Source organism: Paenibacillus ferrarius (assembly GCF_002027705.1).
GTDB lineage: Bacteria > Bacillota > Bacilli > Paenibacillales > NBRC-103111 > Paenibacillus_E > Paenibacillus_E ferrarius.
Genome location: NZ_MBTG01000014.1, coordinates 115,343 through 173,013 on the forward strand (window position 1 = coordinate 115,343; position 57,671 = coordinate 173,013).

The window sequence follows — 57,671 nt, forward strand, 5'->3', positions numbered from 1 at the left end:
GTGATCATATGGATGCTATGTTGGCCTATCCGCTTTCGGATATGGATTTTGAAAGTATGGACGGGACATATAGGGGGCTTTCCGGAAGCTGGCGTCCTTATACGAATGGGAAAAGTACGATATATGGTCTCGAACCCGCTGCTGCGCGTCATTCTGGACATAGTCAGCTGGTTCGAATTTATAGCGACGATGAGGCTTACGCAGGTATAAGTCAAGCGATTGCTGTAAAACAGGATCGGGATGGCTATTCTTTGACTCTGTATGCAAGAACTTCTGTCGAAATTAAGATCGTTGCAGCAGAGATTGTGGATAGGAAGAGTGGAGAAGTGCTTGGTTCCACTCGAATCAATCTAGAAAGCCATAACTGGAAGCACTATGAATCTCATCTTCCGGTATTGCGCGATTGCGAGCATGCGGAATTCCGATTATATGTACCATCGGATCATGAGCGCTGGCGGGATCATGTATCCACGGGAATGCTTTGGCTGGATCATATTTCGCTGCTTCCTTCTGACAGTGCAGGCAATGTTCGCAAGGAAGTTATGGAAATGACCAGGGACCTGAACGCCGGCATGATGCGGCTTGCAGGGAATTATATAAGTGCCTACCACTGGCAGCAGGCTGTTGGTCCTGTGAATGAGCGGCCCTGTGTGATCAATGAAGCATGGGGCGGTTGGACGAATAAGTATTTTGGCACGGATGAGTTTATTAAGTTCTGCCGTGATTTGAATGTAGAGCCTCTAATTTGTGTTAACGATGGTTCAGGCACACCGGAAGAAGCGGCCGAGTGGGTTGAATATTGTAATGGTGGTTTGGATACGCCTATGGGTAAACTTCGGGCAGCCAATGGGCACGTCGAGCCGTATGGCGTGAAGTACTGGGAGATCGGCAACGAAGTATGGGGAGCATGGCAGGTCGGGCATTGCAGCGCTGAGCAATTCGCAGAACGCTATATGCGATTTGCCCAATCCATGAAGGCCCGTGATCCCGAGATTAGGCTGCTCGCTTGCGGAGATGACAAAATGGATTGGAACAAAACTCTGCTGGATCGAGCCGCAGAGCACATTGATTATTTAACTTTGCATTTATATCATGGTTACAATCGATTTGGCATGAATGATCGCACGCCAAAAGAAGAACGTTATAAAGCAATGTTCTCTTATCCGGAATGGACGAGGGAAACCGTAAGGCAATTGAGAGAAATATTCAGCTCTACTAGCCGTTATGCCCATCTGAAATTGGCAATCACGGAATACAATACGATGTACTATCCGAATACCATGCGCAAGGGTCTTCCCAATGAACATACCCTTGAAGCAGCAGCTGTCAATGCAGCAAATTTGAATGAGTTTATCCGAAATAGCGATTTGATTGAAATAGGCAGCTTTTCCGATTTAGTCAATGGCTGGCTTGGCGGTTGCATCCGAGTAGGGGATTTCTATGCGGATCAATTTCGCGGTAAGTCCTCTGGCAGGAGCGAAAACTCTTTAATCGTTTATGGCACTCCATCCTATTATGTCATGAAAATGTATGCAAACCGCGACTTGGGCTATGTTGTTCAGAGTCATACAGAATGCGGCAGCTTTAAGGTGAATAGCCTTGTGTCTACAGAACCAAACCTTGATGACCTGCCGAATTTGGACGTCGTGGCTTGTACCAATGTTAGTGGAGATAAGCTGACGATCTTCATGGTGAATCGAGGCCTCGAAGACACCTTAACGGAAGTGCAGCTGGACGGATTTGCCGAGTCGGGCAAAGCCCATCTATCGGAAATAACAGCGGATCATTATGAATGCATAAATAGTGCGCAAAACCCGAATTCTGTGGTCTGCAAAGGTCATGAATTATCATTTTTCAAATCTCAAGTGACCTGTCAGCTGAGGGCGTCATCCGTCTACGTCTTGGAAATCACTCGCTAACGGGAGTAAAGGATAACTGGATGCTACAAATTAAGAGGACATGGATATTTATTTTGGCTGGTTGTGTTCTTCTTTCAGTGATTTTGACGATACAGCCGCAGCTTTGGGGAAAGAAAGGGGCGGACAGGATGGAGATAGCCTTGCATCAGACCTACCAGAATCCGTTCGTATTGGACCAGGAATGGGAGGATTATGGCATCGGGGATCCTTACATTCTTCGCTTTGACGGCAAATATTATCTCTACTGCAGCACGAAGGATCGCAGAGTCGGGGTCAAGGCATGGAGCTCCGACGATCTTGTGAATTGGCGCTACGAAGGTTTGGTGACAGAGGAAGCTGTCAGTGAGGGAGCTTATGCACCGGAGGTCGTCTATTGGAACGGATTGTTCTATATGTACACTTCTCCGGCGGGCAAAGGACATTACGTCCTGCAAAGCGACAAACCAACGGGACCGTTCGTAAAGAAGACAGACAATCTCGGTTTCACGATTGATGGCTCTGTTTTCATCGACGACGATGAGAAATGGTATTTCACACATGCCAAATTCGGCGGCATTATGGCAAGCCCGATGTCCGATCCGTATACAATCGAAATGGACAAGCAGTTGAACGTCTCGCTCGGACATTGGACGGAAGGTTCGATGATCATCAAACGAAATGGACGTTATTTCATAACTTACACGGGCAATCACGTATTTAGCAAGGGCTACCGTGTCAATTACGGGGTAAATCATGACTCTCCGATAGGAACTTATACAATTCCCCAGAACAACCCGATTCTGATTTCTACTGCGGATGATTTCAACGGTCTTGGCCACAGTGCGACGGTCATGGGTCCTGATCTGGATTCGTATTATATCGTCTACCACAACCTGATTGGACGTTCTGCCGAGGGCCCTCCCGTTCGTAAACTGAATCTGGATCGCCTCGTATTCAACGGCGACAAGATGTCCGTTCTGGGGCCGACGCACGGGACACCGCAGGAAACGCCCAGCATGCCGATTTTCTGGGACGTGCCGGGCGCTGCGCCATCCGGTGACAAGTGGGAGAGAACCAGTCAAACTGGGGGCGTCGAGTCTCTGTTGGCACGATCGGGCACGGGCAGCCAATATACAGCTGAATACAACTTCAGATTGAATGATGTGCAAAGTGTTGGTTCGATATCTTCAATAGATGCCGTATTCGCATACGAGGATTCGGGCAATTACCGTACAGCCCATGTGAACGAAGCGACGATGGAACTCTCACTGATCGATCGTGTGAACGGCGTCGAAACGGTTGTTGCGACGGAGCCGCTGCCAAAGGGTACCGATCTGACGAAGCTCCATACGATCCGCATCGAGTCGGGCAGTTCCAATACGATGCTCTATTGGGACGGGCTGCTTAAGATTGAGCAACCAGCAATGGCTGGGAAAGCTGGCCGTATCGGATATGTTTGGCCGAAAGGGACGAATCCGGACCTGCACTACACAGCCTTTGCGAATGAAGCGAACGGCAGCGGCGATATGAAAGTGATTAAACCGCTGCCCGGCGCGTTGGAAGCTGTTCATGGTGTACGTGACGGCAAACCAAGCATTCGCTCTGGCATAACGCCTGATGGCAGTGATGCTGTAGTCTTGTCGAACAAGGACGACGGCCTGTCCTTTCCCATCAATATTCGCGAGGATGGCAGCTATCTGCTCTCGGTTAACGCAGCCAAAACGTCGGCTGGATCAACGTTGGTGATCGAATCAAACGGCAAGACCAAGGAAATTAAGCTGGACGCTTCTTTATTTGCCGGCGATACGGAGTGGACGAAAGTACCGCTGGGCAAGTTCGAGATGAAGATAGGACCGCAATGGCTGTCGCTGCGCCGGGGGAAGGGCGAAATCACGCTTAGGTATGTGGAAGCGAGTCTGACGGTTCCCGTACACGCACAGTCGGTCATCAAGCCGACGGCCGTTGGTATTGTCAATCGATTCGGCGGTGACGCCGGTTGGGCGGATTACACGGTAAGCTTCGATCTTACCCTGAAAAAAGCAACGGCAGATGAGGCAGCAGTTCTGCTGCGGACGACGAACGAGTCTGAATTCAAGGATCAGGTGAAAGATGCTTTCATGGGCTACATGCTGGCGTTTCATAATGACAGGGTCATTTTGAAGCGGATAAGTTACGAAAATTCAGTGGAAAAGGCTTCCGGCAACCTTGCGTTTAAGCCTGGTCAAACCCACAGGGTTACCGTAAAGCTGGAAGGAGCATCAATAGTTGTTCTCTCCGATGATAACAACGAGCCTATTTTGAAGTGGACGGACCCGAATGCGTTTCTTCAAGGTCGCGTAGGCCTTTCAGGCGCATCGCCGGGATGGACGATTTCGCCGCTGACGGTGATCCCAGCACCATAGGAGTTGCGTTAGACCGCATGCGAGCGTATTGCTCGGTGCGGTTATTTTAGTCCTTTGAAGTCTATCGGGAGCAAGCGTCCAAACATTGCTTAAATGTTCTTCATATAACAAAAGAGTACAGATATTGATGACCTGAGGTGATGGAATGCATGGGCTACTGGAATAACAAACTAGGCAAACACCGTGCTCTACTAACTAATAAGGAGCTGGCGCGCCACCTGCCGCCGACGAAACTTGCCACGAAGGCGAACATACATGGGATGTTGGAGAAATATCGCACACTCTATCTCAAACCGAACCACGGAACCGGGGGCAATGGGATATTTAAGCTCTCTCACCACGGTAACAAATATCGCCTGCAAAACGGCACGCGCAGCCGAACATTCACTTCCTTCGAAGGGGCGTTTACCGCTTTCACTAAATCAAGGGCGAAGAAAATCTATCTGGTTCAAAAGGGCATCTCTCTGCTCCATTATCAGAAACGGCCGTTCGATTTGCGCATCATGGTTCAGCGCAGCCCGCAGCGCAAATGGGAGGTAACGGGGATCGTGGGACGCTTAGCCCGGCCTCATAAAGTCGTGACCAACTACCATAGCGGCGGCAAGCCGATGCCGGCCAGAGAGCTGCTGACGCCTTTTGTGCCAAGTGCGGAGCAGTCTCCCTATATCGGTCAGCTGAATACGCTAGGCCTTCGGATTAGCAGACATATGAGCGGCATTTTCCCACGTTTTCTTGCGTATGGGGTGGATATAGGAATTGATAAAGAGCTTAAGCCTTGGATCATAGAGGTCAATACGAAGCCGGATAAATTCATATTTAATGCCCTTGCCGACAAGCGAATGTTTCGCAAAATCATGCGGTATGCGAGAATCTCCAAAACAAGCGGATGATGGAGAAACAATAGTTCAATATCAGAAGGGCTGCAAAGTGTTGCAGCCCTTCGTTGCACCTAGCGGGAAGTTATGCGTGCCATAAAGCAGGCGATTCGAAGTACTTGATCCTTACTTCTAAATGATGTATATTGATTTTACATTGACATTACAGCAGGTCTAAAAAAGGAGGAGCCATGTCACCACGTACCAAAGAACAGAATGATGCGATCCGGGAGATGCGGATGGACCAAATTATGCAAGCGGCTGCGGAAGCATATTTGGAGAAGGGCATTCAATTGGAAATACGCGATGTTGCGCTCAAGGCAGAGCTCGGCTACGGAACCGTGTATCATTACTATAAAAACAAGTACATGCTTTTGGAGGATTTACTGTGGGAAGCCCTGAATCGAACGGAGTCTGCAGTGATGTCCGCTATGACGGGAGAGGGTGGCAGTTTGCTCAAAGCGGAGTCGTTCTCCAGGCTGCTCCTGCAGAAGTGCATTCATGACCCATCCGTATTTATTTTGCTTAAAACGGTTTCGGACAATTTTCATCACTTCCCGGGAAACCGGTTCATCAAGCTGTTTGATGATTTTCAGGAACGGATCTATTTGCCGTTTGTGGCAATGATTCGTGAAGGAATCTCTTCCAAATCACCGGAAAAAGCAGCTAATCTGATATTTGGTACACTTGTTGGCTGCACAACGCTTAACATCCACCACAATATGCGGAACGAGATCGATGTGGATGGGATTGTCGATATGATTTTTTCAGGCATACAGTCAAAGGAGAGATGAATGGAATGATCATCCTGAAATCGAGAGCAGAAATTGAAGAAATGAGAAAAGCCGGCGGAATTGTCGCTGCTTTTCATCAAGCAATCGCAGGTATGATTCGGCCGGGTGTCACGACGCTCGATATCGAGTCGTTCGCAGTGCGGTTCCTGAAGGAGAATGACGCCAGGGCGTATACGATAGGCTACAACGGGTATCCGTTTGCGACTTGTGCGTCTGTCAACGACGTCATTGCGCATGGTTTTCCGAACAGGAAGCCGCTCAAGGAAGGCGACATCGTCACAATCGACATCGTCGCGGAAGCGGATGGCTGGATTGGCGATTCAGCTTGGTGTTATGCGGTCGGCGAAGTGTCGGAAGAAGCCCGTAATCTGATGCAGGTAACGAAGGAAAGCTTATATCTGGGTATCGAAAAAGCTGTTGTCGGAAACCGGATCGGCGATGTGATGCACGCGGTTCAAACCCATGCCGAGCGAAACGGATTCTCGGTGGTGCTCGATCTGCTCGGTCATGGCGTAGGAAGGGAGATGCACGAGGAACCTAATTATACCCACACCGGGAATCCGGGCAAAGGGTTCCGCTTGAAGGAAGGGATGGTTTTTACGATCGAGCCGATGCTAAATGCTGGAAAAGCATTAATGACGGTTGATGCCGACGGATGGACCGCCAGAACCGCTGACGGCTCGCTTTCCGCACAGTACGAGCATACGATCGCCATTACTGCGGATGGTCCGATTATATTGACGGCACAATAGAATTCGATCCTTTTGATAGTAAAAAATAGGAGGCCTTTCTATGACAATTGACTCCCAGAAAGATATTGATGGTCTTACGGAAATCGGTAAAATCGTTGCGTTGACAATAAGTGAAATGAAACGTAACACGCGTGTTGGAATGACGACGAAGGAATTGGATGATATCGGAGAAAAATTTTTAAATAGCTGCGGGGCAGTGTCTGCTCCCAAAACAACCAAAAACTTTCCTGGCAGCACGTGTATCAGCATTAACCGTGAAATTGCTCATGGAATACCGGGAAATCGAAAAATTCAGCCGGGCGACCTTATTAACATCGATGTTTCTGCTGAGCGTGGAGGCTATTTTGCGGATTCGGGTCACTCTTTTCAAGTGCCTCCATACAATTCTTCTTTAACACGTCTCTGCAACTATACTCACGATACGATGATGAAGGTTATTTCTTCACTCAAACATGGAGTAAAATTGAACGAAATCGGCAGGATTATTCAAACCGAAGCTGAAAAAGGCGGTTATAAGGTTATAAAGAATTTGTGCAGTCATGGTATTGGAAAATCCCTACATGAAGCTCCAACAGGGATCCTTCCCATCTATAACAAGCACGACAAACGTGTATTGAAAGAGGGTTTAGTCATTACGATTGAGCCTTTTTTATCAACGGGTGCGGATTATTTCGTTGAGCAGTCGGATGGGTGGACTTTATGTCTACCGGGCGGCGGCTTTGCGGCACAACATGAACACACCATAATTATTACAAAGAATCAACCCATCATCGTGACTGTAGCTTAGGATATCTGAACAAAAGTAGGAGGACGATGAAGTGGCTCCCAAACATATAGTTTCCGCGGCAACAATTGTAGTTAATGAGCGTAACGAAATATTATTGATAAAAGGACCTAAGCGAGGATGGGAAATGCCAGGAGGGCAGGTTGAAGAAGGTGAATCAATGAAAGATGCAGCGATAAGGGAAACAAAGGAAGAGAGCGGTATAGATATAGAAGTGACAAAGTTTTGTGGTGTTTTTCAAAATGTAAGTGCTAGCATTTGTAACACTTTATTTCTAGGCAGACCAGTCGGGGGAGAATTAACAACTACTTCTGAGTCTTTAGAAGTAGGATTTTTCCCAATCGAAACAGCATTAGAGATGGTACAATGGGGGAATTTCAAGCAAAGAATTGAGCATTGCTTGAATGAAGAACTTCATCCTTTTTATGTTGAATTTTCTATTCCGCTTAAGGATTGCTAGAGTGCCATAAGATTGTTCCGTCGGACAGCGTATTCGTCAACAACGTACGTTTTTTGGAGCGATATTCGACATTATTGTCGGGTGACAAGAACTTGCTGAGGTCGGCTAGTTGATAAATCACTAAATGTAAAAACCCTCCAAAATGGAGGGTTTTTGCTTATTTTAGACTAAGCCCCCATCAGGGATGCCATCTAGGAAGTGCGCTTTTTTTGCTGGCTCCAAGTACTCCTCCTCCGTAAAGACGACGGGCGTGGCATCGTGGCTAAGTCTTCAACCCGACAGCAAGCTGCCTTAAACCTCTCGAGTTCTTGAATACAAAAACATTAGGTGAAATTGCCAAGATCAAGAGCATTGAAACATTCAAAGATCTTCTTACGTCGGTAATTTATCGATTTCGAATTACTAAAGTCAGGGTGTGATCTTCGTGAAACACTTCATCGTAGTTCTTCTTGTGGTTTTTATTACGGGATGTCAGGGGAGAACTGATCCAATTCAATTAAAGCCGATTACTTTATCTGAAGTATATCCAGGGAGCATTTTAGAAGTAGATAGGATTGAGTTATTGGATGGATCTACTGGAGAAAGAAAAGCCATAGAAGATAAACAGATGATTTTACATTTTCTTAGAAGTTAAGGATATAGTATTAGAGCCAGATAGGCTTTATACCTAATCAAATTAATAAAATCTATTACAAGACTAATATTCAATTTGTAGGGCATGTAAAAGCATTTTTTGAAGAGAATTTTGAAAGAGAATTCTAGGAAGTGGCAACAATATTGATCACGATTTCACTCTATCTTCTTATAAAGAAAATATGCCTTTCTACAAAAAAATTGATGACAGACAAGAGTTAGATACGATGATAAAAGGTTTCGGAGGAATATTTTGGAGAACTAAGAATTTTGAAGTTATAAAAATGATACAGTGAAGTGTTAAAGATTGAGATAGAAAATTGGAATGGGACTGTGATAAAATCCCAATTAGGAAATGAGACTATTTGTATATAGGAGGAGGCGTATTGATGCAAACACACCCACAATCGGGCAAGACCGTTCAGCATAAAGCTCCTACTGCCACCGCCTCCAATTCATTGAATACGCTTGAAAGCGTATCAGTAGGGCGCTTGTCTGTCGATGCCCTTCAGCGTGCTGCGCAGCACCCACAGGCGATGAGCCCGGGGCAGATAATGCATCTGCAGCGTACAATCGGCAATCGCTCGGTCGCCGAACTGTTTAAAAAGAATTCGACGGCAGCCAAGCCTGCCGAGAAGCCTGCTGAGCCGGTTGTGGCTTCCGGCACGATTCAAGCAGTACCTACAGCCTCCCAAGCTGATATTCAGCGCAAGGTTTACATTAAAAATACGCTATTCAGCGGCTACAGGAACAAAACCAAATCCGGCCGCGGCAGCGAAGGTGTAGGCGATCGGAACGTGAAAACGATGATGGGGGATAACAAGTCGCGCTATTTTAAAAGCAAGGATGAGATGTCACAGTATGCTGCAAATACTACTGAGAAAATCGGTTACGTCGAGAAGACGAATACATGGATTCGTCTTCCGGATGAGTTGATGGTTATCGGGGAAAAGCATACGGCCACCACACTGCATGAAGTTGTCAAAGCTGTGGGAACTGATAAGTTCATGTATGAAGGATATACAGAACATCCTGCTGAAGCTGCCGACAATCCGGAGCTAAAAGCGACCATGCGTCAGCGTGATGCAGTTGGCGATGCGAAGTTTGGTGGCGTCGGCTCTGGCCCTGGGACTAAATCGCATTATGCTGAAAGCTTTTATCCGAAAATCATCAGAGGCTTGCAGGGTCTTAAAGTTAGATACGATTATCAGGTAATGGGGTCGGAAGCCGAAAAGAAATTATTGAGTATGGCCATCCGATTTGCCGCAAGTGCGGATGAAGATTCGGGCCTCTATCAGGCGTACACCACCCAGGAAGATTTGTGGAAAAGTACCGCAACTAGCCTTGAAGGCGATACCAATTCAGCTGCACCTTTGGCTGAGGCGATGCGGACTGCAGGCAGCAGCGACCTGTTTACTACGTTCGTGCGGGAATTGACGGATTATGCCACTACGAAGATTCAAGAGGAACAAGCGCATGCATCGGCAGCCGACAAGAAGGCATTTAACGATAATTGGCATATGGCCAAGGGGGATTATGACGTGGAGGGGTCAGAGATCATGAAGGCGGAGAAAGCCCGTGATTTCTCCATGTTCCAGCATATTAAGAAAGCGAATACTGACGGTTATCTGTTGTACGGACTTGGCGATTTGCATCTGCAACGGATAAAAAAACTGCTGGATGCCGAAGGCATCAAGTCGGAGAATATGAACACATTCATCAGCAATCAGGAGGCGAATCACCCGCAGAGCTGATTCCTTCCGATGTTTAATGCAAAAACCAAACCCTTACCAGAATGGTGAGGGTTTTTAAATTCGAGTCGTGTGTTGGGAATGGGATAATTTGGTGTAAATCAAGGAGTAAGTACCACATTGATCAAACATTAAGTGTTCATGTATGAGAAAAAAATATTTTTTGGAAAAAAAAGTGAAATAAATGAAACAAAATGGAAATTTATTCGTCTAACTCTTATGATGAATGTATCCAAATAAGTGGAGGTAATTATGAAAAAGAGACGAAGCACTAGCCTAGTTTTGGCCAGCCTATGCACACTGCTTGTGGCAAGCAATGTTGTATTGGCGGCGCAAGCCGAATCATCCGAAGTCAGGCTCGATCAGGTTCAAGAGTATGCGACGCAGTATATTGAAAAGGAGTACCCTTTTGCGAAAGAGCAATTCTTATTGGTTGATTATCAAGAAAATACTTTTGTAAAACCGCATTTTTACAATATTCGTTATTTACGAGCCATTGACGGTATTCGGTATCCGGGCAACTACATTAATCTTGACATTGATAAATCCGGGAACGTTATAAACAAACAAATTCTGTGGGATAAAAACGTTCAGCTTCCAGAAAGCGAACCCGTGATTTCAATGGAAGAGGCACGCGCGAAGTTCGCCGAGCATTTGGCTCCGTCCTTCACTCGCGTCTTCCCAGATAAATTAAACAGAGCCGAAACGAAAACAGGCATTTATCAATATGCAATATTATTAAATAATTGGCGGGTGGATGCAGTTACCGGAAAAGTCGATGGTGGCATAAATCAACCAGCTCAAGAACAAAAAACGAAGCTTCCTGCTGCCTACAAAGAGGTCGTACAACCAGTCGACAGTGAAGAGAAAGCATTAAAAAGAGCGACCGAACTAGCCGTGATTCCGACAAATGCCGAATATCCGCTTATTTATCAGGTAGTTGATGGATTCAATAACAATTTAAGCGGCCCCTTTTGGAAAGTCATTTGGAGAAAACCAATGGGAACTTATTACTGCTCATCATCTGCGGAAATCCAACAGAGCACCGGCGATCTAACGTCGCTTTATAATGAATGTCCACTAGAGGGCAAACATCGTATAGGCGAGGAGGAGGCTAAGCAAAAAACAGCCGATTATCTTAGAAAATCGCTACCGCAAGCGGCTTCCGCGCTAACGCTGTATTCCATCCATGAATCGTCTGTAACGCAGCCGTCGCGAATGGGTGATTCAGGGTACACGCTGATTTATACTGCAAATTTATCTGGAGTTAATTACGGATACGTCATCATTGGCATCGATATCCAATCCGGCGAAGTTACCGAAGTAATCAACTCCTTGTCCGGCACGCTGCCGGCGGACATCCCACAGTTTGATGAACCAAAGCTAAAATCTATGCTTATGAAAGCGTACGATGTAATCCCGACCTACTATACTCCACCGCTGAACTTGGTTAACAAAGCGGAAAATGGGATAATTCAGACAAACCCAGTTACTATTACGGAAGATCCGGTGAAACCTGTTTTGGTGTATACTCTTGCACGTAAAGCCAACTACAACAATTATATTTTGGATGCAAAAGATGCAGTGTGGAGACACTTTTCAACGGGAGAAGTAATTACGGAGGATCAAATTGAACAGAAGAAATAAAGTGTAGAGATTGTAACATAAGAAGAAACCGTTCCTTGTAAAAGTGGGGCTCGTCCCTAACATTTACAAGAAACGGTTTCTTTGTTTGTATAGGGCTGTCGCGAAAGGCAGGATCATAAAACTTAGGCGGTAGTTGCTGATGGTCATTTTTTTAATTCATACCCCTCCGCTATGTTCGCGGAGGGGCACAGTTCCTTGTCAATGGTAATGAATTTATACCATGTGCTTAACATCAAAACAGCGATCAAGGGATGGGGCTTTACAAGACAATGAGGTATTTTATTTTGTTCTTTCTGCTAGTTTAGTAATCGACTCAATGTCTTGATCGGTTAATTGATCTAGAAAATGCTTGCGTATTGCCTTTGCGACTATGGGAAGGGCTTCATCCAAGGCTGACTTTCCGGCGGAAGTAATGATGACTTGAACACCGCGATCTGTGTCAAGTGGTTTCCTCAGAACAAGACCGCGTTTTTCCATCCGCGTTAGATGATGTGAGAGTCGGCTCTTATCCCAGTCCATCGACTCAGCTAATTCCTGTTGGCGAAGCTTACCATTCCCGAATTGGACTAACCGGTCTAATACTCCAAAATCACCCTCGGATAGTCCTGTGAATTCAGACATTTCTTTTACAACACGACCGAAGATTCGTTTAAAAGAGCCTTTCCACATATTCCATAGTCGCATTTCAACTTCGTTTAGCTCGTTCATATCCATAAAAACATCATAACATGGTTGACGTGTCAACCGCAAGGTGCTACAATGCATTCAAGTTGACACGTCAACCTAAAGGTCGATCGCCAATGCCATTGAACTCGTGTCGACAGGCATTAAGGTCAATGCGGTAATGCCCGGGCTTTACTGCATCAGATCTCAACAACTTAGAGGGAACGGGCACTGTCCAGCAAGCTGCTCGTCATCCTGTACGCCTTGCGCTGATTGGCGAGGATGGTCCGACGGGTATGTTCTCAAATGAGAGACGTGAGCAATAGACAACCTGAAGGTGTGGTTACCTTCCAAATATACTTGAGGAGTGTGTTATCAAATGGAATATGTAAAACTTGGACGCAGCGGCTTGGATGTTTCGCGAATAAGCCTTGGGACCATGAGCTTTGGGGTACCTGAACGCGGCAATACCCCATGGTCATTGAATGAAGATCAAAGCAGACCGATCATTAAAAAAGCGTTAGAATTGGGCGTTAACTTCTTCAGTACCGCCAATATGTATTCCGACGGAACAAGCGAAGAAATTCTCGGACGTGCATTAAAGGACTTCGCTCGTCGTGACGAAGTCGTTGTTGCCACAAAGGTTTTTGTTCCGATGCGCAAAGGTCCGAACGCTATGGGACTTTCCCGTAAAACCATCATGACCGAAATGGATAACAGTCTAAGACGACTCGGAACAGACTACGTGGATCTGTACCAGATCCATCGTTGGGATCCTAATACGCCGATTGAAGAGACAATGGAGACCCTCCACGATTTAGTTAAGGCGGGCAAGGTAAGATACATCGGAGCATCCTCCATGTTGGCATGGCAGTTTGCGAAAGCGCAGCATGTCGCGGAGCGCAATGGTTGGACACGGTTCGTTTCCATGGAAAATAGACTTAACTTGCTTTATCGGGAAGAAGAAAGAGAAATGCTCCCCCTATGCAAAGATGAGGGAGTTGGCGTCACGCCATACCTGCCTTTGGCTGCAGGTCGGTTAACCCGGGATTGGAATGAGCAGACCTCGCGATCCGAGAATGACCAGGTAGCCAAGGGGTTATTCGTTAAAACGGAAGAGGCTGATCGTAAAGTTGCGGAAAGAGTGGCGGAAGTTGCCGCTGAACGGGGAATTCCACGGGCACAAATTGCACTTGCATGGTTGTTGCAAAAGGAAGAGGTCACAGCGCCAATTATCGGCTCAACTAAGATCAGCCATCTCGACGATGCGGTTTCGGCGTTGTCGGTTAAATTGACACCCGAAGAAATTACGAGTTTAGAAGAACTTTATATCCCGCATCCATTCGTATAAATTGGACACATGCACACAACGACTCTTTGGGCGAACACTTCTAGATTTTAGAGAATACGACGCGATGTTACTAGGCCTTACCGATTAAAAACAGACAAAAACCGCGAAGCCTTCTGCTACGCGGTTTTTGTCTGTTTATGACCGAATCTTTCATTATTCTTTTATTGGGCTGTAGTAGACTTAACTTAGTTTGCGACAAGGGACGTACAGGGATAAGAGGAGTGAAGGTAGATATGATCACGAGGGTGTTATTGAAAAGGTTTACGATTCGTTTATTACTGGGATTGATGCTAGTTTCATCGATGCCATTTTCGTCTTTACTCACGTTGCCTGCGCTAGCCAACGGACCAGTTGGTAGCGATGGTTGGACGCAATGTGCTGCAGAGGGTGGAGCCTGTACATTTTCAGGGACCAAAGAAGTGCGATTCTGGGGAATCGGCACCCCTGCAATACCTGCTAATTATAGCTTTACTTCTCAATTATTGACGGGAGGGACACTATGCACAATCGCTGCTTTCGGCTATAGTGATCCTGCTCCTGGAACTAGTAAAAGGTGTTACTACCGTGATGTACAGCTGGATAGCAAAGTGATGTCCATGGCTAGTGATAACGACAAGAAAGTGACCTTTACGTTTCATGTTTATGCCATACAGGCTGGCACGTTAGATGACTTGAAGAGTAAGATTACAGTGAAAAAAACAGGTGAAACAGCCTATTCAGCTCTAGGCACCCAAGATACCGTCGCGAACCCGACATCTACAGCGACGTTGAGTACGGTTGAAATCAACTTTAAAGACGCATTAGTTGGTTCAGAGAACACGATACAAATTGCTCCGGGGGCATTCCAGGATAGCAACGGCGATCCGATAGAGATATCGGTGACTTCTTCCGTAGTAGGTGAAGCGCCAGATGGAAGCCTTGGCTGGACGAATTGTTCTGCGCTTTACGGCTTTTGTAACTTTACAGGGACGAAAGAAGTGCGATTATGGGGAACTGGTGCTCCGGCTATACCCGCTGATTATGATTTTGTAGCTAGAATTGTTACCGACAGTGCCTATTGTGCAGTTTCTGCATTCGGTGGCATTGATCCTGCTTTTGGAACCGTTAAACGGTGCTACTACCGTGATGTGCAGCTGGATAGTGCAGTGACGACGACAGTGAGCGGACCTAATAATAAAGCGACGTTGACCTTTCATACCTTTGCTAAACAAACGGGCACACTGGATGATTTAAAGCGTAAGATTACAGTGAAAAAAACAGGTGAGGCTGCCTACACAGCTCTTGGTGCTGAAGATACGGTTGCGAATCTGACCTCTACGGCTGCGTCGAGTACGCTTGTCATCAAATTTAAGGATACGTTAGTCGGTCCGGAGAACACGGTACAAATAGCGCCTGGAGCTTTCAAGGATAGCAATGGCCAACCGATTAATTTGCCGGTAACCGTTTCAATAACGTCATTACCAACGGGACCGGACGGCAGCCCGGGTTGGACGTATTGTAGTGATGAAGGCGGGAATTGTTCTTTTCGAGGGACGAAAGAAGTGAGGTTGTGGGGGATAGGTCCTAATTATGGCTTTATCACTCATATATTTAGAGATATTACGGATAGTCCGAGATGTCAAACGTACTTTATTGGCAATTATGATCCTGCACCAGGTTCTCCGAAAAGGTGTTACTACCGTGATGTCCAGCTGGATAGTGCAATGACAACAATCGTTAGCGGACTCAATAACAAGGGAACATTCACATTTAATATGTACGCCATACAGGCCGGTACTACTGAAGACTTGAAGCGTAAAATTATGATTAAACGAACAGGTGATTCTGCCTATTCAGCACTAGGCGCTGAGGATACAGTTGCCAATCCAACCTCTACGGCTATTTCAAGTACCCTCGAAATTAACTTTAAGGATCCGCTAGTTGGGTCGGGAAACGCCATTAAGATCGCTCCTGAGGCATTCAAGGATACCAATGGTGAGCTAATAGATTTAATGCTCTCTACTGTACTCAAGGAGCCTCTTGCCATAGACGCTGCACCAGACGGCAGCCTGGGTTGGACTTTTTGTGCCGTAGAGAATGGGAATTGCAGCTTTACAGGAAGGAAAGAAGTGCGCTTCTGGGCAATTGACCAACCTAATAAGTTTCAATCTATCATAAGCACAAATGATACGGCATGTACCCTCGCGTCCTTCGGTAATCGTGATCCGGCATCTGAATCTGCCAAAAGGTGTTACTACCGTGACGTGCAACTTGATAATAACGTGATGACAGTCATCAGCGGAAGTAATACGAAACTGAAGGTCACATTTAACACATATGCCATTCAAGCTGGCACTTTAGAAGATTTCAAAAGTAAGATATCGATTAAAAAAACGGGTGATTCTGCCTATACAGCGCTAGATACCGAGGATACAGTTGCAAATGTAACCTCTACGGCTGCTTCAAGTACATTCGAAATTAATTTGAAGAACGCGTTAGTTGGTGCGGAGAACGCCATCCAGATCGGGTCCAACGCATTCAAAGATAGTAATGGCCAGCTTATCGATATAGCGGTGAATTCTAACGTCGTAGGTGTTATTCCAGACGGTAGCCCTGGTTGGACGTATTGTGCTGCGGATGGCGAGAATTGCAGTTTTGCAGGGCTGAAAGAAGTGAGATATTGGGGGATAGGCACGCCAGCACCTAATTATGGTTATCGGTCTAAAGTCATTACGGGTGGTACGGCGTGTACTATGGCTGCCTTCGGTAATAATGATCCTGCCTATGGAACTGTTAAAGCGTGTTACTACCGGGATGTCCAACTGGATTATAACGTGTCGACCGTCGTTAGCGGACGCAACAATAAAGTGACATTCACATTTACTACGTATGCCATACAGGCGGGCACTTTAGAAGAATTAAAGAATCACATCACCGTGAAAAAAACAGGTGACACTATCTTTGCTGCTCTAAGTCCAGAAGATGTAGTTGCCAATAAAGTATCTACGGCTACGTCGAGTACGCTTGAAATTACCTTCAAGGACACGCTAGTTGGTTCAGGGAATACGATACAGATAGCACCTGGGGCATTCAAGGACAGTAATGGCCATCTCATCGACATAGCGATTACATCTTCATTAACATTGTTAGGCCTTGGTCCGGACGGCAGCGGGGGTTGGACGAATTGTGCTGCGGATGGCGGTAATTGCAGCTTTGTGGGGACGAAAGAAGTGAGATACTGGGGAATAGGCACTCCTGCTATACCAGCTAATTATGGCTTTAGCTCTCAAATCATTACGAGTTATACACCGTGTTCCATTGCGGCTTTCGGCAGTATCGATCCAGCACCTGGAACGTCCAAAAAATGTTACTACCGTGACGTACAGCTGGATAGTGCAGTAAAGACCGTCGTTAGCGGGATCAATAATAAAGTGAAGATGACATTTAATACGTATGCCATACAGGCTGGCACTTTAGAGGAATTGAAGAGCAAGATTACAGTTAAACGAACAGGTGAAGCCGCCTATAAAGCGTTAGGTGCAGAAGATACAGTAACAAACCCAACATCTACGGCTATGTTAAGTACGCTTGAGTTTATTTTTAAAGATCCGTTAGTCGGTTCAGACAATGTGATACAAATCGCTTCGGGAACCTTTAAGGATAGCAATGGCCAACCCATCGACATACCAGTGACGTCACCTCTCACTTTGTTACCCGCGGCGCCAGACGGCAGCTTGGGTTGGACATATTGTGCGGAGGAAGGCAAATTTTGTATCTTTACCGGTAAGAAAGAAGTGAGATATTGGGGAATAGGTACACCTGCTGTACCCGCTAATTACGCTTTTAGATCCCTAGTTATTACGGATGCTACAGCCTGTTCAAAGGCTGCTTTCGGTAATGTTGATCCTGCATTTGGCACGACGAAAAGGTGTTTTTACCGTGATATACAGCTTGATAATAACGTAAAGACAGTGGTAAGCGGACTCAATACCAAAGTTACTTTTACATTTAATACGTATGCCATTCAGGCTGGATCTTTAGCAGATTTGAAGAGTAAAATTACGGTTAAAAAAACAGGCGCCTCGACCTATTCAGCGCTAGGTACTGAAGATACGGTTGCTAATCTAACATCGACAGCTGACTCGAGTACGCTTGAAATTAACTTCAAGGATACGTTAGTTGGTTCCGGCAATACCCTGCAGATAGCGCCTGGCGCGTTCAAGGATAGCAATGGCTTGTCAATTAACATCATGATTACATCCTCTTTAACATTGCTGCCCACTGCACCAGATGGTAACTTTGTTTGGACAGATTGTGCAGCAGAGAACGGGAATTGTCTATTTTCAGGGACGAAAGAAGTGAGATACTGGGGAATCGGCGCACCTGCTGTACCAGCTAATTATGGCTATTTGTCTAAAGTCGTTACCAGTGGTATTGGATGTAGTGGGGATGCGTTCGGTGGTATGGATCCTGCGCCAAACACGTACAAGAGGTGTTACTACCGAGCAGTACAGCTGGATAGTGCAGTCAATTCAATCGTAGGCAGAAGCCATAATAAAGTGACGTTTGACTTTCATATGTATGCCGTCCAGGCAGGCACTTTAGATGCGTTGAAGAGTAAGATTACGGTTAAAAGAGCAGGCCAGGCAGCCTACACAGCGCTAGGTGCAGAGGATACAGTTGAGATCCTATCATCTACGGCTAACACGAGTACACTTGAAATTAACTTTAAGGATGCCTTGGTTGGATCGGGCAACACCTTACAGATTGCTGCTGGGGCATTCAAGGACAGCGATGGCCAGCCCATCAACATATCGATCACCTCCCCTTTAACAATGCCGTTGGAAGTAAATGCGGTAGCTGCTACTGATACTGTTATTACGGGGACAGCTGAAGCTGGCTCCAGGGTAACGGTAAGTGCAGGTGCAGGCCTATTGGGAACAGCTGTCGTGACAGATGGTACGTTCTCCATACCAATTGCCGTTCAAACTGTAGGTAAGGTGCTTACGATAATCGCCAAGCATGCAGCAAACAATGCCAGCTTAACAGCGACTGTAACGGTAACAGCCGATGTAACAGCACCAACAGCACCTTTAGTGAACACAGTGAATATGGAAGATACTTTCGTAACAGGTTCAGCAGAGCCTGGTTCCACGGTAAGGGTGAAAACAGGGACAAGTTTACTTGGAACTAGCCTAGCAGCAGCAAGTGGAGCTTACTCCGTGCCGATTGCAGCTCAAGCAGCAGGCACGCAGCTTACGATTACGGCAACGGATGCAGGGTTGAACGAAAGTTTACCAACTCGTTTAGTCGTAGAGCAGACGGATACACAAGCGGTAACCGCTGCAACTCAGGCGCTGGCCATTACGTATGGCGACAGCGATGGGGCAGCGAGTGTAACGCAAACTGTAGGCTTGCCAGCAACAGGAATTAACGGAACGACAGTTATGTGGGCATCCAACCATACAGCAATTAACGCCACGACGGGTAGGGTAACACGTCCTTCACATACAGCGGGCAATACGACGGTAACGTTAACTGCGACGATCAGCAAGGGCGCAGCAAGCGAGAGTAAAGCATTCACGCTGATTGTAACTGCGGAAACAGCAAGCAATAACTCAGATTTGAGCAGCTTGCGTGTTAGCAGTGGAGCATGGAACGAAACGTTAGACGTGGCAGTAACGAGCTATATGCTGAGTGTACCGAATAGTATCGCTAGTCTAAAGGTTTCGCCAACGACGACAGATGGGATGGCGAGTGTGAAAGTAAACGGAGCGATCGTTGCAAGTGGAGAGTTGAGCGCAGCAATTCCTTTGGATGTAGGTACGAATACCATTATCGTAAACGTAACCGCACTGGATGGCACGACCATGAGAACCTACATGATCCATGTCACAAGGATCAGCAACGAAGCCTTGCTATCGGGTCTGACTGTTGCTCAAGGCGCATTAACGTTTGAGCCGTCTGAACTTGTTTATCGTGTAGATGTGGCGAGCACGGTTACAAGTCTTCTTTGGACCGTTACCAAAGCGAATCCCAACCAAACACTGACGGTTACGGGTGTGACTTACCATTCTACTTCTGTAACGGGCAATGTATACGCCTATACCGTACCTAGCTTAAATGCGGGAGCTAATGTGATCAACATCCAGGTAACATCGGAAGATGGTTTGGCGACGAATACGTATCAATTGACAGTGAACCGCGCACCGGTTGTGACACGTGATGACAGCGCACCAGTTGATGTCTCAGGTGACAGCTATACAACGCCGCCAATTCACACGACTGTTACCTCTACAGATGGAATTTTGACATTGGCGATTGGTCAATCGGGCGAAGTTAGTTTGAACCAAGAGGTTATGATCTCGATCCCAGCGGATGCTTCAGCCAAAGAACTCAAGATTACGATTGACAAAGTATTGAATACGCAACAGCTAGTCACGGATAAAGAAGTTCTAGCGAGCCCGATCTTCGAAATTTTGAAAAACTATACGGAGAATTTCAGTAAACCGATTATGCTGACCTTCACTTTCGACAAGGCTAGTTTGCGAGGCCGCCAAACAGCAGCCGTATTTTATTTTGACGAAGTCCATAAGGTGTGGGTGGAGGTTCCTGGAGGTACGATCAATGGGAATCAAATCACCGTAACTGTGAACCATTTTACGAAATATGCGGTATTTGCAGTAGGCCAAGCGGCTGTTGCAGCAACGAATTTTAATGATATAGCTGGACACTGGGGAGAGGCAGGGATTAAGCAAGCAGTGGAAGATGGCATCGTTTCGGGTTATCCGGATGGTACGTTCAAGCCGAATCGTATTGTGACGCGTGCGGAATTTGCTGTCATGCTGATGAACACGCTGAAGCCGCAAGGGGAAGGCGCGAAGCTGAATTTCACAGATGGCGCGGATATAGGGGCATGGGCACAGATGGCCATCTCGCTCGCAGTGCGAGAAGGGTGGATGAATGGCTATGACGATGGCAGCTTCCGTCCGAACGCTGAGATTACGCGGGCAGAGATGGCCGTGGTGATCGCAGGCGCTCTAGGTAAGCCAGTCGGTGCGAATGCAGCAGCTCATTTTGCTGATGATACAGCCATTCCATTATGGGCAAAAAGCAGCGTTGCTGCCGTACAGCAAGCGGGCATCATGCAAGGCAAGGATGCTGGGCAATTCGCGCCGCAAGATCGGGCAACAAGAGCCGAGGCTGTGACGGTTCTGCTAAAGGTTAAGTCACAGAGGAGCAACGGAAGTCAATAAATGTTGGATAAGAGACTGTTCCAAAAAGTAGCTAGATCTACTTAAGGGGCAGTCTTCTTTTTCCATTCCATTCAATATCCGAGAATCATATTAGTCCAATGAGTATTCCACCTACAATACCGGCTATGACAACGACCCACGGCGGTAATTTCCAGAAGATCAGCATGATAAACAGAATCGAAGCTAGCGCAAAATCAGCTGGTTTCACAATCGCTGTCGTCCACAGTGGATTGTACAGCGCGGCTAACAGGATACCGACCACTGCGGTGTTTATGCCAATTAATGAACCCTGTACATGCGAGCTTTTACGAAGGGAGTTCCAGAATGGAAGGGCCCCGACTATGAGCAAAAAGGCGGGCAAAAAGATAGCTAATGTGGCGACAATAGAACCAGATATGCCCTTTGCCATTGCTCCTAAATATGCTGCAAAAGTAAATAGTGGCCCAGGTACTGCCTGGGTCGCACCATAACCAGCAAGGAAATCTTCTCTGCTGATCAAGCCCGTGGGTACCACTTCCCGTTCTATAAGCGGCAAAACGACATGACCTCCGCCAAATACAAGGGAACCCGACCGGTAAAAGCTATCGAAAAACGAAACCCATCCAGTTGTATCCACCTGATGAAGCAGCGGCAGCGCAAGCAATAGTGCAAAAAATAGGATCAAACAAAAAATAGCGAATGTGCGACTGATAGCCACCGGAAGAATCGGAGCTTCTGGAACTTTCGCTTTCCGGTACATCCAAAATCCGAGTAAACCAGCTGCTACAATAAGGAGTATTTGGCTTAATGCTGTTTGCCACAGTAAGGTAATGGAAGTCGCGATGATTGCAATGGTCGCTCGTGTTTTATCTGGAATAAGTTTTTGCCCCATACCTAGAATAGCTTGAGCAACAATGGCCACGGCGACAATATTCAATCCATGAATCCATCCAGTGCTGCTAATATCGAACCCCTTCAACAATAAGGCGAACAGTACCAGCACAATAACCGAAGGAAGCGTAAAACCAAGCCAAGCTATTAGACCACCAAGCAAGCCAGCTCGAATAACGCCAATGCCGATTCCGACCTGACTACTCGTTGGACCAGGAAGAAATTGGCAAAGGGCTACGAGATCGACATAGCTTCGTTCATCCATCCACTGACGTTTGCGAATGTATTCGTTATGAAAATAGCCTAGATGAGCTATTGGACCTCCGAAAGAAGTAAGTCCTAATTTTGTCGATACAACTAAAACTTCCAAAAGAGCTCGTAATTTACTTTTGGGCAGACCATGTGTAATGGCATGAAGTGTTTCCATAGCATTTTCTCCAATTTGTTGATTTTCAATATATGTGAAGTTTAACAGTGAATTTTCACAGTCAGAGCCTTGAGCAATCAATATCGGTTATCTTTTATTATTGTAAGATATAAAATGTTAATTTTTTATGTTCTTTTATGATAAGAATTTCCCAAGTTTTAAATATAAAATTATTACCAAAATAATTTATAAAATTACATTTTATTAAAAATTCATGAGCGTATAATCCTTTACATGAGATCTCTTTATATGATTTATGCTCAAATTATTTCGTAGGAGGTTATTTTGTTAAAAATAGTAAGAGAGGGACGATACAAATGAAAGCGGTTGTAGAAAACTATAGAGAGAATATCAAAATCAAGAAAAAGAACAGTATGCTGCATAGCTTAAAAAGAGATTCACTCTTATATCTACTCTTACTGTTGCCAATGGCGTATATCCTCGTATTTCGATATGCACCCATCTATGGCGTGTTGATGGCCTTTCAGGATTATAACATTTTCGAGGGAATTAGCGGCAGTGAGTGGGTTGGGCTTGATGTCTTCAAATTCATTTTCCAACAAAATAGTTTTTACCGTGCGCTTACCAATACGCTTGTGTTGAACCTTCTGGATTTGGTAGCGGGGTTCCCTGCACCGATCATCCTGGCTATATTGTTGAGTGAAATCCGGTATGTCCGATTTAAAAAAGTGACCCAAACCATTCTCTATTTACCGCACTTCTTATCCTGGATCATTATTGGCGGTATGGTATATCTGCTATTTTCATCAGGTGGGATGGCGAATACGGTCCTATCCAGCATCGGGATTGGCAAGATTGAGTTTCTTTCTCAAAAAACAAATTGGTTGATCATGTATATAGCTATTGGGATATGGCAAAGTGTTGGATGGGGTACCATTATCTATTTGGCTTCCATCATAGGAATTAATAAGGAATTATATGAGGCGGCAGATATCGATGGATGCAGCAGGCTTCGTAAAATATGGCACATTACTTTGCCTGGGATTAAGCCTACGATTATTATTTTGCTAATTTTACAAATCGGCAGGATGCTCTCGATCGGGTTTGATCGGCCATTCGTGATGGGGAATTCACTGGTCAGCGAGTACTCCGATGTCATCAGTACCTATGTGTATCGGATTGGAATTGGATCTGGCGATTTTTCGCAGGCAACAGCCGTTGGACTGTTTCAATCGGTTGTAGGGTTAATCTTTTTGGTGGCAGCCAATTACATTGCCAAAAGAATTGGTGAGCAGGGAATCTGGTAAGGAGTGAGTTTGTTGAGTAGAAAAAAAAGAGTCAATTTCACGGATATAAGTATTGTTTTATTCATATCAGCTGTATCAATTACTTGTTTAATTCCATTTTTATATATGATATCGCTTTCTTTTAGCTCGAATGAGGCAATTATTTCTCAGAAGGTCACACTTTGGCCGGTAGGCTTCACCCTTGAAACATACAAAACGATTCTAAGCGATGTTGAAATGATTTATACACTTGGGTACACGATTGTGCTGACCATTGTCTATACACTAGTTTGTATGTTTTTAACGATTTGTGCAGCGTATCCACTTACCAAGCAAAGGTTAAAGGGAAGAAGCTTTATTTTAACAGTTCTGGTATTTACTATGTATTTTAGTGGAGGTTTAATACCTAGCTATATGCTTGTCAAAAATTTGGATTTGATGAATTCGATGTGGAGCTTAATATTGCCAGGCGCTATGAGTGTTTTCAATTTAATCATTCTAAAAACCTTTTTTGCATCACTTCCAGAAAGCTTGGAAGAATCGGCCTCAATTGACGGTTGTAATGAACTTGGGATTCTCGTACGAATTGTTCTTCCGTTATCTTTGCCTTCTATAGCAACGTTAAGCCTCTTTTACGCGGTGGACAGATGGAACGGTTTTCAGGATGCGCTTTTTTATATCACAAATAAGAATCTGTATCCGATGCAATTAAAGCTGTACCAAATCATCACGGCGAACCAACAGCTAGATGCCCAGCAAGGTGAAGGCAGTGTTGGGGCTTATATTGTTCCTGAGTCATTGAAAGCAGCAAGTGTTATGTTTGCAACCATTCCAATCTTAGTTGTTTACCCGAAACTTCAAAAATATTTCGTGGATGGCGTCATGACGGGGGCAATTAAGGGATAATAGGGCAGATTGAAGGGTGGTGGTTTTTGAACCAATTAGGTAGGATGGATAGGAATGTTCTCGATTGTATGCGCACTGCGGAAAAGTCGGATTTTTTGTTAAAAATGATAAAGGAGAGGTCACAAAAATGAAAATTAAAAAAATGGTGGCTTTACTACCGGTTTCGACACTATTAATAAGTGTTTTGGCAGGATGTGGAAGCGACAGTAATAAAGTAAGCCAATCGGCATCACCAGCAGCTTCAACTGCAGCTGCAACACCATCAGGTCCTCCGGTTACACTAACGGTTGAAGTATTTGACAGAGGCGTACAGGGACAGCCAGATCTGAACAATAATACGTGGACTAGGTATATCAATGATAATTTTGGTAAACAGAACAATGCAATTGTGAAATTTATTACGGTACCTAGATCTCAAGAAATTGACAAGCTTAATGTATTGATGGCAGCAGGTGAGGCACCCGATATCTCATTTACTTATGACAGCCCAACCGTATCCAGATACGCTAAAGTGAATGGTATTGTTCAATTGAATGATTTATTGGCTAAGCATGGCAAAGAATTAACGAATTATTTGGGTAAGACCGTTCTTTCTTATGGACTGTTTGGTGGAAAACAGATGGCAATTCCCGCGAAAAGAACTTCACTGGCCTGGATTGGTATGTTTATCAGAAAGGATTGGCTCGATAAATTAGACATGCCTGTTCCTACGACGAGGGATGAATTATATAATGCTTTAGTTGCATTCCGAGATAAAAATCCGGGAGGCGTGAGTGGCGTTATTCCGTGGGGATTAGCCGCAACTGGTTTTAATTATAACTACGGAAATTTAGGTGAATCTTTCTGGGGGAAACAGTCGGAGGAAGAATTTGTTACAGCTCCGTACAGCTGGCTAAGACCTGGAAACAAGGATGCGCTGAAGTTTCTGAACAAGCTCTACAATGAAAAATTAATTAGCCCTGATTTTGCTTTAGACAAAACAGCCAAGCAAGCGGATGCTGATCTAACAAACGGAAAAATCGGATTTTTCAGTGCAAACTGGGATTATCCGTTAAGACAAAATATCAGTCAGCCATTAAAAGCAAATGTGCCTACCGCAAACTATGTACCCGTTGACATTTTTCAGAATTACGAAGGCAAATATAAGAAAATCGCATATAACGAAAATGGCGTCAATGTCATTATTCCGAAGACCAGTAAAAATGCAGAGCTGGCTATTAAATACTTAAATTGGATGTCCGACCCGAAAAATTTATTTTTCCTTCAATATGGTCAAGAAGGAATTAACCACAAGATGGTGAATGGGATTCCGCAGGTTATTAATCAAACAGGGGACAATATGCAACCGAGTTATCTAAATCTTGATTATACATTGGTTGTAAATGGTGTGGAGCTTGGCGACCCTCAGAAAAATATTAAGGCTTTAGCTGCATCGGCTCCTGGACTTGAAGATGTTGCAGAAAAATCATACAAAATCAATACAACGGATACGTACACCAGTTTCTTCTTTGATACGCCAAATGAGTCCAATATTAAGTTTGGCAAAACACTAGGGGATATGAACAAATTAATGACGGATAAACTGATTGTCTGTAAGCCTTCAGAATTTGATGCTTTGTATGATAAGTTGGTTGCAGAATACCTGGCAGCAGGCGGGCAGGCTGTTACGGATGAAAATGTGAAAATCTACAAGGCAATGCAAGCAAATAAGAAGTAATTCGAAGTACATTTACAAATCATATAAGCCGTTGTCCAATCATCGGCTTATATGATTATCAATCATTGGGTTTATGATGAGAACTCCAACCACTTTGACAGCGCTTTCGCATAAACAACAATTTGAACAAATCTAGGCACGGGAGTTAAAGAGTTCAATAAGGAAAGTATATTGTCAGTCAAAAAAGGAGGTTGTCTCATGGGAAAAATCAAGAAGTCTAATTTGGTATTGTTTTGCGTTTCAATTGTAATTTGCTTGTTCGTTTCTTTGCCGGGATTCACTTATGCGGCTCCGATTCACTCTGGTCCACAATTTGTGGATGGTTATTATGCAGACCCTGATGTACAGATTTATAATGGGACATATTGGGTGTATCCGACTCGTTCGACTCAAGTTGGTGAATCCGGCACTGGCGCAAAATCGGTGGACATCTTCTCTTCTACGGACATGGTCAATTGGACAAAATACTCAAATGTCATAAGTTCGGCCAATATATCATGGTTGCAACATTCATTGTGGGCACCAAACGGGGCTTATCGTGATGGGAAATACTACATCTATTTTGCTGCTAACGCAATCAATGGCGATGGACAATTAGGCGGAATAGGTGTTGCAGTGGCTGATAATCCACAAGGTCCATATACCGATGCGATTGGCGCACCACTTATCAATGTTGTAAGAAATGGCGCAGGTCCAATGGACCAAGATGTATTTTTTGATGACGACGGCCAGGCTTATATGTATTATGGCAGCTGGGGCGAGTGTAATGTTGTAAAACTGAACGCTGACATGAAGTCACTGGGAACATGGCCTGACGGAACCGTCTATAAAAAAGTTACTCCCACTAAAACGGGCGATAATGATTATTTTGAAGCGCCTAAAGTATTCAAGAGAAACGGGATATACTATTTGACTTATGCTGCCGGTGTATGGGCAGATTCATCTTATAAGGTCATGTATGCAACTTCCAGCTCTGTAACAGGACCATTTGTACCAAAAGGTATTATGCTGCATACAGATACGACAACAGCCGATGGACCTGGTCATAATGGTATTGTTAAATCACCTACAACAAATGATTGGTACATTTTTTACCATAAGCGTTATCTGAATAGTCCACAACGCGTACTGGCATTTGATAAATTTGAGTTTAATGCTGATAATACGATTATACCAGTCGAAATGGCAGTGGAAGATAACTTTGATGACGGTAATGATACAGGGTGGACAAAATATGGCGGTACATGGACAGTATCAGGCGGTCAGTATCATGTAGCATCAAATCCAGGTGCCAAGGCTCTTCTGGACACCAATTTCTCAAATATGATTTATGAAGCTGATGTGACACCAGGTTCAACCGGCAATGCGGGTCTGGTATTTAGGGTATCAAATCCAGGAACAGGTAGTGATGCTTACCAAGGCTACTATGCTGGACTCGATGTTCCTAATCAGAAGGTGCTGATAGGGAAGGCAAACAACAACTGGACATCGCTTGCCACTGCTTCTATGAGTTTAACGGCTAATGCAAAGTATCATGTTAAAATTGTTGCACAAGATGAATCCATTAAGGTTTATGTTGATGATATGACTATACCTAAGATAAGTGTGACGGATTCAACCTATATTGGGGGTAGTATAGGAGTTAGGACCTATGATTCAGCTGCAAAATTTGATAATATTTCAGTACAAAGCAGTCAATATGAAACAGAAAATTTAAGTGTTAGCGCAACCTCGGGCGTCAAACACACCATGTTCGGAAATGGAACCGGGCGAGACCTTAATCTGAGCGGTGGATATGGAACTACGCTGGAAGCCAATGGAGTCAATGACTATGTGACATACACGGTGAATGTGCCTGAGGCACGCAGCTACAGTGTAAGGGTCGGTGTGAAAAAGGGACCCAACAGGGGGCAGTTCCAGCTGTCGGTAAACGATGTAAATCACGGTTCAGTTCAGGATTTATATTCAACTGGATTAAACTATACGGAACTGAATGTGGCCAATATAATCTTCAGCTCGGCAGGCAATAAATCCTTCAAGTTTAATGTTGCAGGTAAAAATGGTTCAAGTTCAGGCTACAATCTGTTACTTGATTATATTAAACTAGTACCAAACTGATGCAAGTTAAGCTTTACACCTAGGCCCTAGCCTAGGTTCTTTTGCTAAAAACACATTTTATTCTTCAAAATTTAGAGTGCTATTATTTTGCATTGATCAACAATCATGGAGGTACTTATGCATAGTGTAATTATTGTAGATGATGAGCCTTGGGCGATAAAAGGAATACGGAATGCCTTTAACTGGCATCAATACGGGTTCGAAATCATAGGTCAATTTACAAGTGCCCATAAGGCAATTGAGTTCATATCCGAGGAATCTCCTGATCTAGTCTTTACAGATATTAGAATGCCTGAAATTTCCGGCCTTGACCTTATGAGAATGACGAAAGACAGGGGATTGGACGTTGACTTCGTTGTTGTAAGCGGTTTCGCTGAGTTTGCTTATGCGCAAGAGGCGATAAGATATGGCGCGCTGGATTATTGTCTCAAGCCCTTAGATATTGATTTGGCAGATCCCTTAATTGAAAAGCTGGCCTTGCATTTCTCCAAGAAGCGAAGCCTTCGAAATAACCTTATTTTAGAGGCGCTTACCGCACCTGATAAAAGTGATTTAAAACGGTTGACGCCATTTTTTGATCGTACATCGGACGAGTATTTGCGTGTCGTTATCGTGTATTCCGATAGTGAGAAAAAGGGTGGTCAAGCCATTAAGTTTGGCAATATAGAGCATATCTTAGAAGTTGAATTTGGCTCAAGAAAGACACTGTACATACTCAAAACTGATAAGAGATCAGAGTTGGATATTCAATTGGATGCTGCCATATTCACAGGTTCGAATATAAAATCAATAGGAATTAGCTCCATTTCTACGAATTACGATCAAATGGCCAAGCTAATCAAGGAATCCGATCTTGCAGCTTCACAAACATTTTTGAATGAAGAAAAAGGGGTATTTGAATATGAGCCAAAGCTTAGCTTGGTTAATCCGTTTATAGATAGCATTGCTTCTAGTATGAAAGAGAAAAAGTTTGAAGACATGGATGACATCATTCAGAAAATGCAGGTTTTCTTCTCTTTTCATCATTTAGGTATGGGAGAAGTGGTTTATTTATGGAATCAAGTCGTTAGCAGCTTGGTTGGCACCTATTACGAAGAGTTGAAGGACATGGAGCTTGATTTCCTCAATTACTCTGAACTGAAAGAGCGATTTGAAAACTTTGAGTCCTTATGCAGCTTTTTACATGACATTTTTATATACTTAAAGCAACTGAACAGCCAGTCCATGCATGAAAGCGATAAGAACGCTTATTTTACCCAGCTGGTGAAATACATCGACAATCATTATCAGGAGGAGTTATATCTGAAAGATTTATCTGTCAAATTTCTGATCAACCAAGTGTACTGCTGTCAACTGTTCAAAAAAGTTTTGGGCAAAACCTTTTCGGGATATGTAACCGATTTGAGAATTAAAAAAGCTTGTGAGCTATTGAAGAGATCAGAGTTGTCCATTGAAGAAGTTGCAACCAAAGTAGGTTATTTTGACTATTATTATTTCAATAAAGTATTTAAGAAACATTGTGGGATAACGCCTACGAAATTCAGAAAGAGTTGACTGGAGTGGGAAGATTTGCAGATTAGCAGGCTAAAACTTAAACATCAAATCTTACTGATATTTTTATTTTCGGTTTTCATATTTACCATCATGGAAGTCTATTCCTACTATAGCTTTTATAATTTAACCCAAAAAAGAGCTGTAAATTATGGGAATACGATCATAGAACAAACCCGCCAAAAGATCGATTCTGTTTTTAACGATATTAAAGTCAGTACGAACATAGCTGTTGATAATAAATGGGTACAGGAGTTTACCATTGCAGATGATGATTATAAGAGAGGGTTTGAAATTGGTACTTATGTCATTGATCTCATTGAATATATGAGGTTATTTAATTCTTATTTGAATGGCATTGTGATTACTGATAATGAAGGAAGAAGAGTTTCCAGTTTAGCGACGACCAACGGTGATATTACGTTTTCAAATCAGTATATTCATTTTATTAATTCATTTAAAAATGAGAGTGAGACCGTTGTTAAAGGGGAATTTACAAACTTATTAAAGGACGAAAAAACAGGAAATGACTATTTCTTTTATATAGCACCCATTATTGAGGCGATTGGCGGGGTTCAATTTTCTAAAAAGACAGGCTATTGTTCCGTAATGGTGAATATGGATAAGATACAAGACCTTGTGGAAAACACAGAATTAACGCCTAATTCAGCTTTGTATATCCTTAACAGCCGAAATGAGGTCATTGCGTCAAATCATGCAAAATTGCATAGCAATTTATTCAAGGAAATTCTTTCAATAGATAATCAAAGTTTAATGAATGGGGTAAAAACCAAAATCAATGGGGAAGATGTCATCGTACAGGCAAAAGGCTTGAGGCAGGCGGACGAGTGGCGGATCGTAAGTATGATACCGGTGCACGAACTGACAACGGATATGAAGGCGATTAAGAATATTAGCATTATTGCAGGAATTGGCATCATTATAAGTATGATGATTCTGGGGTACTTTTTCTTAAACAATCTCACTCGACCTGTGATGGGGCTTGTTTCAGATATGAAAAAAATTGGTAATCGCGACAGGAGCTTTCGGGTAAAGGTACGTTCAACTAATGAAGTTGGCGTCTTGGCCTACGATATCAATAGGATGATTGACAATATGGAAGAGATGACGAGTCATGTTATTAGTACCCAGGCAAGATTATATGAGGCGGAATTGAGCAAAAAACAGGCAGAGTTTTCTGCCTTGCAAAGTCAAATCAACCCGCATTTCCTTTATAATACTTTGAATTGCATTAGTAGTATCGGTCTAGAATACGGCAGTAAGGAAATCGCGCAGATTACTTCAAGTATGTCAAAGATTTTTCGTTATAGTATTGAAAAAAGCGAACTCGTTTTAATCAGTGAAGAAATTCAATGTATTAAGGCCTATCTCAATATTATTTCCATTCGATATGAAAATAAATTCTCTTTGGAAGTTAAGGTTGATGACAAGATATTAGGTATGAAAACACCTAAAATGATTTTGCAGCCCATTGTGGAAAATTCCGTCTATCATGGACTCGAAAGTATGGACGCAGGAGGACAACTTTGTGTAAGCGGCAATATGGACGAGAATGGTGATATCTGTTTTCAAGTAGCGGATACGGGGAAAGGGATAGGTCAAGATGAACTGGAACGCATGAAAGCGAAACTGCATATGGCCTATTCGGAGAGAGTGGAAAACAGTTTAGAAGGTAAAAATATAGGGCTTTCCAATATTAATAATAGGATAAAGCTGCTGTTTGGAGAGGGGTACGGGGTAGAGATAGAGAGTCAACTTGGTATTGGAACGATAGTGATTGTTAAGATTCCATCTATATGAAAAAATAAAACAAACAGAACCCGCCAATGATAGGCGGGTTCTGTTGCGTAAAAATCATTTAGCACGCTCTGATCCGCACAGCGGCTTGCGGCATGCAATCGGTAATGTAAATATCTACACCACCACAATTGTTAATCGTCCAGTGCACGGAACACCCTGTTCCCTCAACTTCATAGTGCACGCCTTCTGCCATGTTGACTACGATGCTGAACGCTTGTTCGGCGCTACTTGCATAGCGAAATTCCGCCTGATACGCCGTATAACTTTCGTTAAAGGACTGCTGCAGCATCCAAATATTAAAACCAGTGGAAACTTTGCCAAGTTGGTAATAAGCAGCAAACCAATTGATGACCGGAGCCGACAAACCGCCGAAATGATGCCATCCTGCGCCTCGACCTGTCTGCACGATAAAGTGCTCATAACAGTTGTAGGTGGCCTCGGTCTCACGCTTCCATAAGTTTAAAGCGGTATCCGCAATGCGGAAAGCAAGATCGGAGTAACCCAAATCGAGCATGGTTTTCCAGAAAAACCATTGATGCGGCATCCAAACCGCACCGTTCCAGTAGCCATCCGCCCGATAATAAGGCGCGCTTTGGTCAACGGTGGACAGGCCGATTGGCGTCCATAAACGTTTATCATCAAACAGCGCGGCAACTAGCCGATCCGCACGCGATTTGGTACAGATGCCGGCTACGAGCGGGTAAAGCCCATCCATCCCCATGTTGTAATTGGCCCCGGAGCTGTGCCGTAGAAGGCTTTCTGGCTCACCCTCCGCGTTATGCACGACATAGCTGTAATAACCGGCTTCTTCATCCCACGCATGCTTCTCCAAAGCATGACTCCATCGTTCTATATCCTGCTCGTAATCCCTTATGTCTTCCTGCCAATTCTCCGACATTGCGGCAGCCATTTTCAGGATTTTAGCAATACGAATGGCCTGGCTCGTTGTCACAATAGGGGCAACTGTTGCTTCCAGCGTTTGCGCATGCACATATTTTTGCGGCGGATAGTCGTCCCACCCCCCGGAATTATAGAAGTAATCCCATGTTTTAAGCAATCCAGAGCGCAGTAGGCCAGTAGTAGACCCGTTAATTTTCCCGGCTAGGAACAAGTAATATTGACGCAATCGCGGATAAAAATGATGCAAGAAAGCGAGGGACTGCCCTTGGTTCCACAGCTCAAGAAACACATAATGCTGCACGGGCACAGGGCTGCCATGATGAATGAAGGCAGCCTGGCGGTCACCAGGTTCTGTCATATACGCGTTCAAGCAATCTATGGAGCGCTCTGCATCCAAATCGGAGAACCCGAGTGCGATAAACCCTGAATCCCATGTATATAGGGAATCCCACCAGCGCCCTGGCGTACTGTGGCGAATATACCCGCGTTTGGTGTAGACAGGGAAGACTGTATTGGTTAGCAGCGTAGCTCGCATAAGCTGCTGGCTAAATGCATAGGTGCCACCGGCAGCATAGGTGGGAGGCGGAGTTAACTGCGCACGTTCAGCTTTATAAATGGCTTCGCATTTGTCGTAGTCTAGCGAAACCGCTGTTAGGGAAGCAAGCACTTCTTCGTACGTCCCAGAGCAGACCATGCCATGAAGGATCTTCGATGAAGAGGGTACGACATGAATGGGACGCATGAACACATTCGTAAAGTGACCCTTTCCATTACCCTGCAAGACGGCATCAACGTGATTATGCACCGTAAGACGGGCATACCGATCGAGTTCGTCGTTTTTGTATTGTCGTATCTCGACATTGGGGTAGTTCCACAGAAGGCCGTAATGATACGGGCAATCTTTATATCGGAGGATCAGGCTGCCAGGAACAGGCCCTTCCAGCAATTCAGGCTCGATGTGCCAGGGCCGGTCGACAAAGACAACCTCCTGGGTAGCGTTGTGCTCAAGTAGGGTAAAGCCGTCCAGCACCAAGGGGCCGGAGCCGCAAGCAGATAAGGAGAGCGTGAAGTCTCCTGCTGCAAGCGTCCCGATCGGTAGATGGGCAACCCTGAGGGAGTTGGAAGCCTCTACATCGAATTGGTATATCTGATGTCCAATTTGAAGCTCAAGTTCCACGCTTTGCTCCGTTTGGTAGCGCAGCAGGAACACACCGTTTATTAAAGGCTCTGCGAGGTTTATCTCATAACGCAGCAAGTCGCCTTGGTCGGCACCGAAGCTGTCTCCTATTGCGGACCCTCCCGTAAAATGCTGGCCTCGAATTTCCCCCCTAAGAAAACCGTCATAGACCAAGCCGTCCGACGGTCGTGGGCGTGCGAAATTCAATTCGCTATAATCTAGCGCATCAACCCACACTGCGCCCTCGGGCAGCTGCGCATCTGCACATACTTGTACGTCGCCGTGCCCCAGAAGGCGAGGCGGCTGAAGCGAAGCCATCCAGTGCAGTACCAAGTTTTGCGGATGCTCGGTTTGGTTCACGAAGGATACTCGAATTAGTCGGCACTGATCAGCGATGCGGCTGAAAGAAATGTCGGTGTAGACGCGATCTTTCCATTCAAGTTCATGGCGGTGGGAGAAGAAGCTGAAATCCGCCGTTGCCTCCCATGGATGATAGCCGGATTCCCACAAAACGCTGGGAATATCCATTTTTCTCCTGTAGAAGCCAGGCATTAGACTAAGATCAAAACGCAAGCCTCGCGCTTGATCGCTGATATGGGAGATACCCATGTATTGTTTGGTATAGGGTCCCCATGCAGGCAGTCTAAGATCATGGTCATCGGGGAGTGTCTCAATCTCATGCATTGTCTATCGCTCCTTTGGAATGTAGGCTCTTCTCTTTATTTTAAAAGAGTACATACCAAAATGCCTCTTGATATAAGCTTAAATTATCTTGAAAACGGACATTCATGCTATGATGGGTATAACAATGAAGTGCAGGAGGATCCCCGTGCCAGTGAATCTGACAGCTTACGATAAAGAACATGTGGATTATGAAGATCCAAATTTCCGGCTTAAAATATGGACCCTGCATCATCCTAGCCAACCATCCGCTCAATATGGGCTTTGGCACTATCATGAAGAGGTGGAATTGATCGCTGTGCTGCAAGGTACTCTGTCCATAGAAACACCACATCTCAGCTATCATCTGCAAGCTGGTCATGTGGTGTTGCTCGGCTCCAATGAACTGCACAGATCTCACAAACATGGACGTGACGATCTGCTGTATATCGTCTGCCATGTTGATATGGCAGCTTTTATCGATCCATCCTTGCTTCCGTATCTCGCCGCATTTACCGGCCGCTCGGCCAATTTAACACAGTTCAATGAAACACTGCGCAAGTATCCGGCTAGCATTGAGGTCATTTATCAACTTATCCATCAGATGCTGCTCGATATGACCATACAACAGCGGGGCTACGAGCTCTCTATAAATGTTAGCTTGAAAAAGCTCATGTACACGTTAATTCAAATTGATGATGCCCACATCATCAAACCGATGGATCCACAACTAGCGGAGAAATTGCGTCCTGCGCTTGTCTATATCGAACAGCAGTTGGAAATTCCTTTCCAAATTGCGGATATCAGCAGCAAGCTGAACTATAATAGCAGCTATTTTGCCAAGCTGTTCAAAAAAGGAATGGGGATGACGTTTACGTCCTACGTCCAGATGCGCCGAATGAAACGAGCAGAGCAGCTCTTGCTAACTGAGGCGTGGTCTGTAACTGAAATTAGCGGCAAAGTAGGGTTTACCAGTCCAGCCCAGTTTTATCAATTATTCAAAAGGCATTTCGGCTGCTCGCCGAGGCAGTTTGTTGAGAAACGGACCCTTCCTAAATTTTAAAGCGCCGAAGTTATTTATTCATGATTCGGAATGACGAATGAAACGGTTGTTCCTTCATTGGGTTCACTGAAAATAGACAAACCTTGACCGTATAATTGAGTTAATCGTCGATTCGTATTGGAAAGTCCAATTCCTTTTTTTCCTTTCATCGAAGGACTCAACAGTTGAATAACCTTTTCTTGCTCCATACCCTTGCCATTATCTTTTACTTCAATCAGCGTGCAGCTGTCTTGGCGAGTAATCCGTATATGGACCGTACCACCTTTGCTTTGGCTAAGGAGGCCGTGTTTGACAGCATTCTCGATTAGAGGCTGTATAGAAAGTGGAGGAAGCAACAAGTTGATGTGGGGTTCAACTTCCCAAACAATAGACAACCTGTCCTTAAATCGCACTTTTTCGATAAATAAATAGGCCTCGATAAGCTCAAGTTCATGGGAAAGCTCGATCAGTTCTTCTGTATTGAGAAAATCAAAGCTGATCCTCAAATAGGACGCAAAGGCATTGCCCAGCTCACGCATTTTTTCCGTGTCTATATCACTAAGCGCCATAATTGAGTTAAGTGTGTTGAATAGAAAATGAGGATGAATTTGTGCCTGAAGATAGGCGGCTTCTATCCGTAAACGTTCATTAATGGATTGCTTTAGCGTGATTAACGCCCTAATTCGGTATTTGAGCTCTAGTGCATCTACAGGTTTGGTCACATAATCATTGGCTCCCGACAAGAATCCAGTGTAGATATCAGCTGGCTGACTACGCGCGGTCAACAGCAAGACAGGAAGCTCGGAAACGGAATAATGCTTCCTTACTTTCTCCGTTAACTCGTAGCCAGACATGTGGGGCATCATGACATCGGCAATCAATAGATCCCATTGCCCCGTGCCAAGCAGTTCCAATACCTCACGAGCTGAATGAGCCGTTGTTATGTTATATGGCTCCGTTGAAAGAATTCCAACGAGCACATTCAGATTGACGGGGTCGTCATCAACGGCAAGAATATTCACCTTCCTGTCATTCAAAAGCGGCGGAGTTAGTGCAGAAGTTGCCAATTCGGCAATGACAGTATCTTGAAAACGCAACCCAACAGGCCACTCAGCAGCTTCGTCCGTTACCTGATGTAGATGGAGAGATTGTTGAGATTGTTGAGGTTGTTGAGACTGTTGAGATTGTTGGAGATTCGACAAGTTAGCTAGCGGCAGACCAAAACTGAATACAGAGCCTTTACCCAGTTCAGAACGAACTGTCAATGTACCGCCATGCAATTCTACCAACTGCTTGCATATGCTTAAACCAAGTCCAATACCTCGACCATCGCTTATTCCATAGGACCCTTGTTCGTAGGGAAGAAACACTCGCGCCTGTGTTTCCTCATTCATGCCGACCCCGGTGTCAGAGACATGGATAATGGCAAGCCCCTCACGGGTATCCGCAGAAACAGAGATTGTTCCTTCTTCTGTGTATTTGAGGGCATTATGTAAAAGATTATGCAGAATTTGCAGAAGTCTTTTCTCATCCACTAATACCAGTGGAAACGACTCCATTATGTCCATACTCAATCGGATAGCCTTACCCTCAATCATAAATTTAAGCATGCTAATTACACCTGGAACGATCGATTGAATCCGCAAGGGCTCCTGCTGCAGAACTATGCGGTGCTCTTGGAGACGTGCAACATCAAGAAGATCTCCCAGCATGTGCGACATGCGGCGACTTATCGTGATCAACAGTTCCATATCTTTAAGGCTATTCTCATTCAACTTTGCTTTCTCTTTGGATACAACGGTCTGAGCGATATTCATAATGCCATGCAGCGGCGTTCGTAATTCGTGCGACGTATTGGCAAGAAATTGGTCTTTCAGCTTGTCTGCTTTTTTTAACTGTTCGTTTAGCAAGATGTTTTCATTAGAATTGTGGAAATATTTTTTAAACCAATAGGTAGAGAAACCAATAATGGCCGCAATTATATCTATTGGATAGTAAACCACCGTACAAGAAATCCATAAACTCCAGACAAGACTAGACATAATACATACCGCACATAGCAACAAGAAGATGACGTCATTGTCGGCTTGCTTCCTGAAGATCATCGTTCCAATGATATAAACAAACCACACAAATGGTATTAAATAGACCACTGTAAATATTCCTAGTGCAACTGTTCCATTCACCCATGCAGCGCTTGCAGCCAGCAGAAATCCAGTGAAAGCAATGAGCACTGAAGTGAATGCTCGCAACCATACACTCTTCGGTGGAGCCGAAGAGAATCCTCTGAAAAGAATAAGAATAAAAAAGGAATGCCAAATGAGCGAGATTAATCTGATCTTCAGCGCCCATGTATAATTGATCGGCAACCATAACATGAGCACGTTATCATGACCGGCCATAATCGTAATCCCAGTAGCCAGGGTTAACATACAGACATTGAACAAAGTCCGATAATGAGGATTAAAGCAGTAGAGAATACAGGCGTACAAACCATGAAGCAGCAAAACAAAAAATGTAACCAATTGAAACCCAATGGAATACCAACGCAAGTAGTCGATTGCTGCCTGAGATCCAAAACGAACGGAGTTTAGTATTCCACCGTTATAAGGATCATCGAAGTTAGCTACTCGAATAAGCACTTCAATTTCTTCTATACCTTTCGCAAAATAAGAAGCTGTGTAAGAGATGTTTTTGGGCGTGTACGCATATTCGCTCTCGGCAGGTTTACCAATATCGCCCTCAGTCAGCCCATTGGTTTCCACGGTAGATGAGGCTTGTATACCATGCAACCAAAATGCGACAGGTTTCTCCAGTGGATCGACAAGAATGCGCAGCCGATACGTTCCGTACCCAATTGAGGAATTTCCCTCTTTGGTCAGTGCGCTACTCCAGTTTCCGGGTACTTGAATATAAGAGGGCTGCTCTTTCACAATTTGCGTATTCGCTTGAGAAACTAATTGGGCAGGGTAGAACTGCCATTCACCATCCAGACGGATGGCAGCGGAATTATTTAAGTCCCAGCCGCGCATGTCGAGTACGCCATGGATAGCTTGCGGGTACTCCGAAGTAAAAAACATTTCGGACCAAACCCATCGTAAGCCGAGGAGAATACTAGAAAATAATAAAACTAGGGTTATATATTTTAGGGGGGAGGTCATTTTTATTCGCATCATAGAAAATGAAATTCGACATATATGGCGTAGTCCCTTTATTTACCTTTAACGTTTTTCTTGGGGGAATGGACACGACCAATTGATATCGGAAACTCAAAAAAAAAAAGTCGGAATCTTGAAAGTAGGTAACCGTCACAGCAGTTAGTATGAAGTATAAAGAAAACAGAATAGAATCATAAAAGTCATGACGTCCATGGTACAATAATTATCATAAAAGAGCTGAAGGGAACTTGGACTACATGAGAAAACCACCATCTTCAATATTCAACTCGCTCCGGTTTAAACTTATTACAGGGCTCATGCTTATTATGCTGCCGATTGTTATCTTCTTAATTTTCAGCAACTTCTATTCGATCCAAGTCGTTCGCAACCAAGTTTCTCAAACTAACAGCAACATGATCAGCCTTTATATGGGGCTAATCGATAGGTCGCTACGCGACATCGACAACTACTTGCTTAAATATGCTTCGGAAGAAACGGGCTTGTACATTCTTGATCGTTCTCCCTTGATCGATATCGATTTATATCAAATGGAGCGCATATGGCAATTTAAACAATTGGTGAATAACGCGACTTACTATAAGGGACTAGACTATTTCTTCGTATATTCGCCCGCAAACCAAGATTTGGTGTTTGCTCCTAATCAGACAGGTTCGGCTAACTTCGACAATCAACCTATCAAGGATGCCATTGTCTCGCTTATTGATGACGGGCATTTTCAGACAGGGAGATGGACTGTATTCAGCCTTCATGATAAGGATTACTTGTCATATATCATGAAGATTGGCGGTTTATACATCGGGGCTGGTGTAAATGCACGAGATATTACTGGGCCGCTTGATCTCCTGGATCTGGGCGCCGATGGAAGAGCGCTGCTTGTCGACGGCAACTATGAGCCGCTAAAGAACGAATCTTTTTTTAGAGAACGCGGAATTGATTTATCTTATACACCTAAGTCGTACCGTCTAAGCGGTATAGATGACGGATATCTGGTGATCGGCGAGCATTCTGGAAAAGGGGATTTCGGTTTAGTCGCGGTCGTCCCCGATCAAAGAATTCTCCAGAAGCTGCCTTATTTGCAGAGGATTATTTTTTTCATCGCGGTGGGGACCGTCATCATTGTATTGCTTGCCTTCTACTTCATGAGGCGAGTTGTGCTCCGCCCGATCAACCGGATCGTACTAGCCATGAGCAAGATCAAAGAGGGTCACTTAGATACACAAATAGCGATGAAACCTGCCTCCAATGAATTCGAGTTGATGAATGAAACGTTTAACAGCATGTTGACCGACATTCAGAAGTTGAGAATCGATATCTATGAAGAGCAATTGATTAATCAGAAAGCGGAGCTGAAGCAGCTGCAGCTGCAAATCAATCCGCATTTCTTTTTGAACAGTCTGAATGTTGTTTATTATTTGGCCCAAGAACAAAAATATAAGTTGATTCAAGAACTTTCCCTTTCATTAATTCATTATTTTCGCTTCATGTTCCGCAGCCACACGGATCATGTTCTGGTTCGGGACGAGCTTGGACATACGAAAAATTATTTGAACATTCAGCAGATCCGGTTTCCAGGGAGTTTGACGTATGCCATTATCGCATCAGACGACCTGCTCGATTGTTTCATTCCACCGCTAATCATTCAAAGTTTTGCTGAAAACACGATCAAGTATGCGGTCAATACGGACGTTCCTACTTCAATCGAGGTTTCGGTTGGACGTGATAGCCGGAAGGATGAAGAACGGCTTCATATTCGTATTCGTGATACAGGCCCAGGGTTTGCAGACGAGGTGCTCGAGAAGTTGAGACAAGAAATAAACCTGACGAGTAAAGAAGGCGAGCATATCGGGATCTGGAATGTAAGGCGAAGACTGCGGCTGTTATACGGGGAACAAGCAAGCATCAGGTTCTCAAACGATAACGGGGCCATCGTAGATATTTTCATGCCAATAATGAAAGGATTGGGTTAGGATCATGTACAGATTATTAATTGTAGACGATGAAGAATTTATCGCGAACGGCATTAGGGCAAGCGTGAACTGGTCAAAATTCGGCATCATTTACGTGTCTGTAGTGAACAGTGCCCGAAAAGCGAAGGAACACTATTCCAAGCATCCGGTTGACATTATGTTGTGTGATATCGAGATGCCGCAAGGAAGTGGACTGGAACTCTATGAATGGGTACGGGAAGAGCATCCTTGGACAGAGTGTGTCTTCCTGACCTGCCATGCTGACTTTCAATACGCGAAAAAAGCCATCCAGCTTGGTAGCTTCGAATATTTGCTCAAGCCTGCACCGCCAGAAGAGCTGGAACGCGTCATGATGGAGTTGATTAAGAAAATAAGCAAAGACCGGAAATCGGCCACGATCGTCATTGAGCGCTTCTGGCAGGATCTGCTGAAGCAGGTCACCCCATCCCGTCCGGACAATATTAAGGAAGAGATCTTAAAGCACAATATACCCTATACTAGCAAGATGAAGTTTTTGCCCGTCTTGATCAGTATTCATCACTGGGAGAAAGAACTGAACGCTCAGGAGGCCCTCAATATGGAGTATGCGGTAACGAACGCCCTGGAGGAATTGGTCATTCGACCAGTCGCTACGTCTCACATCGTTCGTATCAAGGTCAATCAGTTGTTGGCTTTATTTCCTACCCAACATACGATAGAGACGAGGGAAGAGGAATTCCTCCAAGAGATTGTGAAACGATTCGGTTTGTTCATCGACTTGTGCAATAGACATTTGGGGTGCCATTTGTCATGCTATTTGGGTCAACCGACTGAGATACACGATATGCGTGGCATGGTTGAAGATTTGGAAGGGTTTAGAAAGATGCAGGTCAACGCCGTCGACCGGGTCGTGCACATTGAAGAGAAGATCACACATGAAACGCCATTTCCCATGCCTTCGATGAAAGTATGGTCCGAGCTAATCAAGCAGGGAGACAAGAAGAAGCTTCTAGTCGAATCGCAGCAGTTTCTGGAGTCGCTCAAGCAGATCGAATGGCTGAATTCGAAAAGCTTGCAGAAGTTTTATTTGAATTTTCAGCACATGGTGATGCAAACGCTGCAACAAAAAGGGCTGTTTACGGAGGATATGTTATCGGATCATTTTGCTCCGGAACGTATTTCATCTGCTGTCAAAAGCGTCAAAGACCTGCAAGACTGGGTTAAGGACGTGCTTGAAATTGCAATGACTTCCATTGAAGGACCCGGTTCGAATGAGACGGTCGTAGAAAAGATCAAGCGGTACATAGCGGCGAATATCGACCAGGAAATGTCCCGACAATATATTGCCGACTATATCGATCTCAGTCCCGACTACATGGTTAAGCTGTTTAAAAAGGAGACGGGTCTATCGATATCGGAATATATTCTGAAGGAAAGGATCGATCTTGCGAAAGAGCTTCTTATCAAATCGGAAACTTCGATCAGCAACGTTTCTTTAGCGGTAGGTTTTGTTAATTTTTCTTATTTCTCCACGCTCTTCAAGAAGGAAGTCTCGATGACACCTCAGGAGTATCGGAAAAGGTTTTCGGGCATGTAAATGTTATATGAACATCAAGGACGCCAAGAGGCGTTTTTCTTTTTATATGGACGGAAACTCAAAACAGGGAGAACGGATTCTTGGATGCAGGCAACCGAGCACTCCATTACAATAAAAGTAGTAAAGCGCAAGACCAATCTTATTTGGAGGTTCCACATGAAGTTAAGAATGAAATACACTGCGTCGGTTCTGATTTCCGTTTTGACAACGTCTATGCTAGTCACTGCCTGCACCTCGGGCTCGAGTGTCCAACCGAATGCGAGCGGAGCTTCTACGCCGTCGGCTAGCGCGAATCCCAACCTGAAGCCCGTCGAACTGACGATGGTGTTTCCGGTTACTAGTGAGCAGAAGGACTTGAAAGCTGTACAAGAAAAAATCAACAAAATTACGCAAGAAAAAATCAACGCAACCGTGAAGCTCGTACAGATCACGAAAGGAGCCTGGGCGCAGCAAACTACGCTGTTGCTGTCTGGCAACGAGAAAATCGATCTCATCGTAAGCGGCAGAGGCACATACGAGCAGCAAGTGGCCAAGGGCCAATATCTTGCGCTAGACGACCAAATAGCCAAATACGGTCAAGATGCCAAAAAAGCGCTGGACGATCTAGATCCTGCTTATCTAAAAGCGACTAAGATTAACGGAAAGACTTACGCGATTACGAGTATTCGAGACCTGGCGACCGACTTTGGCATTTCGATGCGTAAAGATCTTGTAGATAAGTACAAAATCGATACGAAAGCGATCAAATCGGTGGACGATCTCGACTCTGTATTCAAAGTAATCAAGGAGAACGAGCCGGAAGTGATTCCAGTGATCAAGTTCGCCAACTCGATTCTCGGGAATCCGTTCATTGGCGGCTTGATGGATCCGCTTGGAGATGGTTATGGCGTGCTTCCGGAGCACGATAACGGGATGAAGGTGGTCAATTGGCAGGAAACTCCAGGATATGCCAAACTGCTGGACACGACAAGAAGATGGTATTTGGCCGGATATATTGCCAAAGATGCCGCTACCAGTACAGAACCTTGGCAAAGTTTAATGAAAGCGGGAAAAGCCTTCTCGACGATTCACCATATGAATCCATTTAGTGAAGCGGCCGATTCCTTAAGTGTTGGAAAAGATCTGGTTGAAGTGCGTTTGCTGCCAGCCGTCGCGTCAAATAACAACATCACTGCCTACATGTGGAGCATTCCCAGAAATGCGCAAGACCCGGATAGGTCTATGATGCTGCTCAATATGATGTATACGGACAAAGAGTTGATCAATCTGCTGGATTGGGGAATTGAAGGACAGCATTATGTGAAAAAATCGGATAACGTCATCGATTTTCCGCAGGGCGTCAACGCTTCTAATAACGGCTATTACCCTTACCAAAACTGGCTTTTTGGAAATATGCTGCTCTCCTATTTGTTCAATGGGGAAGATGTGGACCGAAACAAGAAGCTTACTGACTTTAATAAGAACGCGAAGAAATCGAAAGCGCTTGGCTTCAGTTACAATTCAGAGCCCGTGAAGACGGAAATCGCAGCGCTAACGAATGTTACGAACCAGTTCGCTATCGCTTTAGAGACAGGAACGGTGGATCCCGCGAAAATGTTGCCCGAATATATCAAGCAAATGAAGGCAGCGGGCATCGATAAGGTCATTGCCGAGAAGCAAAAGCAGCTTGACTCTTGGGCAGCGGCCAATAAATAATCCAATCGATCCCACTATAAAAGACAGAAGAGGCCATGCGTAAAAACAATGTCAGCACTAAAGGTGGTTAAGACGTATGCAAGCAAGCAAAATGTCATGGCGGCTTGAGATGAGGAAGGCAAAAAAATATCGGATGCTCGTGCTCATGACGCTTCCGGGGCTGCTTTACTTTCTCGTCAACAATTACTTGCCGATGTTCGGCATCGCCATCGCGTTCAAAGATATCAATTTCGCGAAGGGGATATGGGGGAGCGATTGGGTCGGGTTCAAAAACTTTGAGTATTTGTTTAAGACGAAAGATGCTTACATCATTACCCGCAATACGCTGATGTACAATCTCTCGTTTATTGCCTTGAATACGGTTCTCGCGATTGCACTTGCGATCTTACTGAATGAGGTCCGCAAGCGCGTGTTATCGAGATTCTACCAAACGATCATTCTGCTTCCGTACTTGATTTCTATGGTAATCGTCGGCTACCTCGTACTCGGTTACCTGGACGTCGAGAGAGGTTTCATGAACAAGACTCTTCTCCCCCTGTTTGGCCTTGAACCTGTATCGTGGTACAGCGAAACGAAATATTGGCCATGGATTCTGACGATCGTGCACGCCTGGAAAGGCGTAGGCCATCTTTGTGTCATTTATTTGGCTGCGATTATCGGCATCGATCCAGAGTACTATGAGGCGGCCAAAATAGACGGCGCGAGCCGGTGGCAGCAAATCCGGACGATTACGATCCCGATTATTGCGCCGGTCATTACGATTATGACACTGCTTGCGATCGGACGTATTTTCTACTCCGACTTCGGCCTGTTCTTCCAAGTTCCGCTCAACACAGGCGCCTTGATGCCGGTCACGAATACGATCGATACGTACGTGTACCGCGCATTAATCAATATGGGCGATATCGGGATGTCTTCAGCCGCAGGTTTGTATCAAGCCGTCGTCGGATTTGTTCTTATATTAGCTTCCAATGCGGTTGTGAGAAAATTCAATAAAGATCATGCACTGTTCTAGGAAGGGGCTTTCCCGTGTCATCATCCCCAAAGCTTTATCAATGGTCGATCAACATCTTCTTACTGGTTTTTACATTTCTCTGCATCATGCCTTTCTGGTTGCTGGTCTCCGCTTCTCTTACAGACGACATGGAAATTATACGGAATGGATACACCTTCTTCCCGAGTACCTTCAGTTTTTCGGCATATGAGTATTTGTGGACGGACTCCGCGAATATTTTGCGCGCTTACGGGATTACGATTCTCGTAACGGCGGTCGGAACGGCTGCAGGATTGACGCTAACGGCGTTGCTTGCCTACCCTCTGTCGCGGACCGAAATGCCGTTTCGGAATATGCTGGCTTTCTACGTATTTTTCACGATGCTTTTTAATGGAGGCCTTGTACCGACCTACTTGCTGTACACCAATTTCCTTCATTTGAAAAATACGATATTGGCGCTGATCCTTCCGAGTTTGTTAATGAACGGCTTTTTCGTCATCCTGATGCGAACGTTTTTCGCAACCTCGATTCCGAAGCCGATTATCGAATCGGCTTATATCGACGGCGCAAATGAATGGAACATTTTCACGAAAATCGTATTGCCTCTATCGACGCCGGTTTTGGCTTCAATCGGGTTGTTCTATACGATTCAGTACTGGAACGATTGGTTTAACGGACTGATCTACATTACCGACAGCCGTTACTACAGCCTTCAAAACCTGCTCAATCGGATTTTGGTAGATGCGCAGTATTTGCAGTCATCAATGGAGGTTGTCGTGACGAATCAACTTCCACTTGCCTCTATGCGCATGGCCATAGCTGCGATCGGGGTCGTTCCGCTGCTTTTTGTATTCCCATTCTTTCAGAAATATTTTGTAAAAGGCTTAACTGTAGGCGCTGTAAAAGGCTGACTCTGATTGTCAACCATCTTAGAAGACTTGAAACAGAGACAAAAAAAGATAATGAGGTGCATAGACGTGCAACGCATAATTCCATTTGAAGGAACCAATAATTTTCGAGACATGGGAGGCTATCGAACGATAGACGGACGTCAGGTTAAATATCGTTTGTTTTATCGTTCCGACGAATTGACTGGATTGACGGAAAAAGATCTGGAATCCCTGAGAGCTTTGAATATACGAACGATCTTCGATTACCGCGACGATTATGAAGCACAAAAAAAGCCAGACCCAGTTATTCATGATGTAATCAATATCCGAATCCCAGCAATCGAAGCACATCAGCGTCCTCGAATGAACGTACCGTCAGACTCGGAAAGCGATTCGAGTAAAAACCCCTTTTTCATAGACTTGATCAAGAGCGGATTTTTCAAGTCGTTTCGGGCCGACACGACAATGATAGACTTGTACACGAAGTTCCCGATCAACAATCCGTCGTACAAACGATTGATGGCAACGATTCAGAACACGGACAACCTCGGACTCCTGCATCATTGTACGGCCGGCAAAGACCGGACGGGAGTCGGGGCCGCATTAATCTTAATGGCGCTCGGAGTTCCGGAGAGCACCGTCATGGAAGACTATCTCTTAACTAACGTAACGATGAAAGAATTCAACCGGAACCTCCTTGATCGCCTTGCCGAACATGCGGATGAAGCTGAGCTGCAAAACATCGTACTGATGCTTGAAATCAAAGAGGCGTACATGGATGCGGCTCTCGGATCGATCAAGAAGACGTACGGCGATTATAACACCTATTTCTACGAGGAATTCGGCCTGACGAAGTCCAAACGAGAAACTCTGCAAAATATGTGTTTGACATAATGGGTCTTGAGAATTGTGAAATCCTAGCAATATATAGGTAGACAGCTTTGTAAAAGTAATATTAAGTATAGAGAGGATAGAGGTAGACTATGAGATTCGTACACTTAACCGATACCCATTTAAATGCCCCAGGGAAGGAAGGACAATTTCCCAATTCCAAACATTATGAGAAGGTGAGGCAAACCATTCGTCATATTCGCGAAACCAAAGTTGACCCCGCGTTTGTTCTAGTCACAGGAGACCTTTCTCATGGAGGGGATGAGGAAGATTACGTCTTCATTCGCTCTCTGTTTGACGAAGCTTCCGAGCAACTCGGAGTACCCGTCTATGTTGTCCTTGGTAATCACGATCATCTCTCCGCTTTCCGTCAAGGCTATCTTGGCGAAGCGCCCTCAGAAGATCCATACTATTATGTTCAAAACATTAACGGATTGCGTCTAATTGGCCTGAATTCCCAAATTCCCAATCAGCCTGGCGGTCGAATCGACGAAGTTCAATTGGCCTGGCTGGAGCAACAACTTCTAACGCCGGCACCCAAAGGCACAATCGTCGCCCTTCATCATCCATTGTTCAGCCTCGGCGGCTTTACAGCAAAAGGATTGCTCGTCGAGAACCGTGATGAGGTTGCTCGCGTTGTCGCTGGGACGGATGTTATCGGTATGTTTGCTGGACATATTCACTCGAACTTATTCGGAACCTATCAGGGTATCTTCCACGTCGCAGCCGCAGGTACCGCCTTCACCGCGGAGCTGGGAGAAGGCAAGGAGCACTTTCAGTTTATCGATATTTGTGGGTACAACATCGTCACGGTAAGCGAAGAAGGGATTGTAGTTCAGTCAATCGATCTTCCGCGTTCGCGCGCTGAATATATGCGGATTCCTAGCACTCGAATGATATAGCCACTGGACCTTATGAAATTCTATCTGAGTATTTGGTATAATAAGGTTATAGAGTAGAAGAACTAAAATTTTGTAATCACAAGCAACGGATATATGCTTTCGGCTTGTATTGACATAGGAGGGTTACTATGACAGAGAATCTCATTGAACGTGCCGCGGGGGGATTAGTTCTTCGCAAGGCACGGACGGGATTCCAAGTGCTACTCATTGATGACAGATATGGACATGTCAGTTTTCCAAAAGGCCATCTGGAATTCGGAGAGACATGGGAAGACGCGGCAGTCCGAGAAATTTTCGAAGAAACAGGAATTAAATCAAGGATCCTTTCACTGCTTGGGAACGTTGAATATCCTATCAAACGAAAAGGGTTAACCGTTCGAAAGCAGGTCCGCTTATTCGTTCTTGAAGCCATCGACGAACAAGCTGAGCCTGTCCACCAAGCTAACGAAGTTGAAAGTGCTCAATATTTCGCATGGGAAGATGCACTTCGACTTCACATGGAACGAGGCTATGTGGACTTGAATTGGGTGTTTGATAAGGCTAAAACACTTTGGGATTGGCACGAGAAACTAACGGAAAACGAGAGCTAAGTAATTGTTACATGATTGAAATCTTATTTTCATCTGGCATTCATCATTCAAGAATATAATAAGAGTCGACCCCCTTTAAAATATAAACTTAGACCCACAGCCCGTTGCTGTGGGTCTCTTTTTCTTATTAAACGAAAGGGCAGGATAACGGAATGTAGCATGGAATAATTTGTATTAAGGCAGTATTCTATAAAGGGGGATTAACTTGAAAACAGGAATCATTTTATCGCTTTCCTGGTGGAGATGTTGAATTCGGAGAAACTGCGGCAGAAGCTATTAAAAGAGAACTAATTGAGGAAGTTTGATTTACAATCGGAAATTGGCTCGCTTGCGTGTCTTAATGAAAGCATAGTTGAGTATGACGGAAAAAAGAGACATGATTGCACTATCTTACATTGGGGGGCAATTAATGATGCCCAAATTCAGGAAACATTAAATCATAACGAGCGAGAAGAAATAAAATTAACTTGGCGTACCTTTGAGCAATTGAAACAAAAACCGTTATATCCAGAAGGTATATTGGATTTTCTTTTAGATAGAATAGTAACAGTATCCCATTTAGTTATAAGAAAAAGCTATGATCAATAAAAGTGAGTCTTATCCCTGGTTCTACTAACGAGGAAGTATGACAAGTTCTTGAAATAACGGGAGAACGTTTGTTCAATAGACAGTAATGGGAGGCTAGAATTTATGCAAAGTAGTAGATTAGAACTGGACATTATTTCGACGGCAGAAAGCTTTACAAATAATTTTTCTGATAAAGGGAATTTTGATTTTAGTGTACAAAGCCTACGTAAAGTAGACGATATTCTTGAAGAATTATGTGAATATGAAATAGATAATGATTCTTTGGATTCTGTTTCTTCTATGGTTGGAAGTTACATTTTCGAAGTAGCAAGAAGGAATTATGGTGGGAAGTACTATTGGATACAAGATAGAGAACAACCTGTTTTAGTTACTGGTGAGCCGGAATTTTCAATTTCAATTTTTGCTTTCGATAAAGTTAGAGGTAGAATTCAGAATGGGAAAGAAGATGAGATACCATATTACTTTGATGGTTATATCAATGCAGTTGAAAAAGGTAAGGAATCAGGTTACTGTGCAACAATTGTTTAAAGCTTAGGAGATTAAACTAATTAGAGAACTATGCTGAATAAACTAAAAGTCGCGGCTTCTAGCATGTTCGGTAAAATAAGGATTGAAAGCTTTATCGGAAGAAAGTCACTAACACCTCTTTGGCACTTTCTTCATGGTTATCAGTATTGTTTGTTTGATATTGAAAGGGATTATTACAATACGCACGGATTTCAGGAATATATAGAGGATTTTTATTATTTCCATGGAGCCCATAGTTGGGCACATATAATACAAAATAATTGCATTGATGATGAAGCAGCCTTCGATAAATTTTATGAGCATCTCGATGAATATCTAAGCAAATATGTATTAATTCTGAAATTAAGAGTTAGTTAGTGTAGTGGGATAAACCAATTAATGTTAATCTGTTTTTAGACAATAAATCATGAGGTGTTAATATAATGGGGAAAGTTAGTGCAGTAATAAAAGATACATATTTTAAGCAGCCCTCTTGGTTATCAAATGTTGAATACAGGGAAACTAATTATCTTTCAAGATCCTCTACACCAGAAGATGCCATTCTATTTTTTACGTTGCTATGCGGGTGTAACAACATAGATACGGATAGAGAGCCTACTGAGGTATTAAATGAGTTGATAGCCATTGATGAAATAGCAATAAGTGGTGGTATAGCCTTTGAGGATGAAGGAAAAGCGATTCTTCCGAGTTGTTGCTGTGGGCTTGAGAATTGGAGAGAAGTACTTGAAGCGGTCTTAAGTAAAAAGGATGTATGGCTTGGTCATGATCCATTCCCAACTTTGGAATACATAAATGATTCGGTAAGAGTTTGGTCTGACGATTATTTTGGCACGATGAGAAAAGATTTATCCCAGCAAGAATTACAGAAAATGTATTATATAGAATACAATCGAAATGACTTAATTAATAAACTAGAAGCTATCGAGATGGATTTGTTGGAGTTTTTTAAGTATTCGTTTGAAAAGGTACTCTGTATGTTCGATGATGATCAAAAAGAAATGTTATTTTTGAAATACTGTAAGTGGTTCAATCTGGTGGTAAGTTAAGTTCCCCGCTCAGTCTGAATGAAATACCATGAAAATTAAAGTGATAAATGCTTTAAGAGATGATTTAGAGAATGCAATAAGACTGTTTAAAGAGTTGGTGGTTATGAATAAAAAATCGGAAGAATTCTTGAGAATAATGTTAGATTTCTTACCGTCAACTGATGATGCGTATAGAAAATCAATCGCGGATTACGGTGAGGTGCTAGAAACTGTGATAATTGAGGACATCTTCATGCCTGAAATAATTAAACTATTAAGTGAGCAAAGAAACATCAATTTGTTAGAAAGTATTTTTAAATATTTTGAAGAAGTATCAAATGATGAAGATGCTCACATAAAGAACATTTTTTCAATTACGGCATTGGAAATACTTGGGAACGACAGGGCGATTCTAGGGACTGCACAGAAATACATGGGAACTAAAACGATACAACTTCAAATAGAAGCTGATAAAGTATTAGGTAGAATCTAGTCAGCACAGACTTCTCTGGTTTTCTTTTCACCAGCGGAACACTCAAATAAATAAGTCAGTGTTGAGCCAACGAGGAACTATAACTTCATAGAGAAAAGTTAAAAAGGGAGTTGTGTATGTTTTATGCAAAGAGCCATAATTGTTAGTTACTTTTCCGACAAAAAGAATTATCGACCCATATTCTGATAATGAAGCCTATTGCAAGTTGCCAACAATAACATTTAGAACATCATTGTAAATTGGCTTAAACAAAAGGATAATTATTACATTGATTAAGCTAACGATAACAGTAGGTTCAAGTAATCGATGAAACAAAGAGGGGGAAACCGAAATGAAGACGATCAAACGAATGATGGACCACCTGTACTGGGCGGACGGACGCATCTTGGACGCACTCGAGGAGAGTGAGACGAAGAACAAAGACCTTCTGAAGCTGGTTCGGCACGTCGCGGTCGCGGAACGAGTTTGGCTGTCCCGATTGCAGTGCACGGGCAGCGCGCAATATTTGTTGTGGGAGGAAGCGGAAGACCTGACGGAGATCCGGACGATGTTCGAAGAAAACGCCGAGCAATATCGCATCTATATCGAAGTCCTTGAGGAATCCGAGTTGGACGAGATGATCGACTATAGGAACCAGAGTGGGGTTCCGTTCCAAACGTCCGTCCGGGACATCCTGTTGCAGGTCCTTTTACATGGGCAATATCACCGAGGACAGATCAACCGGGCACTTCGGATCGAATCGGCAGAGCCTGTCCAAATCGATTACATCACGTTCGCGAGGCTCTAACAGGGACTAATAATCACCTTGCAAAAAAAGAGCTTTTACCGAAACGGTTGTTATAAGGCGCATGCCGAAATACATTTATCTTTGTGAGGGCAGGGGCACGACTGAAGAGACTCCTGTACATGTAGGACAGGGGAAAAACTGGAGATCATATCAAAGGATAAAGTTGAACAAGGTTTACGAGCCTTGAAGAGAGGAATACAAATGAAGAATGTCGTCGCAATATGGGCAGCTAATTATGAATCAGAGGAAGACCTAAAGTCTTTTGTAGAGATTAGTTACGACGAAGATGAGGAAGCACAAGCACAAGCACAAGCATCTGGATTTATGAGAAGTATCGGAATTTCGGGTATAGACAATGATTTTATGGAGACACATTTTATTAATGATGATGAATCGCGGCAATCATTCTCGAATTATTTGTACAATGAATATTGCTCGAATCAGTCTTTCTCAGAACAACTACCTTCAAATCTCGGGGAATACATTAACCGGTATAATTCCTTTATATTACTATACGCTAACGATTCGCCTTACGGTTCAGTGAATGAGTTTTTGCTTCTTATGGAGGCCCCTGTTACGCCAAGTGGATCCTCCCCCGTTCTTCTCGCCTATCTTATTTATCATACTAACTAGAAACCATAGAGTAGGAGGAGTTAGTAAAGTTATATTTCCTCTTCTTAATGACTACTTAGCTGAAAGGAGCCATTCCGGCATGATTGTAATACCCGATACATTTATTAAAAAAATGCACGAACTCCATGGTGAGCAAGGTGTCGCCTGGTCGGAGGCGCTGCCTAGGCTAATCGCCGACTGTGCAAGCCGCTACGACTTTAGCCCTCACGATCCATTTTCAAATTTATCATATAACTTTGTGCTCCGCGGAACGCGCAGCGACGGGAAGCGAGTCGTCCTTAAATCATCTTTCATGAAGGAGGAGTTGTCCAGAGAAGTTAGTGTTCTTCGCGCTTATGAGGGCCGAGGGGCAATTTATGTGCTTGATGCAGACGCGGAATGGGGAGTAGCACTGCTGGAGATGGCCGAGCCTGGCTTACCTTTGTCAACAATTGAGAATGATGCACTTGCGACGGACATCTTTTGTGAAGTATTTCGCCGCCTTCACCTTATGCCACCAACTGGCAGTCTGTACCCATCAATGAAGCAGCATTTCTTGGCAATTGAGCGATACCGAGAGCGATTCAAAGACATGAAAGATGACATGCCACTGCCTTCGAGCTGGGTGGAGAATGCCGAAGAATGTCTGGAATATCTCATCGCGACCACGACCGAGAATCTCTTACTACATGGCGATCTGCACCATGATAACATACTTCGCCAAAGTGAAGAGAAATGGGCTGTCATTGACCCCAAAGGTATCATTGGCGACATCCATTTTGATACGATCCAGTATCTGCTTAACTACGAGGATCGGGGTGGGGACTGCGAGCAGGTGCTTCGGGACAGGATAACGAGTATGGCCGATCGCCTTGGACTCGATCCTCGTCGAATTGCGATGTGGGGTGTAGCGCGAGGCGTGTTGGAGGCGTGCTGGACGATTGAAGACGGAGGAACGGATTGGCACAGAGGCATCCAAATCACGGAACGCTTTGCCAAAATTCTTGATTGAGGTATCAAAAAAATGAGTAAACTTTAGATGTTCCTCTCCGCATCAATCGTTGAACTCCCGTTACTTCAAAAGATTTTGGTAATTGGGGAGGAAGTCATCCTTAACGGGTCCTCTAAGATGTTCAAAGTTTTTAAGCTCAACTCCAGCCGGAGAGATCCGATATGTAAGTTCATCTTCGCCGACAGGTATATGAGGGCCGACTATGGGTTGAGCATCAATTGTGATTAAAAAATCAAAACCGCGGAAAGCAGCTACCCTTTCAAGACTCTTCACATTTACATAATCTGGATGAATAACTGGTGGTACTGTAATTACATCTGCGTATTCCTCAGCAAGCTTCTCTTGTATATGCGGAAGTAGGCTTATGACAAGCATATCTTGTAATTGCAGTTCCCTTGAGTCCTCAAGTGGCTTATTGCCAGCTGCATTGGAAGTTTGCTCTGAAAGAGCCTTTTCAGCCTTATTTTTATAGTTAAGCACCTCTTCACCTTCTTGTAGTTGTACTTCTTTGGAGAATCCGTTAGCTAGAAAAAAAGTAACTTTACTTGGAAAGCTTGTTGTTTCAATCATACTCGAAGCAAATACAGAAGTTGTTGCCATTAAGAAGGCACCGCATAACACACCTATAATAAAATGTTTCTTCAATTCGTCCTCTCCTCTTCAAATGTAAATTTTTCTATCTAATTGACGAAGCAAATGCACTGTATGTTCAAAACACGTATAAATTAAATAGCAAGTAAGTGGGGGAGGTTCACTATGATCGAAGTGTTGATTATTGTATTATGGATAAAAGAACGACTTGCCTCATTAGGATATAGAAACCTTTATGGAATTCAAGGTGCTAGATGGCAAGTGCATTCGTTAAATTAGGAGGATTACATGGCCTGGAGCAAATTGAAGCAACTTCTGGAGAGCTTTCTCAGTCCTGCGCTATATGGAAGGTTCGAATACCGCGCAACTAGCTACCGTTATTTACCTGATAAAGCAGGACTTTGTTATATTGCGGTAGACAAAAAGAATGTACTCAGTATGAGTGATATAACTACCTTAATCAAATGGTATCATACGGAGCTGGAAATAAAGAATGATCCAGATATCCAAATTCCTATCAACAATGAAGAAATTGAAGCTGTCAGAAAAGATACCAAGGGGATAGTTCCGGAGGATCGTCTTAAAGTAATTGCAAGAAATAGAAAAATATCAGAATATGCAAAGGAGCTTTTATCAGAACAGTCAGCATTAAGTAAATCCAATTTTATTGTTGTAGCCAATAAGTTTTTATCTATTTCTATAGAGGAAAGCCTAGAGAGCAACGATATCTTATTGAATATTTTAGCTTTGGTTGACAGAAGAGTTGGAAAAAAGCGAATTTTAAATATGGCCGAGAAGATGAAATTAAAGCATCCAATTGTACAGTATTTTTATGAGCTACGGCTTAGCACGTTATGAAAGTTAATAAACAGCTCGGCAGGAGCGAATAAATGCGTCACCTAACCCGAATTTACCGGGAGGTGTCGCATTTTTCATGCGGTTGTATGTTTATTTCTGACAGTTAGCTTCATTATTCAGTTCAGTTTCACTGCGATTGGCGCAATCTGCAAGTATGTTGGCACCTTATGCTAGTTACATGTCGGAACGTTAAGAGTAACATAATATCTGTAAGTCAGGGAGCGGATGTATCAGTTACCAGAAGGAGGTGCAAAAGAATGACATCCCATTCCTTTGATCGAATCAAAATGCCGCCGGGGTTTTGGGAAGGACTGCGTCAATTGGGTATCGCCTCGCATGATGTAGCTCGCAAAGCCGGATTGCCGCTCACAATTATTTCCGAGAAGGCTGTTAACACCGCCGAATATTACGCAATCTGGCAGGCGTATTCCGACTTGGCCGGTGACATCGCCCAAGGGATGATTAAACTTGCAACCATTTATGATGTAACGAAATACCCACCAACTATATTGGCAACCTATCACGCCCGTGATTATCGCGATGCTTTGCAACGGATGGTCCGATATAAACAGCTCTGTCCTCCCGATAGCTTGAGGATGATTGAAGATGGCGAGGAATGTACCATCGATTTGGAATGGCTCATTACCGATCAATCTTGTCCACCATTGCTGGTGGGTATCACGCTGGCATTCCTGCTTGAATTAGGACGGCGGGGCACAGGTCAGTATCTGGCGGCCAGAACTGTAGAGTTTTCCCAACCAATGGGAGATGTACAAGTTCTTGAATCTTACTTTGGGTGCCATATCCGAACGAATGCCGATCGCAATCGTTTGACGCTACATCGGAGAGATCTGGATCGTCCATTTCTTACCTATAATGAAGAGCTGCTTGAGATTCTGACCCCTGCACTCGACCGCACGCTGCAAGAACATCAAGGCAATTGTTCCGTTTCGGACATGGTCAAATGGATTATGAAGCGCAGCTTCAGCGGTGGACGTCCCGATATACAGACGATCGCCAAGGAATTGGGGATGAGCGAACGAACGTTGCAGCGCCGACTAACCGAAGAGAGCACAAGTTTCAACCATCTGCTCACACAAGCAAGGCATGAACAGGCACTTCTGTATTTGGCAGATTTATCGCTCGATATCAAGGAAGTGGCATTCCTGCTCGGATATGAAGACCAAAATTCGTTTTACCGCGCATTTCGCGCTTGGGAAGGCGATACGCCTGCCAAGTGGCGAAGCGAACATGCGGAGGCGCATGTTAACGTAGAAGATATGCTTTCGGATAGATTGAATATTCATTGATTGAAGAACAGAAAAGGGAGCAATGCATCATGGATATGGGATTGAACAACAAAACGGCGTTGGTAACAGGTTCAACGAAAGGAATTGGCAAAGCAATTGCCATCGAGTTGGCCAAAGAAGGTGTCAACGTCCTTATTAATGGACGAAATCACGAAGAGGTAGAGCGCGTAGTCAGCGAAATCAAGTCTGCGTACCCGAATACTTCTCCGCAAAATGCGGCAGCCGATATCGTAAATGTCGCTGAGAGGGCAGCATTGTTAGAAAAGTTCCCGCATGTTGATATTTTGGTCAACAACACTGGGATTTATGAGATCATGTCCTATGATGACGTAGACGACGCCGTGTGGGATAAATACATTCAGACCAACGTACTTGCTGCAAACGGGCTTTCCAAGTTCTATTTGCCCAGCATGCTGAATAACGGCTTTGGTCGGATCATCTTTATTGCGAGCGAAGAAGCGGTGATGCCTTCCGGACAAATGCCGCAATATGCCGTAACCAAGTCCATGCTTCTCTCTTTATCAAAGAGTCTGTCCAAATTGACAGCAGGGACGGAGGTAACAGTCAATACGATTATGCCTGGACCAACACTTTCGGAGAATGTACAACAGATCATCGAAAGCGTCTTTCAGGACGAAAACATGACCTTTGAGGAAAAAGAAAAAACCTTCATGACCGCCAATCTCCCGCAATCCGAATTGCAGCGTTTCATCAGACCAAGCGAAATCGGCAGACTTGCGACATTTGTATGCAGCCCATATGCAGCACCATTCAAAGGTTCCCCGATCCGTATGGACGGTGGAATGGTCCCAACGATTTACTAATCATGCCCGGTTAAAATGACGGACGCGGGACATCTTTTACCTATAGGCAGAAGGTACGTTTAAGCTTTCTTGCCGGTTTATGACAGCCACTTACGCAGTGGCTGTTATTTGTACTGCATAAAAATGCCATTCCCGGATAATAGTAATCACAAAAAGGGAGAATTTTATGTGAAAAAGGTATTATTTGTACCTTTGTTACTATTTTTACTCATAGGATGGGTTTATCTAGACATTGAAAAAGGTGTAAAAGAAGCTGCTGTAGCCAAACAAAGTCCTTTCCACTATGCCGATTTTCAGATGTATAATGAGGGACAAGATTTATATGATTCGCTTTTTTCCGATATTCAACAATCGAAAGAGTACATTTATATACATTTTTTTATCATCCGAAACGATGAAATTAGTAATAAATTCCTTGGTTTATTGGTGGATAAGGCCAAACAAGGAGTCGAAGTTAAGTTATCGACAGATCGAATGGGAAGCTTTCTGTTGAAGAAATCTATGCGAGAAAGATTACGAAAGGCTGGGGTGCAATTTACGTTTAGCGGAAAGCCTAAGTTTCCTCATTTGTTCTATACTTTACAAAATCGGAATCATCGCCGGATTATTGTGATTGACGGGACGACCGCATATATTGGCGGTTTTAACATGGGAAAGGAACATTTAGATCAAGATAAG

General features: G+C 44.1%; 43 protein-coding genes and 2 pseudogenes (2 of these 45 running past the window's edge). 40 read left to right on the plus strand and 5 right to left on the minus strand.

All coding sequences use genetic code 11. From position 1 onward, the window contains the following. The 11 genes and pseudogenes from BC351_RS17005 to BC351_RS17055 form a co-directional block, all read left to right on the plus strand. On the plus strand, positions 1-1,919 hold the 3' portion of the coding sequence (locus BC351_RS17005; protein ID WP_079414003.1) for an alpha-L-arabinofuranosidase C-terminal domain-containing protein. Its footprint begins 94 nt before the window's first position; only the last 1,919 of its 2,013 coding nucleotides appear in the window; its start codon lies beyond the left edge, outside the window; the stop codon is at positions 1,917-1,919. A 128-nt stretch (positions 1,920-2,047) separates the two neighbouring features. After that, entirely contained in the window at positions 2,048-4,300 is a 2,253-nt protein-coding gene (locus BC351_RS17010; RefSeq protein ID WP_158082119.1) for a glycoside hydrolase family 43 protein, read from the plus strand. Between the two features lie 149 nt (positions 4,301-4,449). Further along, the gene (locus tag BC351_RS17015) at positions 4,450-5,190 is read left to right on the plus strand and encodes a YheC/YheD family protein (protein ID WP_158082120.1); all 741 of its coding nucleotides are present in this window, start codon (positions 4,450-4,452) and stop codon (positions 5,188-5,190) included. A gap of 176 nt (positions 5,191-5,366) precedes the next feature. Further along, positions 5,367-5,969, plus strand: a complete 603-nt coding sequence (locus tag BC351_RS17020) for a TetR/AcrR family transcriptional regulator (RefSeq protein WP_079413936.1) — start codon at positions 5,367-5,369, stop codon at positions 5,967-5,969. Positions 5,970-5,974: 5 nt separating this feature from the next. Then, the gene (gene map / locus BC351_RS17025; protein WP_079413937.1) at positions 5,975-6,721 is read left to right on the plus strand and encodes a type I methionyl aminopeptidase; all 747 of its coding nucleotides are present in this window, start codon (positions 5,975-5,977) and stop codon (positions 6,719-6,721) included. A gap of 40 nt (positions 6,722-6,761) precedes the next feature. After that, positions 6,762-7,508, plus strand: coding sequence for a type I methionyl aminopeptidase (gene map / locus BC351_RS17030; protein WP_079413938.1), 747 nt, complete (start codon positions 6,762-6,764; stop codon positions 7,506-7,508). Positions 7,509-7,539: 31 nt separating this feature from the next. Then, positions 7,540-7,965: an NUDIX hydrolase gene (locus BC351_RS17035; protein ID WP_079413939.1), complete on the plus strand. Its 426-nt coding sequence runs from the start codon at positions 7,540-7,542 to the stop codon at positions 7,963-7,965. 424 nt (positions 7,966-8,389) lie between these two features. Beyond that, positions 8,390-8,599 (plus strand): hypothetical protein, encoded by a 210-nt coding sequence (locus tag BC351_RS17040; protein ID WP_079413940.1) that lies wholly within the window; start codon positions 8,390-8,392, stop codon positions 8,597-8,599. 226 nt (positions 8,600-8,825) lie between these two features. Next, positions 8,826-8,964: pseudogene (locus BC351_RS17045) on the plus strand (VOC family protein); the annotation flags it as partial. A gap of 23 nt (positions 8,965-8,987) precedes the next feature. Continuing rightward, positions 8,988-10,352: a hypothetical protein gene (locus BC351_RS17050; RefSeq protein ID WP_079413941.1), complete on the plus strand. Its 1,365-nt coding sequence runs from the start codon at positions 8,988-8,990 to the stop codon at positions 10,350-10,352. A gap of 249 nt (positions 10,353-10,601) precedes the next feature. Then, on the plus strand, positions 10,602-11,996 hold the full coding sequence (locus BC351_RS17055; RefSeq protein ID WP_079413942.1) for a YcdB/YcdC domain-containing protein: 1,395 nt from the start codon (positions 10,602-10,604) through the stop codon (positions 11,994-11,996). Positions 11,997-12,275: 279 nt separating this feature from the next. Here BC351_RS17055 and BC351_RS17060 read toward each other — a convergent pair whose 3' ends face one another. Then, positions 12,276-12,704, minus strand: a complete 429-nt coding sequence (locus BC351_RS17060; protein ID WP_244209048.1) for a MarR family winged helix-turn-helix transcriptional regulator — start codon at positions 12,702-12,704, stop codon at positions 12,276-12,278. Between the two features lie 334 nt (positions 12,705-13,038). On the opposite strand from BC351_RS17060, the gene BC351_RS17070 reads away from it, so the two are divergent. Both BC351_RS17070 and BC351_RS17075 read left to right on the plus strand, forming a co-directional pair. Next, positions 13,039-14,010: an aldo/keto reductase gene (locus BC351_RS17070; RefSeq protein ID WP_079413944.1), complete on the plus strand. Its 972-nt coding sequence runs from the start codon at positions 13,039-13,041 to the stop codon at positions 14,008-14,010. A gap of 233 nt (positions 14,011-14,243) precedes the next feature. Further along, positions 14,244-21,245, plus strand: a complete 7,002-nt coding sequence (locus tag BC351_RS17075; RefSeq protein WP_158082121.1) for an S-layer homology domain-containing protein — start codon at positions 14,244-14,246, stop codon at positions 21,243-21,245. Positions 21,246-21,330: 85 nt separating this feature from the next. Here the strand turns inward: BC351_RS17075 and BC351_RS17080 are convergent, their stop codons facing one another. Then, positions 21,331-22,542, minus strand: a complete 1,212-nt coding sequence (locus BC351_RS17080; RefSeq protein WP_079413946.1) for a chromate transporter — start codon at positions 22,540-22,542, stop codon at positions 21,331-21,333. A 317-nt stretch (positions 22,543-22,859) separates the two neighbouring features. On the opposite strand from BC351_RS17080, the gene BC351_RS17085 reads away from it, so the two are divergent. The 6 genes from BC351_RS17085 (at position 22,860) to BC351_RS17110 (ending at position 31,902) form a co-directional block, all read left to right on the plus strand. Continuing rightward, positions 22,860-23,810 (plus strand): ABC transporter permease, encoded by a 951-nt coding sequence (locus BC351_RS17085; protein ID WP_079413947.1) that lies wholly within the window; start codon positions 22,860-22,862, stop codon positions 23,808-23,810. Between the two features lie 12 nt (positions 23,811-23,822). Beyond that, positions 23,823-24,695 carry a carbohydrate ABC transporter permease gene (locus tag BC351_RS17090; protein WP_425270929.1) on the plus strand — a complete coding sequence of 291 codons (873 nt, stop codon included), beginning with the start codon at positions 23,823-23,825 and terminating at the stop codon, positions 24,693-24,695. Positions 24,696-24,822: 127 nt separating this feature from the next. Next, complete coding sequence (locus tag BC351_RS17095; protein ID WP_079413948.1) at positions 24,823-26,412, plus strand: extracellular solute-binding protein; 1,590 nt, start codon at positions 24,823-24,825, stop codon at positions 26,410-26,412. A 198-nt stretch (positions 26,413-26,610) separates the two neighbouring features. Continuing rightward, positions 26,611-28,530 carry a family 43 glycosylhydrolase gene (locus tag BC351_RS17100; RefSeq protein WP_079413949.1) on the plus strand — a complete coding sequence of 640 codons (1,920 nt, stop codon included), beginning with the start codon at positions 26,611-26,613 and terminating at the stop codon, positions 28,528-28,530. A 117-nt stretch (positions 28,531-28,647) separates the two neighbouring features. Next, positions 28,648-30,084 carry a response regulator transcription factor gene (locus BC351_RS17105; RefSeq protein ID WP_079413950.1) on the plus strand — a complete coding sequence of 479 codons (1,437 nt, stop codon included), beginning with the start codon at positions 28,648-28,650 and terminating at the stop codon, positions 30,082-30,084. Between the two features lie 15 nt (positions 30,085-30,099). Next, positions 30,100-31,902 carry a sensor histidine kinase gene (locus tag BC351_RS17110; RefSeq protein WP_079413951.1) on the plus strand — a complete coding sequence of 601 codons (1,803 nt, stop codon included), beginning with the start codon at positions 30,100-30,102 and terminating at the stop codon, positions 31,900-31,902. 58 nt (positions 31,903-31,960) lie between these two features. Here BC351_RS17110 and BC351_RS17115 read toward each other — a convergent pair whose 3' ends face one another. Further along, the gene (locus BC351_RS17115) at positions 31,961-34,663 is read right to left on the minus strand and encodes an MGH1-like glycoside hydrolase domain-containing protein (RefSeq protein ID WP_079413952.1); all 2,703 of its coding nucleotides are present in this window, start codon (positions 34,661-34,663) and stop codon (positions 31,961-31,963) included. A 145-nt stretch (positions 34,664-34,808) separates the two neighbouring features. Here BC351_RS17115 and BC351_RS17120 point away from each other — a divergent pair, with 145 nt between their 5' ends. Continuing rightward, on the plus strand, positions 34,809-35,702 hold the full coding sequence (locus BC351_RS17120; RefSeq protein ID WP_158082122.1) for a helix-turn-helix transcriptional regulator: 894 nt from the start codon (positions 34,809-34,811) through the stop codon (positions 35,700-35,702). A gap of 14 nt (positions 35,703-35,716) precedes the next feature. Here BC351_RS17120 and BC351_RS17125 read toward each other — a convergent pair whose 3' ends face one another. After that, positions 35,717-38,761, minus strand: coding sequence for an ATP-binding response regulator (locus BC351_RS17125; protein WP_244209049.1), 3,045 nt, complete (start codon positions 38,759-38,761; stop codon positions 35,717-35,719). 335 nt (positions 38,762-39,096) lie between these two features. On the opposite strand from BC351_RS17125, the gene BC351_RS17130 reads away from it, so the two are divergent. The 16 genes and pseudogenes from BC351_RS17130 (at position 39,097) to BC351_RS17205 (ending at position 53,410) form a co-directional block, all read left to right on the plus strand. Further along, positions 39,097-40,827 (plus strand): sensor histidine kinase, encoded by a 1,731-nt coding sequence (locus BC351_RS17130; protein ID WP_244209051.1) that lies wholly within the window; start codon positions 39,097-39,099, stop codon positions 40,825-40,827. Positions 40,828-40,831: 4 nt separating this feature from the next. Further along, positions 40,832-42,403: a response regulator transcription factor gene (locus tag BC351_RS17135; protein ID WP_079413955.1), complete on the plus strand. Its 1,572-nt coding sequence runs from the start codon at positions 40,832-40,834 to the stop codon at positions 42,401-42,403. A 156-nt stretch (positions 42,404-42,559) separates the two neighbouring features. Then, entirely contained in the window at positions 42,560-44,098 is a 1,539-nt protein-coding gene (locus BC351_RS17140; protein WP_079414006.1) for an ABC transporter substrate-binding protein, read from the plus strand. Positions 44,099-44,174: 76 nt separating this feature from the next. Next, on the plus strand, positions 44,175-45,113 hold the full coding sequence (locus BC351_RS17145) for an ABC transporter permease (protein WP_079413956.1): 939 nt from the start codon (positions 44,175-44,177) through the stop codon (positions 45,111-45,113). Between the two features lie 14 nt (positions 45,114-45,127). Then, positions 45,128-46,003 (plus strand): carbohydrate ABC transporter permease, encoded by an 876-nt coding sequence (locus BC351_RS17150; protein ID WP_079413957.1) that lies wholly within the window; start codon positions 45,128-45,130, stop codon positions 46,001-46,003. Positions 46,004-46,069: 66 nt separating this feature from the next. Then, entirely contained in the window at positions 46,070-46,876 is an 807-nt protein-coding gene (locus tag BC351_RS17155) for a tyrosine-protein phosphatase (RefSeq protein ID WP_244209052.1), read from the plus strand. An 89-nt stretch (positions 46,877-46,965) separates the two neighbouring features. Next, positions 46,966-47,775, plus strand: coding sequence for a metallophosphoesterase family protein (locus tag BC351_RS17160; RefSeq protein ID WP_079413959.1), 810 nt, complete (start codon positions 46,966-46,968; stop codon positions 47,773-47,775). A gap of 128 nt (positions 47,776-47,903) precedes the next feature. After that, the gene (locus tag BC351_RS17165; protein WP_079413960.1) at positions 47,904-48,365 is read left to right on the plus strand and encodes an NUDIX hydrolase; all 462 of its coding nucleotides are present in this window, start codon (positions 47,904-47,906) and stop codon (positions 48,363-48,365) included. Positions 48,366-48,625: 260 nt separating this feature from the next. Continuing rightward, a pseudogene (locus tag BC351_RS44355) lies at positions 48,626-48,670 on the plus strand (hypothetical protein); the annotation flags it as partial. Continuing rightward, positions 48,657-48,953: an NUDIX hydrolase gene (locus BC351_RS17170; protein ID WP_079413961.1), complete on the plus strand. Its 297-nt coding sequence runs from the start codon at positions 48,657-48,659 to the stop codon at positions 48,951-48,953. The pseudogene BC351_RS44355 and the gene BC351_RS17170, both read left to right, overlap by 14 nt. A 102-nt stretch (positions 48,954-49,055) precedes the next feature. Continuing rightward, positions 49,056-49,481 carry a hypothetical protein gene (locus tag BC351_RS17175; RefSeq protein ID WP_079413962.1) on the plus strand — a complete coding sequence of 142 codons (426 nt, stop codon included), beginning with the start codon at positions 49,056-49,058 and terminating at the stop codon, positions 49,479-49,481. A gap of 422 nt (positions 49,482-49,903) precedes the next feature. After that, a complete protein-coding gene (locus BC351_RS17185; RefSeq protein ID WP_079413964.1) occupies positions 49,904-50,527 on the plus strand; it encodes a hypothetical protein in 624 nt (207 codons plus the stop codon). 28 nt (positions 50,528-50,555) lie between these two features. Continuing rightward, positions 50,556-50,999, plus strand: a complete 444-nt coding sequence (locus BC351_RS17190; protein ID WP_244209054.1) for a DUF7674 family protein — start codon at positions 50,556-50,558, stop codon at positions 50,997-50,999. A gap of 331 nt (positions 51,000-51,330) precedes the next feature. Further along, positions 51,331-51,786, plus strand: coding sequence for a DinB family protein (locus BC351_RS17195; RefSeq protein ID WP_079413965.1), 456 nt, complete (start codon positions 51,331-51,333; stop codon positions 51,784-51,786). A gap of 201 nt (positions 51,787-51,987) precedes the next feature. Beyond that, entirely contained in the window at positions 51,988-52,419 is a 432-nt protein-coding gene (locus BC351_RS17200; protein WP_079413966.1) for an immunity 22 family protein, read from the plus strand. Between the two features lie 79 nt (positions 52,420-52,498). Beyond that, positions 52,499-53,410, plus strand: a complete 912-nt coding sequence (locus BC351_RS17205; RefSeq protein ID WP_158082123.1) for an aminoglycoside phosphotransferase family protein — start codon at positions 52,499-52,501, stop codon at positions 53,408-53,410. Positions 53,411-53,470: 60 nt separating this feature from the next. Here BC351_RS17205 and BC351_RS17210 read toward each other — a convergent pair whose 3' ends face one another. Continuing rightward, on the minus strand, positions 53,471-54,055 hold the full coding sequence (locus BC351_RS17210) for a DUF3888 domain-containing protein (RefSeq protein WP_079413968.1): 585 nt from the start codon (positions 54,053-54,055) through the stop codon (positions 53,471-53,473). A gap of 234 nt (positions 54,056-54,289) precedes the next feature. Here BC351_RS17210 and BC351_RS17215 point away from each other — a divergent pair, with 234 nt between their 5' ends. The 4 genes from BC351_RS17215 to BC351_RS17230 form a co-directional block, all read left to right on the plus strand. Then, a complete protein-coding gene (locus tag BC351_RS17215) occupies positions 54,290-54,859 on the plus strand; it encodes an SF0329 family protein (RefSeq protein WP_079413969.1) in 570 nt (189 codons plus the stop codon). Between the two features lie 257 nt (positions 54,860-55,116). Then, on the plus strand, positions 55,117-56,169 hold the full coding sequence (locus BC351_RS17220; protein WP_079413970.1) for an AraC family transcriptional regulator: 1,053 nt from the start codon (positions 55,117-55,119) through the stop codon (positions 56,167-56,169). Between the two features lie 29 nt (positions 56,170-56,198). Further along, complete coding sequence (locus BC351_RS17225) at positions 56,199-56,993, plus strand: SDR family NAD(P)-dependent oxidoreductase (RefSeq protein WP_079413971.1); 795 nt, start codon at positions 56,199-56,201, stop codon at positions 56,991-56,993. A 168-nt stretch (positions 56,994-57,161) separates the two neighbouring features. Then, positions 57,162-57,671 carry the 5' end (the start) of a phospholipase D-like domain-containing protein gene (locus BC351_RS17230; protein WP_244209055.1) on the plus strand. The gene runs 675 nt beyond the window's last position, so the window shows 510 of its 1,185 coding nt (coding positions 1-510); its start codon is at positions 57,162-57,164; its stop codon lies off the right edge, out of view.

Bases quoted from the DNA above. Each gene is read 5' to 3' on its own strand.
- BC351_RS17200 (WP_079413966.1), top strand. From the start codon at position 51,988: ATGAAGAATGTCGTCGCAATATGGGCAGCTAATTATGAATCAGAGGAA.
- BC351_RS17175 (WP_079413962.1), top strand. From the start codon at position 49,056: ATGCAAAGTAGTAGATTAGAACTGGACATTATTTCGACGGCAGAAAGC.
- BC351_RS17080 (WP_079413946.1), bottom strand. From the start codon at position 22,542: ATGGAAACACTTCATGCCATTACACATGGTCTGCCCAAAAGTAAATTA.
- BC351_RS17085 (WP_079413947.1), top strand. From the start codon at position 22,860: ATGAAAGCGGTTGTAGAAAACTATAGAGAGAATATCAAAATCAAGAAA.
- BC351_RS17140 (WP_079414006.1), top strand. From the start codon at position 42,560: ATGAAGTTAAGAATGAAATACACTGCGTCGGTTCTGATTTCCGTTTTG.
- BC351_RS17055 (WP_079413942.1), top strand. From the start codon at position 10,602: ATGAAAAAGAGACGAAGCACTAGCCTAGTTTTGGCCAGCCTATGCACA.
- BC351_RS17100 (WP_079413949.1), top strand. From the start codon at position 26,611: ATGGGAAAAATCAAGAAGTCTAATTTGGTATTGTTTTGCGTTTCAATT.
- BC351_RS17220 (WP_079413970.1), top strand. From the start codon at position 55,117: ATGACATCCCATTCCTTTGATCGAATCAAAATGCCGCCGGGGTTTTGG.
- BC351_RS17020 (WP_079413936.1), top strand. From the start codon at position 5,367: ATGTCACCACGTACCAAAGAACAGAATGATGCGATCCGGGAGATGCGG.
- BC351_RS17145 (WP_079413956.1), top strand. From the start codon at position 44,175: ATGCAAGCAAGCAAAATGTCATGGCGGCTTGAGATGAGGAAGGCAAAA.
- BC351_RS17130 (WP_244209051.1), top strand. From the start codon at position 39,097: ATGAGAAAACCACCATCTTCAATATTCAACTCGCTCCGGTTTAAACTT.
- BC351_RS17060 (WP_244209048.1), bottom strand. From the start codon at position 12,704: ATGAACGAGCTAAACGAAGTTGAAATGCGACTATGGAATATGTGGAAA.
- BC351_RS17015 (WP_158082120.1), top strand. From the start codon at position 4,450: ATGGGCTACTGGAATAACAAACTAGGCAAACACCGTGCTCTACTAACT.
- BC351_RS17135 (WP_079413955.1), top strand. From the start codon at position 40,832: ATGTACAGATTATTAATTGTAGACGATGAAGAATTTATCGCGAACGGC.
- BC351_RS17185 (WP_079413964.1), top strand. From the start codon at position 49,904: ATGGGGAAAGTTAGTGCAGTAATAAAAGATACATATTTTAAGCAGCCC.
- map (WP_079413937.1), top strand. From the start codon at position 5,975: ATGATCATCCTGAAATCGAGAGCAGAAATTGAAGAAATGAGAAAAGCC.
- BC351_RS17105 (WP_079413950.1), top strand. From the start codon at position 28,648: ATGCATAGTGTAATTATTGTAGATGATGAGCCTTGGGCGATAAAAGGA.
- BC351_RS17205 (WP_158082123.1), top strand. From the start codon at position 52,499: ATGATTGTAATACCCGATACATTTATTAAAAAAATGCACGAACTCCAT.
- BC351_RS17190 (WP_244209054.1), top strand. From the start codon at position 50,556: ATGAAAATTAAAGTGATAAATGCTTTAAGAGATGATTTAGAGAATGCA.
- BC351_RS17215 (WP_079413969.1), top strand. From the start codon at position 54,290: ATGGCCTGGAGCAAATTGAAGCAACTTCTGGAGAGCTTTCTCAGTCCT.
- BC351_RS17075 (WP_158082121.1), top strand. From the start codon at position 14,244: ATGATCACGAGGGTGTTATTGAAAAGGTTTACGATTCGTTTATTACTG.
- BC351_RS17010 (WP_158082119.1), top strand. From the start codon at position 2,048: ATGGAGATAGCCTTGCATCAGACCTACCAGAATCCGTTCGTATTGGAC.
- BC351_RS17115 (WP_079413952.1), bottom strand. From the start codon at position 34,663: ATGCATGAGATTGAGACACTCCCCGATGACCATGATCTTAGACTGCCT.
- BC351_RS17125 (WP_244209049.1), bottom strand. From the start codon at position 38,761: ATGTTTTTTACTTCGGAGTACCCGCAAGCTATCCATGGCGTACTCGAC.
- map (WP_079413938.1), top strand. From the start codon at position 6,762: ATGACAATTGACTCCCAGAAAGATATTGATGGTCTTACGGAAATCGGT.
- BC351_RS17050 (WP_079413941.1), top strand. From the start codon at position 8,988: ATGCAAACACACCCACAATCGGGCAAGACCGTTCAGCATAAAGCTCCT.
- BC351_RS17195 (WP_079413965.1), top strand. From the start codon at position 51,331: ATGAAGACGATCAAACGAATGATGGACCACCTGTACTGGGCGGACGGA.
- BC351_RS17160 (WP_079413959.1), top strand. From the start codon at position 46,966: ATGAGATTCGTACACTTAACCGATACCCATTTAAATGCCCCAGGGAAG.
- BC351_RS17165 (WP_079413960.1), top strand. From the start codon at position 47,904: ATGACAGAGAATCTCATTGAACGTGCCGCGGGGGGATTAGTTCTTCGC.
- BC351_RS17095 (WP_079413948.1), top strand. From the start codon at position 24,823: ATGAAAATTAAAAAAATGGTGGCTTTACTACCGGTTTCGACACTATTA.
- BC351_RS17070 (WP_079413944.1), top strand. From the start codon at position 13,039: ATGGAATATGTAAAACTTGGACGCAGCGGCTTGGATGTTTCGCGAATA.
- BC351_RS17225 (WP_079413971.1), top strand. From the start codon at position 56,199: ATGGATATGGGATTGAACAACAAAACGGCGTTGGTAACAGGTTCAACG.